The following is a 54827-nucleotide window of genomic DNA, read 5'->3' as shown; positions in this document are numbered from 1 at the left end:
CGTCCGCCGAGAAGAAGTGGTACGTCGGCGCCGGGCTGATGCTGGCCATCAATCACATCGACTACGGCGAGGATTACGAAGGCGAATACGTCAAGTGGGACGACTTCGACAACTCCTGGGGCCTGAACCTCAAGGCCGGCTATTACCCCATAAAATACCTGGCCGTCGAAGGCAACTTCGGCTACGCCCATAAGTTCAGCTCCAGCGTGGATTTCACCGATCCGGTCACGCACATATCGGCTTCCGCCGACGCCGACGTCAAGCTCATGACCTTCACGGTCAACGGCAAGGGTTATCCGCTTCCCGACGGGATGTTCCGGCCCTACGCCATCCTGGGCCTGGGCTACGGACGGGCCAAGGCCGATTACAGCGGCGATATCTCCGGGTGGGGAAGCCTGGACCTGGGGAGCGACACCTTCACCGGCGCCGTCTTCCGTGGCGGCGTCGGGCTCGACGTCTTCTTCAGCGAGAAGTTCGCGGTCGAGGCCGAGGTCATCTACAACCGCGGGACGGGCGACCTGGGCGACGTTCCCATCACCCAGATCGGGGCCAACGCCCTCCTCTTCTTCTGATCGCCGGCCCCGGAATCGAGCGACGCGGCCCGGGGGCGCAACGGCGCCCCCGGGCCGTTTGCCGCGCGTCGAAAACGGTTTTGACGGCGGCCGCGGCCGTTGGTAAACTGAACCCTCAAACCCGTTACGGGTTCGGGGAGCGATGGCCAACGTTATACTGCAGGGCGTGAAGAAGGTTTATCCCGGCGGCGTCGAGGCCGTGAAGGGGGTCAACCTCGAAGTTGCCGACCAGGAGTTCGTGGTGTTGGTCGGCCCCTCCGGCTGCGGGAAATCCACCTGCCTGCGCATGATCGCGGGCCTGGAAACCATCACCGAGGGCCGCATCTCCATCGGCGGCCGGGTGGTCAACGACCTCCCCCCCAAGGACCGCGACATCGCCATGGTCTTCCAGAACTACGCCCTCTACCCCCACATGACCGTGCGGGACAACCTCGCCTTCGGGCTCAAGCTGCGCAAGTTCCCCAAGGAGGAGATCGCGCAGCGGGTACGGGAGGCGGCCGACATCCTGGAGATCACCAACTACCTGGACCGCCGGCCCAAGGCCCTCTCCGGGGGGCAGCGCCAGCGGGTGGCCCTGGGCCGCGCGATCGTGCGCAAGCCCCAGGTCTTCCTCTTCGACGAGCCTCTCTCCAACCTCGACGCCAAGCTCCGGGTGCAGATGCGCACCGAGATCAGCAAGCTGCACCAGCGGATCAAGACGACCATGATCTACGTCACCCACGACCAGGTCGAGGCCATGACCATGGGCGACCGGATCGTGGTCCTCAAGGACGGCGTCATCCATCAGGTCGACGACCCCGTCACCGTCTATCTGCGCCCCGTCGACCGCTTCGTGGCCGGCTTCATCGGCAGCCCCCCCATGAACTTCTTCACCGGGCGCCTGCGAGGCTCCGGGCCGGAAACGCGCTTCGAGAAAGAGGGCCTGTCGGTCCCCTGCGCCGCCGAGCACCGGAAAGCCCTGGAGCAGTGGGAGGGGCTGGAAGTGATCTACGGTATCCGGCCGGAGGACGTTCTCCTGGCCCGCTCCGCCCCGGACGTTCCCCCCGGTGACCGGATCGCGGCGATGATCGAGGTGGTGGAGCCGATGGGTTCCGAGGTCTACGTGTATTTCAACGCCTCCGGCAACGCCTTCATCGGCCGGGTCGCGCCCCGGGAGAGGGTGGGGGTGGGGGAGAGGATCGAGGTGTATTTCGACACCGCCAAGGCTCATTACTTTGACCCCGATTCCGGGGAAACCATCGTTTGAGAAGGAGCGGACAGTGAACGAGGACAAATACGCGCCCAGGGCCCCCGTCTCCCCCGAACCCGCCCCCGAATCCGAACTCAAACCCATCGACCAGGCGGACACGTCCCGGGAAGTGGGGCTGCGGGACTACCCGGAGGAGACCCTCTGCCCCAGCTGCGGCCGCTTCGTGGGAGCCTACGAAAAGTGCCCCTACTGCGGGGCGGAGCTGAAGAAACGGATGTCGCTGATCCTCTGGAAACGGATCGCCGTCTTCGGGACCCTGCTCGGCCTGGCGGTCATGTGGTACGCCGCCTCCCGGATGGAGCCGGCCGAGGTCCAGATCGGGGAGATCGGGGAGACCTTCAACAACGCCATCGTCACCGTCGAGGGCGTCGTCGTCAGCCGCAAGCTGTACGCCGACCGGGGGATGATCATGCTCCGCATCGCCGACGGGTCGGGGACGATCGGGGCCATGAGCTACAAGGGCCTTCCCGAGTTCCAAAAACTGGGCAACCTCCCCCGGGTCGGGGACAAGGTCCGGACCGTGGGCCAGATCCAGATCGACGCCAAATACGGGAAATCCCTGGGGCTGAACCTGCCCCATCGCCTGGCGATCCTGGAGGCGGAAGAAGCCCAGAGCACCGCGGTTTCGCAGCTGCGGGAGAGCCTGGTCAACCGCCGGGTGGCGGTCGAGGGGGCGGTCAAGTACCCGCCCCGCTACGGGAAGGTCACCATCACCGACGGGGCCGCCGACATCGTGGTGGCCCTGGACGAGGACAACCTGGGGGAGGGGATCCCCGACCTCAAGGTCGGGGAGGGGGTGCGCGTCACCGGAGTCCTGGTCGTGGACAAGAACGACCTCATGATCGTTCCCGGCGACGCGGCCGACATCGTCGCCGTGGAGGGCGTCTCGGTCGAAATCCCCCGTCTGGCCATCAAGGGGGTCACCCTCGACCAGCTCAACGACGTGGTCGAGATCGAGGGGACGACCGCCGGGTTCAGGGCCTTCAAGAACGGGGGAGGGGCCCTCACGGTTTCGGACGGGACCGGGACCATCAGCGTCCCCCTCTTCGCCGGCATCTTCGACCAGATCAAGGACAACGGACTGCTCAAGTCCTCCGGGACCAAGGTCAGGATCAGGGGCAAGGTCGGGGAGTACCGGAACCAGCCGCAAATCCAGCCCCTCAGCGCCGAGGGGATAACCATACTGCGCTAGGAGGGAAACGATGCACTTACTCACCCTCCTTATCTACGCCCTGGCCGGAACCGTGTTGGGGTGCTTCCTCTTCGTGGTGCCGTCCATCCATTTCCTCAATTTTTCCGGGGTGATCATCGCCGCCTGGATGCACTACTCCGGGCTCTTTCCCCTGGGGGAACCGATGGCGCTCTTCGTCTTCTTCATGGGGATGGTGGTCTCGTTCGGGATCATGAACACCGTGCCCTCCATGTTCCTGGGAGCCCCCGACGAGTCGGCCGTCTTCGTGGTCCTCCCCGGGGCCAAGTACATGCTCCAGGGGAAGGGGTACGAGGCGGCCATGCTTACCGGCGTCGGGGGCCTGCTGGGGATCGGTTTCCTGGTGGTCTTCACTCCCTTTTTCTTCTTCGCCCTCCCCAAGATCCACAAGGTGATCGGCCCGCACATGCACTGGATCCTGGGCCTGATCATCGTCTACATGCTCATGAGCGAGTGGCCCAAGGGGACGGGCAAGGGCGACACCTGGTGGCAGAAGTTCAAGGGGGCCTGGGCCAACCTCTTCGCCGGCATCGCCACCTTCGCCCTCTCCTCCTTCCTTGGTTTCATCATCTTCAACAAGACCATGGTCCCGGTGCAGATGAGCTTCCAGGCGCTGCTCCCGGTCTTCGTGGGGATGTTCGCGGTCTCTTCGCTGATCTCGGCCATCCTCAGCCGGCAGGAGATCCCCCCCCAGCACATCAGCCGGGACATCGACATCGACTTCAAGATCCTGGGCAAGGGCTGCCTCCCCGGCTGGATCGGGGGGCTGATGGCCGCCTACCTGCCCGGCGTCACCGGCGGGATCGGGGGGTTGATCGCCGGGCACGCCACCGCCCAGCGGGACGACCGGATCTTCGTCATGAGCCAGGGGGTTTCCAAGGTCGTCTATTACACCGGCCAGTTTCTTCTCTACTTCGTCCCCGCCGCCTACTTCCTCGACGGGGGCGGCCTGCGGCGGGGGGGGATGGCCATCAACCTCAGCCCCTTCTACAAGCCGCAGATTCTCCAGGAGTACGTTTTCATGCTCGGCGTGATCCTGGTGGCGGGGTGCATCTCCTACCTGCTGCTCTCCTTCAACTCCAGGTGGGTGATCAAGCTCATCACCCGGGTCCCCTACCAGAAGATATCCTACGCGGCCCTGGTCGTGGTCGTCCTCATGGTCTTCTTCATGCCGGCGATGGTCATGGGCCGGATCGACGGCGAGACCCTCCTCAGCGGTTTCTCCACCATCGCCATCATGGCCGTCAGCACCTGCCTGGGCCTGATCCCCATCTTCTACCACTGCCGGCGCTCCAACTGCATGGCCGTGATTATCGTCCCCATCTGCCTGAACATGGCCGGCTACGGCACGGCCATCGCGGGTTTTCTGGGGTTGTCCTGATGACGCCGGTACCACGGAGATAGCGAACGTATGAAAGGTTTGACGCATTTCATGAGCGGGGCGGCGGTGGCTTCCTTCTTTCTCCCCGCCGTCAAGATGGCCCACCGGGACGCCGGCTCCTCCTTCATCCTGGTCCTGGGGGGGCTTTTCGGAATCATGCCCGACACCATGGACTTCAAGATGGGGCAGTTCTTCTCCAAGGCCGACTACGACATCGACCCCGATCCCATGGACCCCGACCCCGCCCGGATGGCGGAGATGCTGGGGAAGGCCATGGACGAGGCCGCCGAAACCGGCCGCTACGTCAAGGCCCAGATGTACCCGATGCGCCTGGGCGCCGACCTCTGGCGGCAGTACGTGATCAAGTTCGACGGGGAAAAGAACGAGGTGGTGATCGTCATCAACGAAGCGGTCACCACCTCCCAGGTGCCGATCCTCGGCTCCGAGCCCCCCGAGGAAAAACGGATCGGGCGCTACCGCCTCCGCCGGGGGAAGATCCGCGAGTCCCACGGCCGGCCCTCGGTGGTCGATATCATGAGCGGCCCCCAGTTCGGCTTCATCCGCCGCGGCGACAACGAGGTCGAAGTCGAGTTCCTGCCCTGGCACCGGACCTGGAGCCACAGCTACGTGCTCGGGCTCCTGCTCTCGATCCCGGTCTGGCTCGTCGCCTCGCTCATCGCCGGCTGGAACCTGGGCTGGCTCTACGGGCTGATCGCCTTCCTCGGCTTCTCCGTGCACCTGACCGAGGACCTGACCGGGCACATGGGGGGCAGCCTGATCTGGCCGCTGGTCAAGGAGCGCTGCAACGGGCTCTCCCTCTTCAAGGCTTCCAACCCCCACGCCAACTTCATCGTCGACTACGCCTCGGCGGTGATCATCCTCTGGAACCTCAACCGCTTCAACCCCGAGCAGTTTTTCACCCTCTCCGCCTTCCAGTACTTTCTCTACGCCCTGATCATCCCCCTGGCCGTTTATGCCGGCATCGTCAAGATCTTCGGGGAGAAGGGGAAGAAGAAGAAGCGGGGAGTGGAGGCGGCGGAGAAAGCTCTCCAGCGGGAAGAACTGGCCTACGAAGGCACGGATTCGATGCTGGGGGACTGACCCCGGGACCGCCGTACGAAAAAGGGGCCGGAAAAGGCTCGGCGCTCAGTCGCCGCCGCCGTCCCCTCCGCCATCTCCTCCTCCATCGCCGTCCCCTCCGCCGCCGTGGTGCCGTTTCTTCTTGCCCTCTCCCGTGTAGAGCTTGTACTGGGCCCCGGTCAGGACCAGTTTCAGGTTCCGGTCCCGCTGCTCCCGGGCGGCGGTGAGGCGGCGGCGCAGGTTGTCGTGGCTCAGCCCCGCTTTCCGGGCCTCCATGGTCTTGGTGGCGTAGTCGAGGTTGATCTCGTAGACCCGGGGGACCTGGCGCTCGGTCAGACCCAGGGCCGCCTTCATGGAGTCGGTCTCCTTCTGCGCCGTTTCCTCCGGGGTCGATTGGCTGCGGCTGGAGCGGCGTCCGTTCCCCGCGCTCTCCTCGTCCGCCCGCGCGGCGCCGCTCAGCAGGAAGGCGCAGGTCACAACCAACAGAGCCCTTTTCATGGTTCGATCCTCCCGTTCAGGGTTTATCGGTATACTCCCGCCGGGACTCCGACGGTATCGGGCAACGTCTTTTCCGGGGAAGGGAAGCCCCCCGTCAGGCTCGTTCCTTTCCGGCCAGGAGCACCTCGTCGGCCAGGACGATAGCGGTCAGGGCCTCGACGATGACCGGGGTGCGCAGGGCGAAACAGGCGTCGTGGCGCCCGGCGGTTTCCAGGGAAGTCATCTTCCCGGCTTCGAAGTCGAAAGTCTCCTGAGCCCGGGCGATGCTGGAGGTGGGTTTGACCGCGACCCTGATCACCAGGTCGTTTCCGTTGCTGATTCCCCCGTTGATGCCGCCGGCGTGGTTGGAGGCGGTGCGCCCCCGCGCGTCGAGGTAGGGGTCGTTGTGTTCGCTCCCCCGCATGGCCGCGGCGGCGAAGCCGTCGCCGAAGGCGACGCCCCTGACCCCGGGCATGGCGAAGAGGGCCTGGGCCAGGCGCGACTCCAGGCTCCCGAACCAGGGGCTTCCCAGGCCCGCGGGAACGGAGGCGACCCGACAGACCACTTCCCCCCCCACCGAGTCTCCGTCGGCCATCGCTTCCGCCACCGCTTTCCCGATCTCCGCCGAGCCCCCGGCGGCGGTCAGTTCGGCGGCCGCCTCGATCGGGCGGATCGCCAGGCGGGCGAAGTGCCCGGCCGCCACCAGCGCCGCCGTCAGCCTGCCGGAGAAGTACCCGCCCCCGCGGGGATCGTGGAAGCCCCGGTATTTGACCCGGGCGGTGTAATCGGCGTGTCCGGGGCGGGGGACCGCCTCGAACAAGTCGTAATCGCCCGGGCGCGCGTCCCGGTTTTCGATGACGACGGCCAGCGGCGCCCCGGTCGTGCGCCCGTCCCTGATGCCGCTGAGAAAGCGGGGGACGTCGGGCTCGCGGCGTCCGGTCGTTCCCGGGCGCCCGGGTCGCCGCCGCGCCAGTTCGGCTTCCAGCGCCGCCGGGTCCGGCTCCAATCCCGGAGGGCAGCCGTCGATCAGGGCCCCCACGCAGGAGCCGTGGGATTCCCCGAAAAGCGAAACCCGGAAGATGCGGCCCAGGGTGTTCATCTCAAACCTCCTCGATACGCGCACCCAGGCGCGCTAGGTCATCATAGAAGGTCGGGTAGGATTTTGCCACGCATTCCGCGTCTTCGATCTCGACCGGGCCCCCGGCGACGCAGCCGAGGACGGCCGCGGTCATCGCGATCCGGTGGTCGTTCCACGACGCCGCCCGGCCCGCCCTCACCGGGCCGCCTTCGACCAGGAGCTCGTCCTCCTCGGCCCGGACCGAGAACCCCAAGCTCCGGCCCAGGTCTTCCAGGGCCCGGGCCCGGTCGCTCTCCTTGTCCCGGAGTCGGCGGACCCCGGCGATTCGGCTGGTCCCGTCGGCGGCGGCCGCCACCGCGGTCAGGGGCGGGAAGAGGTCGGGGCAGTCGGAGGCGTCGAAGGCGAAGGCCCGGAGGGGCCGTCGCCCGCTCCCCACCGCCCCGCCCCCGATCCGGACGTCGGCCCCCGCCAGTTCCAGGACGTCCGCGATCCGGCGGTCGGCTTGGGTCGAACGGGGATCGAGGCCGGTCACCTCGACGTCGCCGGCGACGGCCCCCGCCGCCAGCAGGGCCGCGGCCGCGCTCCAGTCGCCCTCGACCGCGATCGAGCGGGGACGGTAGGCCTGGCCTCCCGGGATCGAAAACCTCCGGTAGCCGTCGCGTTCGAGAACGATGCCGGCGGCGCGCATGACCTCGATCGTCATTTCCAGGTAGGGGCGGCTGGCCGCGCCGGCGACGGTGATCGTGCCCCCCCGGGGAGTGCAGGGCAGGGCGAGGAGAAGCCCGGTGATCCCCTGGGAGCTGGCTCCCCCTTCCACGGTGACGTCCCCCCCCCGGAGGGGACCCTTGATCGTCAGGGGAAGGCGCCCCCGGTTCGATTCCACGACGACCCCCAGTGCCCGCAAGGGGTCGATCACCATCTTCATACTCCGGGCGTTGAGGCTCCCCCGGCCCCGGAGCGTGACCGGTCCCGGGAGCAGGGCCGCGATGAAGGCGAAGGCGCGCGCGCTCAAGCCGGCCTCCCCGCAGTCGATCTCGGCCGGGGCGGCTTTCAGCCCCCCCCGGATCTCGACGACCCCCGGAGCGGGTTCCGCGACGTCGGCCCCCAGGCCGCGGGCGGCCGCCAGGGCCGCGGCCACGTCGGCGCCGGGGCGGCTGATGCTCAAGCGGCTGGTCCCCGGCGCCAGGAGCGCGGCGGCGATCCATCGCTGCGCCGCGCTCTTCGAGGCCGGGGCCTCGACCGTTCCCTTAAGTTCCGAGGGCCAAACGCGTTTCTTCATGAATTTTCTCCGCGACTTCTTCGGGCGTCCTCGTTCCCGTGTCCAGGACCAGGTCGGCGCTGCGCAGGTAGTCGGCGCGGCGCTCGGTCATGAGGGCGGCGATGCGGCCGGGGCCGCCGCCTCCCTCCAGGAGGGGCCGCCCGCCGCCCGCGGTCCGCGCCTCGACGCTGCCGGCGTCGGCGAACAGCCAGACGGTCAGGGCCCGGTCTCCGAGCAGGGTCCGGTTTTCTTTCCGGAGCACGACGCCCCCCCCGCAGGCCAGGACCCGGGCCCCTCCCTCCAGTGCCGTCCGCAGCGCCGCCGTCTCCAGGTCCCGGAAGACGCGCTCGCCCTCCTCGGCGAAAATACGGGGGATGGAGCGCCCCCGCCCGCGCTCGATCTCCTCGTCCAGGTCGAGGAAGGGGCGCCCCAGCTTCCGGGCCAGGATCTTCCCCGCGGTGCTTTTGCCCGCCCCCATGAAACCGACCAGGCAGATCGGGCGCTCCGGTCCCGGACGCGCCGCCCGTTTCAGCGCCCGTTCCAGGAGGGAGGGGGGGCACGGTTTCGCGGTGAAGATCTCGTAGGCCGGAACCCCCTGGTGCACGAGCCACGCCTCCCCGTCCAGGACCCGGACTCCGGCGTTCCGGGCCTTCAGGGCCGCCGCCGAGGCCGGGTAGTTGGCGTCGAGGAGGACCTGGCCCGGCCTCCAGACCCGGGACAGGTCGACGGGCGCGGAAGCGGGAACGGCATACACGACGACGTCAGCGTCCGCCAACACCCGTTCCCGGTCTTTCCAGGGGGCCCAGTCGACTCCCAGAGCCCCGGCCAGCTCCCGCGCCCGGCCGTCGGTGCGGTTGACCGCGGTCACCGCCGCCCCGGCCCGGGAGAGGGCGTAGGCCGCTGCCCGGGCGGCTCCGCCGGCGCCGGCCACGGCCGCTTTCGCGTCCCGCAGGGAAACGCCCGCCGCCGCCAGCGCTCCCGCCACCCCCCCCGGGTCGGTGGTGGTGGCGCGCCAGCGCCCCCGGCGGCGGTAGACGGTATTGACGGATCCAACGGCGCGGGCGGCCCCGTCCAGCGTCGGCCCGGCCGCCGCCATCGCTTCCTTGAAAGGGGCGGTGACGTTGAAGCCGGTCAACCCCAAGGCTCCGGCCAGGGCCAGCGCTTCCCCGGCGCTGTCGGCGGCGAGGCGGACGGCGGCCCCGTCCAGGCCCGCGCCGGCCAGGGCCGCTTTCATCAGGACCGGGCTGAGACTGTGCAGCACCGGCTTTCCGGTTACGCCCACGGCGACGAAGCTTTCCGCCGTCTTCACCGGCTCCCCTCCAGGACGGCGCGGAGCCCGCGGAGTTCGCTTACCGTCAGCTGCCCCGGGGCGGTCGGTTCCCCGCCGTCCATGGCGGCGTAGGTGAACGGCGCTCCCAGGCTCACGGCCGCCACGCGGGTGACGACGCCCGCGGGACCCATCCCCAGCGCGATCAGGGGACGGATGCGGTCGTAGAGGCCCATGATCCTGGCCGCGTCTCCCGGGTCCGAGGCCAGGCAGGCGATCTTGGCGATCTTGCCCCCGGCGGCGATCAGGGAAGCCCCGATCTCGAGCAGGACCGGGACGGGAGGAGTCTCCCGGAAGTTGTGGTAGGAGAGAATGAGCTTGTCCCAGGCCCGGTTACGGTCGAGCAGCCGGCGCATCGGCGCGTCGAGTTCGCCGCGGTCGACGTCCACCCAGGTCGCTCCCGCCCGCAGGGCCTGTTCCAGCAGCCCGCGCCGTTCCCGCGCGCCCAGCTTGCCTTTCCGGCAGGTGGCGACCGTGGGCACCCCCAGGCCGAAAAGGGCCAGGCGCTCCTCCGGGGGCATCTCCAGCAGGTCGAGCCGGACCTCGGCCATGCCCGCTTCGAGGGCTGCGCCCCGGCATTCGGCGAACGAACTCCCCCGCAGGCAGACGCAGATCATCGGTCCAGCCCCCCGAGGACGGATTCGAGTTCGGCAAAGGAGGTGGCGCGGACCGTGGGGCGCCCGGGGGTCTCGAGCAGGACCAGCCGGACGCCGTCGCCGGCGCGTTTCTTGTCGGCCCGGATGGCCTCCGCCAGGCTCCGGGGGTCGACCCCGCTTCCGTCGGGGAGGCCCGCCTCGGCCAACAGGGAGCGGATCCGCTCCGTCTCCTCCTCCGGGAGCAGGCCCAGGGCTTGCGAAAACCGGGCGGCCAGGACCATGCCCGCCGCCACCGCCTCGCCGTGGGGGTAGCGGTACAGCTTTTCAATGGCATGGGCGAAGGTGTGGCCGAAGTTGAGGATGCGCCGCTCCCCCGCTTCGCGTTCGTCCCGGTTGACGACCCCGGCCTTGATCCGGATGGAGTGTTTGACCCAGTAGGCGGTTTCTCCGGGGTCGCGCCGCCGCAGCCGTTCCAGCCCCTGCCGGAACGGTTCGAGTTTCTCCCCGTCGGCGACGAGGATGTGCTTGACGATTTCGGCCAGTCCGCAGCGCCACTCCGTTTCCGGGAGGGTGGCCAGCCAGGCCGGATCGCAGGCTACCCAGGCGGGCTGGGTAAAGGTGCCGATCAGGTTCTTGTAGCCGTCGAGGTTGACCCCGTTCTTGCCGCCGACGCTGGCGTCGACCTGGGCCAGAAGGGTGGTGGGGCAGAACCCGAACCCGATGCCGCGCATATAGACGGCGGCGGCGAAACCGGTGATGTCGCAGACCACCCCTCCCCCGAACCCGACCAGGAAGGCGTCCCGGTCGGCGCCGGCCGCGACCAGTTCCCGGCAGAGGTTCTCCACGGTGGCCATGGTCTTGGCCGTCTCCCCCCGGCCCACGGTCAGCCGGGGCGTCTCCCCCCATACTCCCCCGTACAGCGCGTCGACTTCCGGATCGGTCACGACCCAGACCGCCCGGCCCCGGAGCCGTTCCCCGACCCACTCCATCGCCGGCCCCACCCGCACCGGGCTTTCCCCCCGCGAGCCTTGGACGACGGTTTCGTTTTCGGAAGAGAAGGCGTTCATGAGCGTTCCTGTTCGCGGATGGATTCCTGGTGGATGGTCTGGAAGATGTCGTCGATGAAACCTTCGTCCAGCTGTTCGCGCCGGGCCCGTTCGTGGGAACGGTCGACGATCTCGCTCCAACGCTCGCTCTGGAAGAGGGCGATGCTGTGCTCTTTCTTGAGGGCGCCGATCCGGCGCGCGACCGCCATGCGTTTGCCCAGGTTCCGGATCAGGGCGAGGTCGAGCTGGTCGATCTCGGACCGCAGTTCCTGGATCTTCAATTTCACGTCCCGGTCCTCGATGTCGCTGTGGAGAACGACCAGGGAGCCCAGGAGGCTTTTCAATTCGTCGAACGTGAGCTGCTGCTTGGCGTCGCTCAGGGCTTCCTCCGGTCGGCGGTGGGACTCCACCATCAGCCCCTGGTAGTCGAGGCGCATGGCGTGCTGCGCCAGTTCCGGGATCATATCCCGGCGCCCGGCGATATGGCTGGGATCGCAGATGAGGGGAATGCGGGGGATCCGCCGCCTCAGTTCGATGACCAGGTGCCAGTACGGTTCGTTGCGCAGGGGCGACTGCTCCAGTCCGCAGAACCCGCGGTGCAGGGCGGCCAGTTTCCGGATCCCGGCCTCGTGAAACCGCTCGATCGCGCCCATCCACAGGTCCAGGTCCGGGTTGACCGGGTTCTTGACCAGGACCGGTATATCCACTCCGCGCAGGGCGTCGGCGATCTCCTGGATGGCGAAGGGGTTGACCGAGGTCCGGGCGCCCACCCAGATGATGTCCACCCCGGCCCTCAGGGCTTCGTAGACGTGTTTGACGTTGGCGACCTCGGTCGCGGTCAGGAGGCCCGTCTCCTGCCTGACCCTGCGCAGCCAGTTCAGCCCCACCGAGCCCACTCCCTCGAAGGACCCCGGGCGGGTCCGGGGTTTCCAGATCCCGGCGCGGAAGACGTGGACTCCCAGGCCGGCGATGCCCCGGGCCGTTTCCAGCATCTGATCTTCGCTTTCCGCGCTGCAGGGGCCGGAGATGATGAGGGGCCCGGCCAGGCGGGGGATGTTCCATTCCTCGATGGGCGTGAACGACATCGGTTTCATGATCCGTTGTTCTCCGTGGTGGGCAGGGGCGCCGGATTGACGGTTCCGGGCGAGGCGGAGCCGAGAATCCGGCGGATGCTGTTGGCTTCCTTGATCATGCGCCCGATCGCCTTCCCCTGCTTGGCTTCGATACAGCGTTTGAACTGCATGATCTTTTCGATGTAAACGTCGAGCACGGCCAGGATGTTCTCGGAGTTGTGCAGAAAAATCGGGGTCCACATCGCCGCCGAACTCATGGCCAGGCGGGCGGTGCTGGAAAAACCGCCGCTGGCCAGGTTGAAGATGGTCTGCTCGTCGCGTTCCTTGTCCAGGACCGTCAGGGCGAGGGCGTAGGAGCTGATGTGGGAGATGTGCGAAACGTAGGCGGCGTGTTCGTCGTGAGTGCGGGACTCCATCCGGATCGTACGCATGAACAGGGCCCGGTAGAGGGCCTCCACCGCGGCTACGGCGTCGGGGTCGCTTCCGCGGGGGTCGCAGATGATGGCCACCCGGCCGTCGAAGAGGCCGGAGAGGGCCGCCCAGGGGCCCGAATTCTCGGTGCCGGCCATGGGGTGGCCGCTCACGAACCGGCTCCGGCGCGGGTGGTCGCGGACGGCGTTCATGATGCTGGACTTGGTGGAGCAGACGTCGGTGACGACCTGTTTCTCGATTTTGTCCAGGAGCGCCGGGAGCATCTCCACGGCGGCGTCGACGGGAACCGCGACCACGATCAGGTCCGCCTTCGCCGCCAGGGTCTCCAGATCGACCGCCCGGTCGACGATCCCGATTTTCTCGGCGACCCCGGCATGGAGGGGATCGATGTCGTAGCCGAGAACGGTTTCGGCGAACCCCCGCTTTTTCAGGTCGATGGACATCGACCCCCCGATCAAACCCAGTCCGATTACTCCCACCTTCATCAGCTCATTCCTCTGGTTCGGATTCGATGATTTTCTCCGACCGGGGATACATCCCCAGTATCTTCAAAGTCCGGGTCAGGGGACGGAGGGCGTCGAGCCCCTGCCCGAAAAGAGGCCGGTCGTCGTATTCGACGTCGATGTAGAAAAGATACTGCCACGGGAGCCCCACGATCGGCAGCGATTGGATCTTGGAAAGATTGAATCCGTAAAAAGCGATGATGGAAAGCGCCTGGGAGAGACTGCCCTGCCGGTGGGGAAGGGTGAAGCAGAGGGAGGCCTTGTTCGCGTCTTCCGGTTCCGGGGTCGAGCCGGAAGCGACGACCAGAAACCGGGTGTAGTTTTCATGGTGGGTTTCGATCCCGGTGCGGACGATCTCCATCCCGTAGCGCTGGGCGGCGTGGCGGCTGGCGATGGCCGCGACTCCCTGGAGCCGCCGGTCGTGGATGAAGCGCACGCTGGAAGCGGTGTCCGAAGTTTCGACCAGCCTCCAGTCGGGCCGCTCGTCCAGAAACGAGCGGCACTGGGCCAGGGCCATGGGGTGGGAGCGCACTTCCCGGACCGTTTCCAGGGATTCGCCCGGAAGGGCGATCAGGCAGTGGCGGATCTGGAGGTAGACCTCGCCCCGGATGGCCAGCCCCGACTCCCGCAGCCGGGTGTAGTTGGGCAGGAGGCTCCCGGCCACGGTGTTCTCGATGGCGACCACGCCGCGCTCGGCCCCGCCCTCCTGGACCGCCCGGAAGACGTCCCCGAACGTCTCGCAGGGAAGGATCTCCGCTTCTTCTCCGAATATCTTCCGGGCCGCCAGGTCGTGGTACGAGCCCTCGATGCCTTGAATAGCCGTTCGCATTCCCTTGTTCTCCTTCCTCGCTTTCCGGGGAGCTTCCCCGGGCCTCCGGCGGGCCAAAAAAAAACCCGCCTTTTCGGGCGGGTCTCAGTGCTTGATTGCACCGGATGGTTACATACCAACTCCCGCCCCGGCGCCGGGCCAGGTAAACAGGTAATAAAAGTAATAGCTGCGGGTGTCGATCTTCATATTCGTGCTCGCTTGTAAGCGACTATACGCCTTTTCGAGATCATGGCAAGGCCGAAAAACATTTATTTTCGCCGCGGCCGACCTCGCCCTTCCCGTTCCGACGCCGTATCCCGGCCGGAGGCGATGTGGTACCATCGAGCCGGAACGGGGGGCCCGGGGCCTCTCCCCGCCCGGCAGTCGGCGGCGGGGAGCCGGCGGGCGGAGCAAGCGTGGACGGCGAATTGGACAAGGAATTGAACGAACCTAACTCTCCGGAGTCTAAGATATTAGACGAGGAAGAGTCCGAACTTGTCCGCCGCGCGCAGGGCGGCGACGATACGGCGTTCGGGGAATTGGTGCGGCGTTACCAGCGCCGGATCTATTCTCTGGCCTATGGAATGATCGGGAACCACGCCGATGCCGACGACCTGGTGCAGGAAATATTCATCAAGGCCTACCAGGCAATCGGGCGGTTCAAATTCAGGTCCAGGTTCTACACCTGGATCTACCGGATCGGAGTGAACACGATCCTGACCAGGAGGAAGCAGTGGGCGCGCCACCGCCACGAGGAACTGAGGACGGAGCTGGCGGAGCCGGGGGAGAGCCCCTACCTGTCCGGAAGCCTGAAGGTGGACGCCCCCGACCGGGCCTACGCCCGCCAGGAGCTGGACCGGACCCTGCAGGCGGCCTTGAATTCGCTGACGGGAAAACACCGGGCGGTGGTGGTCATGCATGACATCGAGGGGATGAAGCTCAAGGAAGTCGCGCGCGTCCTGGGCATATCCCCGGGCACGGCCCGTTCCCGCCTCCATTACGCCCACCGGTATCTGCGCGAACAGTTGAAAGGAACATTGGAGTAAATCGAACGATGAGATGCCGCGCCTGCCGCAGGATGATCGAACCGTACCTGGACGGAGACCTCTCCCCGTCGTCGGCCGAGTCCGTCGGAACCCATCTTTCGGGCTGCCCGGAGTGCGCCCGGGAGGCGGGGGCCGCCGAACGGGTCCGCGGGCTCCTGGCCCGATCCCGGCCCCCGCTGCCGCCGGAGGGGTACTTCGTTTCGCTCTGGCCCCGTCTCCGGGAAAGACTGCCCCGGGGGACGGCCGTCGAGCGCCCCCGCTTCGCCCCGGTGCGGAGGCCGGTGGTCGCCCTGGCCGCGGCCTCGCTGCTGCTGGCGGTCATGGTCTATTACTTTTCCCCGGGAGCGGGGATCGGCTCCTTCCCCGGCGCTCCCGCCAGCGAGATCCCGGCGGCGTACGTCATCGCCCGCCCCGACGGCGACGGCAGCGCGGAGCTGGAACGTGATTACGTCCTCGCCCTCCCGGCTTCGGAACCGGCGGGGAATTTCGTTCTGGCCCGGGCGACCAGCGGCGCGGGCGCCGAATACTGGTGAGAACACCTGGAGAAAGAAGATGAAACGAACGATCCTCTTGACCGCCGCCGCGCTCGGCTGCGCCGGTCCGGCCGGGGCCGGACCGGTCCTGCAGTCGTTGGAACGGGAAATCTCCGAGATCGTCGACCGGGCGGCGCCCGCGGTCGTCAGCGTCAGGACGGAGCCCATCCCCTGTCACCCCTTCGCCCTGATCCCGGAGGAAGAGATGCCCTCCTGGGTCAAGGAGGTGCTGCAAAGCCGTCTGGCCGCGCCCAAGCGCAGCACCGGGACCGGGTTCTTCATCGACCCCGCGGGGGAGATCCTGACCACGGAAGACGTGATCAGGGGGGCCCGCGACGTCGAGGTCGTCACCGGGGAAGGGACGGTTCTGCCGGCGCGGGTCGTGGGGGGGGACCGGGACTTCAACATCGCCCTGCTGGCGGTCGACGGGCCGGGCCCGTACCCCTGTCTGGAACTGGGCGATTCCGACCGCCTCCGTCCCGGGTGCTGGGCCCTGACCGTAGGCAACCCCTTCGGGCTGACCGGCAGCCCCGCCTGGGGAATCGTCAGCGGCCTCAAGCGCAGCGGGCTGGGGACGGCCCTGTACGAGGAACTGATCCAGGTGACCGCCCCGGTCAACCCCGGGGACAGCGGCGGACCCCTTCTCGACAGCGGGGGAAAAGCGGTGGGGGTGGTGACGGCCACCCTGGCCGGATACCGGGAGATGGAGCTGGACTGGCCCTTCCTGCGCCGGTACCACGACTCCCTCCCGGGGGCGTCGCCGGAATCGTTCCTGCGGACGAGCCAGGCGCAGGGGATCGGTTTCGCCATCCCCATCAACCTGGCCCGGGAAGTGCTGGAGCGGATCCGCCAGGGACCGCGGGAGGGAAGGGGCTGGTTGGGAATCAGGCTGATCGACGGTCCCGCCGGGGTCGAAATCGCCGACGTGATCGAAGGCAGCCCGGCCGGCCGAGCCGGACTGCGCCCCGGCGACCGCCTCGTCTCTTTTCAGGGCCGTCCGGTCTCCACCTCCCTGGAGTTGAAGAAGGAACTCATCTGCTCCCGCGTCGGGGAGGAGGTGTCCGGGCAGGTCGTCCGCGGAGAAGCGCCCGTCGCCTTCAGGGTGCGGTTGGCCGCGCCCGCCCCGGACCGGGAGGCCCGTTGATTTTGATCCCTCCCCGGGCAGCCGCGGCGTGCCTGGCGCTTCTGGCGGCGTCGGCGGGGGCGGCGACCGACCCGCGCCTGGAGTCCGATCTGCGGCCCCCGCTCCCTTCCGCCGGGGAGGAGTTCTCCTATTCGGTCTGGGCCGTCCCCGGGGTTCCCGGCGCGGCCCTCGCCGCCCCGGACGCTCCACCGGAGAGCGTCAACGCCCGGTTTCTGGGAATGCGTTACTTCCGCCGACAGACGGAGGGCGAACTGCGCTCCGGCCTGGAATACCGTTTCCGCGCCCTCGCGCCCGGCCCCGGGCGGATCGGGGCTCTCGCCGTCGACTACGAGGTTCCGGGATCGAACGAACGCCTTTCCCTCTCGGTCGGCGGCCGCCGGTTCCAGGTCCGCTCCGACGGCCCGGCCTGGCCGACCCTGGCCGCGGGCACGCTCCTGGGAGGCCTGGCGGTGCTGGCGGCGGTCGTCTACGCCCGGGCCCGGGTGCGCAGGTTCCGGGCGGAGGCGCGGCATTTCGCCGACGAACTGACTCACGAAGCCGCCGCCGCCGCGCTGGAGAAGCTCGCCGCCGCCGGCAGCCTCCGGCGCCGGGGCGACGCGGACGGATGGTACCGGGAACTGGAGGGCGTCCTGGAGGAGTTTCTCCGGCGGAGGTTTTCCGCCCGGATCGTTTCCGGCGAACCCGGCCGGCCCCGGTTCGCCGCCTCGGGCATGACCCCGGAGCAGGAAGCCGAAGCGGGTTCGATCCTGGCCGTCCTGAGCGCGGCCCGTTTCGGAGGTTTTCTTCCCGACGGCATGACCGGGGATGAAGTCGAAAAGCGGCTGAAGCGCTTCGTCGCGGAAAATTCGACTTTTTCCCCCTCCGGTTGAACGATTCCCGGCGTTGTCAGTCAAAAATTGAGGATGTAAATTCTAGCCGCGACCACGCGGAGATGGAGGTGTCCCATGAATCCGGAAATTCAGGAAATCAACGAGCAGGTGCGGGAAGCCAGCAGTTTCATCGCTCCCCTCAGGTCGGAGATGGGAAAGGTCATCGTCGGGCAGCAGTATCTGATAGACCGCCTTCTCATCGGGCTCCTCGCCAACGGCCATATCCTCATCGAAGGCGTCCCCGGCCTGGCCAAAAGTCTCTCGGTACAGGTATTGGCCCGGGCCATCGACACCTCGTTCCAGAGAATCCAGTTCACCCCCGATCTCCTGCCCGCCGACCTGATCGGGACCAGGATCTACAGCCCCAAATCCGGGGAGTTCTCCACCCGCAAGGGCCCTATCTTCTCCAACCTGATCCTGGCCGACGAAATCAACCGGGCTCCGGCCAAGGTCCAGTCCGCGCTCCTGGAGGCCATGCAGGAGCGGCAGGTGACCATCGGGGTCGAGACCTTCCCCCTGGCGGAGCCTTTCATGGTCCTGGCCACGCAGAACCCGATCGAACAGGAAGGCACCTATCCCCTCCCCGAAGCCCAGGTCGACCGGTTCATGTTCAAGCTGGTGATCTCCTATCCCGACAAGAAGGAGGAACGGGAGATCATGGAGAGGATGGCCGTCACCGATTACGAACTCTCCGTCGCGGCGGTGGTGGAGCCGGAGACGGTTCTGGCGGCCCGCAGGGTTCTCGACCGGATTTATGTCGACGACAAGGTCAAGTCCTACATTCTCGACATCGTTTTCGCAACCCGAGCGCCCTCCGACTACGGTCTGGATATCGGGGACTATATCCGCTACGGGGCTTCTCCCCGGGCCACCATCGCTCTCACCGTGGCGGCGCGGGCGCACGCCTTTATCCAGGGGAGGGGATACGTCACCCCCCAGGACGTCAAGACCGTGGGCATGGACGTGCTCCGCCACCGCGTGATCGTCACCTACGAAGCCGAAGCCGAGGAGCTGGCATCGGAGGACGTGATCAGGAAGGTGTTCGACCATATCGAGGTTCCCTGACGCGCCCGCCGCCGTCCGCCCGGGACCGGGAGGAACGCGCGGGATAACCGCGGGGAAGGGCCATGATCCCGAAAGAGATATTCAAGAAGATCCGCAGGATACAGATCACCACCGGAAGGCTGGTCAGCGACGTCTTCGCCGGCGAGTACCACTCGGTCTTCAAGGGCCGGGGGATGGAGTTCGACGAGGTTCGGGAGTATCAGCCGGGAGATCAGGAACGGGACATCGATTGGAACGTCACCGCCCGGATGGGCCGGCCCTTCGTGAAAAAGTTCGTGGAGGAGCGGGAACTGACGGTGATGCTCCTGGTCGACGCCAGCGGTTCCAGCCGGTTCGGGACCCGGAGCCGGTTCAAAAGCGAGCTGGCCGCGGAGGTCTGCGCCGTCCTGGCTTTCTCCGCCATCAAGAACAAGGACCGCGTCGGTCTGATCGTTTTCACCGACCGGGTGGAGAAGTTCGTGCCCCCCGCCAAAGGGAGCCGGCACGTCCTGCGGGTCATCCGCGAGGTCCTCTATTTCCGGCCCCGGGGGACGGGCACCGATATCGCCCTGGCCCTGGATTATCTCAACCGGGTCACCCGCCGCCAGACCGTCTCGTTCTTGATTTCGGATTTCAAGGCTTCGGGCTACCGGCAGGCGCTTCGGGTCGCCGCCCGCCGCCACGACCTGGTGGCGATGATGATCAGGGACCCCCGGGAGGAAGAACTCCCCGCGGTGGGTCTGCTCTCGCTCCGTGACGCCGAAACCGGCGAGGAGGTCACGGTCGACACGCTCGACCGCGCTTCCCGCGACGAGTACCGGCGCCTGGCCCGGGAAGAGGAGGAGGCGGTTTTGGCCGATTTCCGGGAAAGCTCCGTCGATTACGTCAGGCTCTCCACCGACCGGCCCTACGAGTCCGTGCTCCTGGCTTTCTTCCGCCGGAGGGAGCGGAGGTCGAGACGGTGAACCGCCTGATTTTCTGCCTGGTCGCCTTTTTGACCGCGGGCGCCGCCCGGGCGTCCGAAGTGCCCGTCGAGATCAGCGCCCGCGTCGAGCCCGGGTCGATTCATATCGGCGATCCCGTCACCTACTACCTGGAAGTGACGGCTCCTCCGGGGGCCCGGACGGTCTTCGAGCCGCCGCGGTTGTCCGGGCTGGAGATCAGGGATACGGGCGAGCGCCCGCTGGAGAACGGCCGGGAGTACTGGTTGAGCCTTACCACCTTTACCGTGGGCGAGCGGGAGGTCCCGGGGATGAAGGTACGGGTGATCTTGCCCGGCGGAGAAGAGAAGGAGATCGAATCGCCTCCCGTGCCCCTGAAGGTGGAGAGTCTTCTGCCGGAAGGACAGGAAAACCCGCAGCCGCGGGATATCAAGGACCAGGCGGTCCTGCCCGCGGACCCCCGACCCTGGATCGCGGCGGCGGCGGCGGCGATCGCGCTGGCCGCGGCGGTCTGGTTCGTCCGCCGCCGCCGGCGCCGCCCCGCCGGCCCCGGGCCCGCGGCCCCTCCCGTTCCGCCCCACCTGGCGGCGCTGGCCGCCCTGGAGGCGATCCGGGCCGAAGACCTTCCCGCCCAAGGGCGGGTGGGGGAGTATTACGTCCGGGTATCGGACGTGGTCAGACGCTACCTCGAAGACCGCTTCAACCTGCGCGCGCCGGAGCGCACCACCGAGGAGTTTCTGGTCGAGATGGCGTCGGCGGATTCCCTTTCCGGGCGTCACCGGGAACTGCTGGCCGAATTTCTGACCCGGTGCGACCTGGTCAAGTTCGCCCGCTACGGCCCCACCCGGGCCGAGATGGAGCAGGTCTGGGACGCGGCGGTCGGCGTGGTCAAGGAAACCGCTCCGGAGGAGGCCGCGGCGTGAACGGTTTCGAATTCGTCAACCCCGTCTGGCTCTGGCTGCTGGCCCTGCTCCCCCTTTACTGGCTTTTTCTCCTCTGGGGGCGCCGGGGTCGGGCGGTCAGATTTTCGGACGCCGCGGCCCCCGCCCGTCTCCCGCGCACGCTGCGCCTGAGGCTCCGCCGTCTCCCCGCCGTCTTCATGACCGTCGCCCTGGCGCTGCTGGTCGCGGCCATGGCCCGTCCCCGCCGGGGCCTGACCGAAACCAAGATCAGAACCGAGGGGGTCGACATCGTCATCGCCCTCGACGATTCCGGGAGCATGGAAGCCGCGGACTTCAGCGCCGGAGGCAAGCCCGTCTCCCGCCTGGACATCTCCAAACGCGTCATCGAGAATTTCATCGCCGGCCGGGACGAAGACCAGATCGGGTTGGTGGTCTTCGGCACCTATGCCTTCACCCAGTGCCCGCTGACCGTCGATTACGGAGTGCTGGAAAGGCTTCTGGACCGGGTGCGACTGGGGATGCTCGACGGCAACCGCACCGCCATCGGTTCCGCCCTGGCCGTCTCTCTCAACCGCCTGCGGGAATCGAAAGCCAAGAGCAGGATCGTCATACTCCTGACCGACGGGAACAACAACACCGGGAAAATAGCCCCGGAGACCGCCGCGGAAATGGCCCGCACCCTCGGGGTGAAAATTTACACCATAGGGGTCGGAAGCACGACCCCGGTCCAGTACCGCAAGGGGTTCAACATCTACACCATCGAACCCCTCAACGACGCCCCCCTCAAACAGATCGCCGAGACCACCGGCGGCAAGTATTTCCGCGCCACCGACAGCCGGGCCCTGGAGGAAATTTTCAAGTCGATCGACCAGTTGGAGCGAACCCCGTCCGAGGCGGTCGTCTACACCCAGTACCGGGAACTCTTCCCTCTCCTGTCGATCCTGGCTCTCGGCCTGATCCTGCTGGGGACGCTCCTGGAATGGACGAGCTTCAGGAGGCTGCCGTGAGATTCGCGTCGGAATCGGCTCTCTGGCTGCTGGTGCTCGTCCCCGTGTTGGCGGGTTTTCTGCGCTGGGGCTTCATCCGGCTCCGCCGCCGCCGCCGGGCTTTCGCCGACCCCGTCCTCTGGGAACGGTTGAACCGGCCCGCCGGCTCCGGGCGCAGGCTGGGCGCGGCCGTCTGCCTGACGGCCTCGGTCGGGTTGCTGGCCCTGGTTCCGGCCCGGCCCCAATGGGGGTATCACTGGGAGGACCTGCGCAAACGGGGCATCGATCTGGTGGTGGCGGTGGATACGTCCCGGAGCATGCTGGCGGACGATATCAAACCCGACCGCCTGGAGCGGACCCGGCGGGAGTTGGAGGACCTGCTGGCCTTCGCCCGCGGCGACCGGATCGGCCTGGTCGTCTTCTCGGGGCAGGCCTTCACGCTCTGCCCGCTGACCCACGATTACGGAGCCGTGCGCATGTTCGTCAACGATATCCGGGTCGGGTCGGTCCCCCGGGGCGGAACCGACATCGCCGCGGCGGTCGACCGCTCCCTCGAACTCCTGGGGGAGGAACAGGGGGAAAGCGACAAGGCCGTGTTGCTGATCTCGGACGGAGAAAGCCTGGAAGGCGACTGGGAAGCGGCGGCCGCGCGCGCCCGGGAACGGGGCGTGAAGATCTTCACCATCGGGATCGGCACTCCCGAGGGGGCTCCGATCCGGCTCAAGACCCCCGTCGGCGAGGAATACCTCAAGGATCGCCAGGGGAACATCGTGGTCAGCCGCCTTGACGAGACCGTGCTCGAGCGGTTGGCCCTGGAGACGGGCGGCGCCTACCACCGGGCCACGCCCACCGGCCTGGAGATCGAGCGGATCTATCGGGACGGGATCGCGGGAATGAACCGGGGCGAAACCGCCTCGCGCCGCAAACGGGTCTACGAACACCGTTACCAGATACCCCTGGCCCTGGCGCTGGGGTTGCTGGCGGCGTCCCTGGCGCTGGGAGAAGCGGGGGGAGCGCCGTTTTTCTCCGGCCGCGGCCGGGAAGAGGAGGGGGAATGAAAGGCGCGATTATCTCGACCGCTGTGCTGCTGCTGGCGCTCCTGCCCCTGAAGCGGCTGCGTGCCGGCCCTTCGGGGGAAGTGGCCGAAGGGAACCGGCTCTACCGGGAAGGGAACTACCAAGAAGCCCTGAGCCGGTACGGGGCGGCAGCTCAGGCGTTGCCGGACGCCCCCCAGATCTTCTACAACCAGGCGAATACCCACTACCGGATGCGGGACTTCAAGACCGCGGATTCGCTCTATAAAAAAATCGCCGGGAAAGACGAGGGCTCTCTCGGGGCCTGGGCCTGGTACAACCTGGGCAACTCCCTCATGGGGCAGGAGAAGTACCGGGAAGCGCTCGAAGCGTATCGGCATTCGATGCGACTGGCCCCCGGCGACGAAGACGCTAAATATAATTATGAAATCGCGCTCCGGCGCCAGCAGCAGCAACAGCAGGAGCAGCAGCAACAGCAGCAGGAGCAGGAGCAGCAGCAGCAACAGCAACAGCAGCAGCAACAGCAGCAGGAGCAGCAGCAGCAACAGCAGCAGCAGGAGCAGGAGCAGCAGCAACAGCAGCAGGAGCAGAAGCAGCAGCAGGAGCAGGAGCAGGAGCGGCAGGAGCAGCCGCAGCAACAACAGCCGGAGCAGCAACAGCAGCAGGAGCAGACGCAGCAACAGCAGCAACAGCAGCAGGAGCAGCAACAGCAGCCGGCAGCGGCGAACGAGGGCTTGAACCGGGACGACGTGGAGAAGCTGCTGGACGCTCTTTCGGCCGAAGAAGACGAACAACGCCAGGAGCAACGGGCGCGACAAGCCGCCCCCGCGCCCGAGGTGCTCAAGGACTGGTAGGGCGCCGCCGGGATTTGGTATAGTACCGGCGTTTACGACGAGAGTTATCCGGGCGGCGTCACGGTCTCGCCGGCCGCGGTCGCGGCGGCCGGAGTTCCCGCCGAAACGAAAGCGCGCGATGAAACGAAGAAGCTACATACTGGCAACGGCGTTGTCGCTGCTGGCGGCCCGGTGGGCTTCGGCGGTGACGTTCGAAGCTTCGGTCGACCGCAACGTCATTTCCCTGGCCGATCGCCTGACCTATTCCCTGATCGTTTCCGGCGCCGAAAACGCTTCTCCGGAACCGCCCGAAATCAAAGGGATGGAGGTGGTGGGGAGGTCCAGTTCCACCCAGTTTTCCGTGACCAACGGCAGGGCCGATATCAGGCTGCGCACCGATTACATCCTCGTTCCCCTCAAGGCCGGCCAGGTTACGATCCCATCCGCTCTTCTCCGCTACCAGGGGCACACCTACACCACCCGGCCGATCACCGTCAAAGTGGTCGATGCCGGTTCCGCTCTCCCCCCTCCCGCCGCCGTGGAGCCGCCGGGACGGACCGAGCGCGCCGCCGCCTCCTCCGAGAAGAAGGAACCGAGCCGGCTCTTCGTCCGTTCGCTCGCCGACCCGGAAGAAGTGTTCATCAATCAGCAGGTCACCCTCGATTTTCAGATATTTTCCGCGCTGGAGATCGGCGACCTCGATTACACCCCGGCTCCGGCCGTGGGGTTCGTGGAGATGGACATGGGCAATCCGGAGACGGGGACCGCCGTCCGGGACGGTCTCAGGTACCGGGTGACGGAGATACGCAAGGCGGTTTTCCCCATCAGCGCCGGCGAGCTCACCGTCAGCCCGGCCGAACTGCGGGGAAACATCTATCTCCCCCGCGGCCGTCGCCCGGGCCAGGATCCCTTTTTCGAGGGTTTTTTCCCGGACCCATTCAATTACGAGCGCCGGCCTTTCGTCCTTCGTTCCGATCCGGTTTCGATCCGGGTCCTCCCCCTGCCGGGCGGGGCCCCGGCTTCGTTCACCGGGGGGGTGGGGAACTTCGACCTCGAGGTCGAGGTCGCGCCCCGTCGGGTCAAGGTCGGGGAGCCGTTCACCATAACCGTCTCCGTGCGCGGTATCGGGAACCTGGGGTCGGTGGGCATGCCCGCGATCGACCTGGGGGAGGGGTTCAGGACCTACGAACCCGAGATCGAGACCAAACCCGAGGTGGTCGGGGGCAGGATCGGGGGAACCAAGATCTTCCGGACGGCCGTGGTCCCTCTCGAGGACGGCGATCTGCAGCTTCCCGACGTGGTCTTGTCGTTCTTCGACCCGGTCCGGAAAAGCTACGAAGAGGCCCGCGCCGCCTGCGGCGCCGTCTCGGCCGCGCCCGCCCCGGAAGGAGAGCGGGCCCGGCTGGTCTCCGCCCCCGCCGGGCCTTCGAACCGGGAGATCGAACTGCTGGGGAAGGACATCCTCTACATCAAAACCGAACCCGGGGAGTGGACCCGCCCCGGCGAATCCGGGCGTTTCGGCCCCGTTTTCTGGCTGCTGCAGTCGCTGCCCGCGGTGGTCGTGATTCTGGCGTGGCGCGTCGGCGCCCGCCGGGAACGTCTGCGCTCGGACAAGGTGTACGCCCGCAAGGTCGGCGCATCGCGGTCGGCGCGCCGCCGCTTCGACCGCGCCCGGCGCCTTCTGGAGGCGGGGGAGAGCCGGGAATTCTACGCCGAAGCGCACCGGGCTTTCGCCCGTTACCTGGGGGACCGGCTGGGCATCCCGTCCGCCGCCGTCGACGCGGCCGGAGTGCGCGCCCGCCTCGAAGGCCTCAAGCTTCCCCCGGGTACGCTCGATCACCTGAGGGAATGTTTCGAGACCTGCGACCGCGTCCGTTATGCGCCGGGGGGAGGCGACCGCGCGGAGATGGAACGGTTTCTGGCCATGGCCCAGGAACTGGTGGCGAGAATGGAAAAGATCAAGCTATGAAACGCCGGATACCGATATTGCTGGCGGCCGCGGGCATCGCCGCCATCGCCTCGACCGCCGCGGCCGCGGCGCCGCCCGACCGGGATTCGGGGTTCCGCCGCGGCAACGACGCCTACCGTCTCGGGGAATACGACCGGGCGATCGCCCTGTACCGGGAAGTCCTGGACGAAGGCTGGGCCGGGGCCGCTCTCTACTACAACCTGGGGAACGCTTATTTCAAGACGGGGAACCTGGGCCGGGCGGTTCTCAATTATCGGAAAGCCTGGGATCTCAGCCCGGGCGACCCCGAGATCGGGAAAAACCTGGAATACGCCCGCGAGGACCTGCGCGAGGATACCTCGGGCCTCAAGGCCGGTTTCTGGTCCCGCGTCCGCCGCTCCGTGGCCCTGCTGTTTCCCCCCGCGCACTGGATCCTGGCCGCCTGCGCGTTCTACTGGATCGCGGCGGTCCTGATCCTGGCCGCGATTTTTCTTCCCGGTTTCCGCCGCGCGGCCGCGCCGGCGCTGAAAGCCCTGAGCGTCCTTTTCCTCCTCTGCGTTCTGGGGGCCTGGCTGGCGTGGGGTTACTACCATGTCCCCCGCGCCGTCGTCCTGTCTTCCCGGGTGGAGGTTCTTTACAGCCCGGCCGTGGAAGCCACCCCCGCCTTCGTCCTCCACGAAGGGGCCGAAGTCCGTGTCATCCGCGGAGAAGGAGCGTGGCGGCAGATCGCGCTCCCCGACGGGAAATCGGGGTGGGTCCCGTCCGATTCCCTGGGGTTGATCTGATCCGTTTCAGCGGATTTCGGGGTTGAGCACCCCGATCGAGGGAAGCTGGCGGTAGAGGCCGTTGTAATCGAGTCCGTAGCCGGCCACGAACTCGTTGGGGATATCGAAGCCGAACCAGTCCACGTGCCCCGGCCGTCGGGGAAGATCGGGACGGTCTTTCCGGAGGAGGACGCAGGTCCGCACCCGGGCGGCCCCGGCTTCTTCGCAGCGGGCGATGAGAGCGGCCAGGGTGCGGCCCCGGTCGTAGATATCGTCCACGATCAGAACGTCGCGGCCCTCCAGTTCCCGGCGCCCCGGCCCCAGCCGCATCCGGCAGGTTCCCCCGATGATCTTGGTGCCGGTGTAGGAAGATATCGAAACCGGTTCTATCCTGACGGGGCAGAAGAGGTGCCGGACCAGGTCGGCCGCGAAGAGAAGCGCCCCGGTGAGGACCGGGAGAACGGTGAGTTCGGCGCCGGCATAGAAAGCGTCGATCTCCCGGCCCAGTTCGGCGACGCGGTCGCGGATTTCGCCGGAGCCGATCAGTTCCCTGGAAAGAATGGGGGCCGTGGCCATGAATTTCTCCCGCCCGGTCGTTCCGGCTCCCGGGCAAAAAGCCCTCGCGGACCCGAAGGCGCGAGGGCAGTAGCGGGGGGAGGATTTGAACCTCCGACCTTCGGGTTATGAGCCCGACGAGCTACCTGACTGCTCCACCCCGCATCGTTTTTACAAAAATAGAGGTTCCGGTCCCGGTTGTCAAGAAGGAAAAGCCCGCTTTTCTTGGGTTTGTCCGGCGGCGATGGTACAATCTCTCGTGGAGAAACAATGGGCACTGCCTGGAAAACGCTGGCGCACCTGGTCCTGATCGCGGCGGTAGGTTTTCTTGTCTACCTGCCGGCCCTCGACGCTTCCTTCCACCTGGACGATTCTCCTTCGATCCGGGACAACCAGGCGATCAGGAACCTGAAGGTCGTCCCTCTCTGGAACTTCTGGCCCACCCGTTTCCTCAATTACCTGAGCCTGGCCGCCAACTACCGGGCCGGGGGCCTCTCCCCCCGGGGATACCATGCCGTCAACGTCGCGGTGCACCTGCTCAACGCCCTGCTCCTGTACGGGGTGCTGCGCCTGCTTTTCCCGGGCCGGACGGTCCCGCCGCTGGCGGGAGCGCTCCTCTTCGTTCTGCATCCCCTGCAGACTCAGGCCGTGACCTACGTCGTCCAGCGGGCCACGTCCCTGGCTTCCGGGTTCTGCCTCCTCAGCGTCTTCCTCTACCTCCGGTCGCGTTTCCGGCCCGGGCGCTCGAGGGGGTTCCGGGGAGCGGCGTACGCTTTTTCCCTGGCCTCGTGCCTGGCCGCCCTGCTCACCAAGGAGTTCGCGATCGTCCTGCCCTTTCTGCTCCTGCTGGTGGAGCTCAAAACCAGGCCGCCCGGCGCCCGCCCGGCCTGGGGACGCCTGGCCCCGTATTTCTGCTTGCTGCTGGGATGGATCGTTCTGATTCTCGTCTACCGGGACAAACTCTGCTACAACGACTCCGGCCAGTTGCAGCCGGGGATCTGGCAGTACCGCTACTTCAGCACCCAGTGCCGGGTTTTGATCACGTACGTCCGCCTGGTGCTGCTGCCGGTGGGGCAGCGCCTGGAATACGATTACCCCTGGTACTCCACGGTCCTGGCGACGGCCCCGGCCGTTTCCGCGGCCGGCCTGGCCGCGCTTCTCCTGCTCGCTCTCCGCGCCGGACGGGCTTCTCCCCTGGTGTCGCTGGGTCTGCTCTGGTTCCTGGTCGGGCTCGTCCCCGAATCCAGCGTGGTCCCGATCCGCGACGTCGCGGTCGAACACCGCCTCTACCTGCCCCTGGCGGGGGCGGCCGTGGCGGCGGCGGCTTACTTCGCCTCGGCTCCCCGCTCCCGCCTCAGGACCCTCTGCCCGATCGCGATTCTCCTCTGCCTGGGGATCCTGAGCTACAGCCGCAACCGCATCTACCACGATCCGGTCACGCTCTGGGAGGACAACCTGGCCAAGGCCCCGGGGAAAGCTCGGGTCCACGGGAACCTGGGGAAGGCCTACCTCGACGCGGGGAGGTACCGCTCGGCCGCGGCCCGGTTCGAGCGGATGATCGAGCTGGACCCGACCTTCGCCGGCGCCTACAACAACCTGGCCGTCATCAACATCGACCATCTCCACGATTACGAGGCGGCGCGGCGCTATATACGGAAATCGCTGGAGGTGGTCCCCGATTACCCGGCGGCCTATCTGAACCTGGGGGTGATCGATCTCAACAGCATGAAGCTCCTGCCCGCCATCCGCAATTTCGAGCGCGTGCTCGAACTCGACCCCGAGAACCTTCTGGCTTACTACAACCTGGGGGCCTGCTATTTCAACCTGGCCTCCCGCGACCGATCCGAGGCCGCCAGCCTCTCCGGGGCGCGGAAAGAAGCGGAAGCGGCCCGCAAGCTGGAAGAGGAGCAGGAGGCTTTGGAACGGTCCCGGGAGTACCTGGAACGCGGCCGGGCGCTGTGGCCGGCGGAACCGAAATTCGCCCATCTTCTGGGCCTGATCGCCCGCGCCCGGGGAGACGAAGCTCTCGCCGCCCGCTGTTTCCGGGAGGCCGAAGAACTCCAGGCGGCCCGGGGGGAGTGAGCGGTGAGAAGGCTCCCGCCCGTCGCCCTCCGGTTTCCTTTCCGCCTCTGCCCGGCGGTCTTGTTCCTCGGGCTCCTCTCCTGCGCTCCCTGCCGGGAAGTGGTCCTGGAATCGGCCCCCCCGGGGGCCGAACTGTTTCTTCCGGCCGGGTGGGTGGGGGAGGGCGGGAGCGCCAAGGAGGAATGGGCCCGCCTGGGGACGGCCCCGCGGACCGTCCCTTCGTGCGGACTCCGGGAAGGGGTTCTCGCCCGCTACGGGGAGACCGAGCTGCTGCTGCCCGCCCTCGTTCCCGGAACCCGCCTGGTGCGGTTCGATTTTGTCTCGGGCGAAGCCGTTTGTCTTCCCGTGGCGCCCCTGGACACGGCGCCGGAGCCTCGTTTAAAATAATGCGGAATTCGGATAAGGAAGCACGGGAATGAGCCTGACCACCACCCCCATCGCCGACCTCGACCGGGACCGGGTTCCGGTCCACGTCCTGGCCGACGTCCGTTCCGCCCGACCCGCTCCCCAGGCCCTGGTCAGCCAGGAGGGGATTCTCAAGGATGACGGCGGCGAGGTCCACTTCACCGTCTGGAAGGACTGCGCCGCCCGGCCGGTGAAGGCGGGGAAGAAGTACCTTTTCTACAGGGCCGGACTGGGACTGCGCAACGGGGTGCTGGAACTCAGGCTCGCGGAAGGCTCGTCGATCTACCCGGTGAAGAACGCCGCCGCCGCCGAAAAGTTACTCAAGCGCCTGGCCGACCGCGAACGGGGGCGACTGCTCCGGCTGGGGAAGAAGGCTTCGGGCAAGGGGCTCCTGGGGCGATCCGGCATTATCCGGGGCTTGATCACCGTGGCGGTGGCGCTCTGGAGCCTTCTGATCGTCCTGCATTTCGCCGGAGTGCTGACCCAGAAACGGGCCAACGAAATCCTGGGGCGCCTGGGCCTGGTGGAGCTGGAGCAGCCGGGGTTGACCCGGGTGGCGGGGGTGGTGGAGGAGGTGCTCGACGCCCGCACGGTCAGGGTGCTTTCCGGAGGCGATATCTGGGTGGTCCATTATAAGGGGATACTGGTGCCGGACCTCGAACCCGACGCCGAGGGGAGGTTCAAACCGTCGGCGCTGCAGGCCCGGAACTTCAACCGGTTCATGACCGGGGGGCAGGCGGCGAGCTTCGAGTTCGCCGGGGAGGCTCCGGCGGGGAAGGAGGTCTGGGGGTATCTTTTCGTCAAGGAGAAGATGGCAAACGAGGAACTGCTCGCCCGGGGCCTGGCCTGGCTGGCCGGGACCACCGACGAGCTCGAATACGCCGACCGCCTCCGGGCGGCGGAAGAGACCGCGCGGATAAAGAAGGCGGGGATCTGGCGGGGAAAGGAGAACAGCCGATGAAGGTGGTTTCGGTAGCGGTCAGCCCCCGGACCGGAACCGGGAAAACCCCGGTGCCGGCGATCAGGTTGATAGCCGGCCGGGGTATCGAGGGCGACGCCCACGCCGGGGATTGGCACCGCCAGGTGAGCCTGCTGGCCGCGGAACGGATCGAGGAGGTGAGGGAAGCGGGGGTTCCGGTTTCCTACGGCGACTACGCCGAGAACGTGGCGACCGTGGGAATCGACTGGAAAACGGTGCCGGTGGGGACCAGGGTCCGGTTGGGGGCGGAAGTCGAAATCGAGATCACGCAGATCGGCAAGAAATGCCACAGCGGTTGCGAGATCGCCCGGTTGACGGGCGATTGCATCATGCCCCGAGAGGGCGTTTTCGCCCGGGTGCTGGCGGGGGGGACGGTGGCGCCGGGCGACACGGTCGAACTCGCCCCCGCCGTCGTCGGGAAATAACGGCCCCCGGGCCGAATCCGGGAAAAGGGAGGTGCGTATGTCCGTGTCGAAACTGGCGGCGGCGGTTCTGCTGTTGGGAGCCTGCGCGTCCGTCCCCGCTGCCGAACTGGAGGGCGTGACCATGCCCGACCGGATCGTCGTGGACGGCAAGGACCTGGTTCTCAACGGGATGGGCCTGCGCGAGGCGACCTTTTTCAAGGTGGACGTCTACGTGGCCGGCCTCTACCTCCAGGAGCGTTCGTCCGACCCCGGCCGTATCCTCGATTCCGGGGGGATCAAGCGTATAGTCATGCACTTCGTCTATTCCCGGGTGGACCGGGAGAAGCTGGTCGAGGCCTGGGGAGAGGGGCTTCAGGAAAACCTCGGCTCCGATCTGGAGCGTCTCCGCCCCGCCCTGGCTCAGCTCGACGGCTGGATGGAAACGGTCGAGGCCGGGGACACGATGGTGTTCACCGCCCTGCCCGGCCGGGGACTCGAAGTCGAAATCAAGGGCCGGATCAAGGGGATCATCGCCGACCCCGACTTCGCCCGGCTTTTCTGGGCGGTCTGGCTGGGCCCGGAACCACCCAATCCGGGACTGAAACGGGGCCTCCTGGGTCTGGACTGAACCGGGTCAGTCGGCGGCCCCGGTAGTCGAGGCGATGCGCTCCAGGCGGGCGGCGCGGATCGAGACCGTCTCCCGGCCGCTTTTGGTCTGGCGGCTGACGGAGCAGGTTCCGTCGGTGTTGACGGACTGCACGACTCCGGCTCTGACGGCGTCCCCGCTCTTCCACTGTACCAGGTCGCCGACGGCGATCTCAGTCATCTCTTATTCCTCCGTTTGGTTCGTGAAACCGGCCTGATTGACCGGCGTCAAGGCATCCACGGCCACGGACTCGGTTCGGGTGCCGCGGCCGGTGGCGACGTTGACCAGGCAGGTTTCCTGATCGACGAATTCGCTGATGGCTCCGACCTTGATCAGGTCCCCGTCCTTCCAGGAGACGGTCTCCCCCAGGGTGAACGCGCCGACCTGGCGGATGGCGGGTTGGGGCGCCTGGGCCTTGGCGGTGCTGTCGGTGCGCTGCCGCATCCGGGAAGTGTCGAAAACGGGCAGGGAGTACGCGATGGCCCCTCCCCGGTCGCTGCGGCCCCCGAACCGGACCCGGACCATGCCTCCTTCCAGCAGGGCGACGTCGCAGGAGACGCGGGGGTCCCGGTAGATCACCGCCGCTTGGACCCCGTCGGGGTCCAGGAATACTTCGGGGACCAGGGATTCCTCGGCGATCTCCTTCAGGAGGTCCGGATCGACCGGTTCGCTGCTGTCCCCGGAGGGATCGTTGAGGACCACGGTGTTGCCCGGATTCTTGTCGGCCGAGACCAGTTCCCGCCTGACCACCTTGATCGGTCCTCCGCCGGGGTTGAAGACGGCGGCCACGATTCCTTCTATCCTCCGGTTCCGGATGACGTAGCAGGAATACAAGCCGGGGTCGGCGGCGAGAGGTTTCGCCTCCAGGTACTCCCGCGCGGCGCTTCCGCGCAGCGTCGAATTTTCTCTCGCGCAGGAAAGGGCCGCGAGGGGAAGGACGACGAGTCCCAGCAGCCAGATTCGGGCGTTACGTTCCATTTCCGTCTCCCTGGGGTTCGAGTTTTTCGATTCCGCGGCGCACGGCCTCGGCCGAAGCCCGGAACGCCGCCGTTTCTTCCGGGGAGAGGGCGACTTCGACGATCCGCTCCACTCCGCCCGACCCCAGGACCGCCGGCACCCCCATGAACACGCCGCGGCATCCGTATTCTCCCTCGAGCAGCACCGAACAGGGCATCACCCTGCGGGAATTCCTGGCCACGCTCTCGGCCATCCGGGCGGCGGCCAGGCCCGGGGCGATGGCCGCGCTCCCGTTTTTCAGAAGGTTGACTATTTCGGCTCCTCCCGCGCGGGTTCGGTCGACCACGGCCCGGATTTGCTCCTCGGAGAGAAACGTCTCCAGGGGTAGGCCTCCCACCGTCGCGTACCGGGTCAGGGGGAGCATGGTGTCCCCGTGCCCTCCCAAGGTGACGGCGGCCACGTCGAGGGGGGAAACCCCGCAGGCCTCGGCGATGAAACCGCGGAGCCGGGCGGAGTCCAGTACCCCCGCTTGGCCCATCACCCGCTTTTTGGGGAAACCGCTCACCTTCCAGGCCAGGCAGGTCATCACGTCCAGGGGATTGGTGACCAGGATCAGCACCGATTCGGGGGAAGCCCCCGCCGCTCGTTCGGTCACGGCGCGGATAGTGCGGCTGTTGACGGAAAAGAGATCTTCCCGGCTCATGCCCGGCCGCCGGGGAGTTCCGGCCGTGATCACCACCACCCGGGACCCGGCCGTGGCTTCGTAGTCGTCGGTCCCGGTGACCGGAACATGGAACCCCCCGATCGGCCCCGACTGGCTCAGGTCCAGCGCGCGCCCCGCCGGCAGGTCCGGGCTGACGTCGACCAGAACGATCTCCCCCACCTCCCGGCGGGCCAGTTCGGTCGCGCAGGCCACCCCCACGGAGCCGGCTCCGACGACGCTGATCTTCGGCCTGCTCATTGCCGGCGATACTCCTCGCGGCGCGCGAGCAGGTCCGGGTCGGCCAGGGTTTCCAGGAGATAATCGGTCATCCGGGCGGCCGTAGCCCCGCCCGGTCGCCCGGTGATCTCCAGCTTCTTTTCGTATTGGCCGCAGATGTCGAGGGCGGCCTCCAGGTCGCGGGCCTGCTCGACGTAGCCGATATGGGAGAGAAGCATGGCCGAAGCCCGGATCATGCTGAAGGGGTCGGCGTACTCGCCCCGGCCTTCCCGGACCATCCGCGGGGCGCTCCCATGGATGGCTTCGAACATGGCGTAGTTCCAGCCGATGTTGGCGCTGCCGGCCGTTCCCACTCCGCCCTGCATCTGGGCGGCTTCGTCGGTAACGATGTCTCCGTAGAGGTTGGGGAGGACGAAGGAGCGGAACTGGGTCCGGCGCTGGGGATCGATCAGCTTGGCGGTGATGATGTCGACGTACCAATCGTCGGCCGCGATTTCCGGGTAGTCCCGGGCCACCCGGTAAAACGTGTCCAGAAACAGGCCGTCCGTGGTCTTGATCACGTTGGCCTTGGTTACGGCCGTCACCCGGGGGATGCCGTTGGCGCGGGCGTGCTCGAAGGCCAGCCGGGCGATCCGTTCCGAACCTTGCCGGGTGATGGCCTTGAAATCCAGGGTCAGATCCCCCCCTATGTTCAGCCCCCGGCTTCCGAGGATATAGGCCCCCTCGGTGTTTTCGCGGAAGAAGATCCAATCGATATCCTCCGCCGGCACCCGGACCGGCCGGACGTTGGCGAAAAGATCCAGCTCCCTGCGGAGCGCGACGTTGGCGCTTTCGATGTTGGGCCAGGGATCTCCTTTCCGAGGGGTGGTCGTGGGGCCTTTGAGGAGGATCGGGCACTCCTTGATTTCGGCCAGGACCCCGTCGGGGATCGCTTTTCCTTCCCGGGCCCGGTTTTCGATGGTCATTCCCTCCACCACCCGGAACTCGATCCTGCCCTCCGCCAGGGCCGGGGCCAGGAGACGTTCCAGGACCCGCTGGGCTTCCCGGCAGATGATGGGCCCGATTCCGTCGCCGCCGACCACGGCTATTTTCAGCGGAGAGAGCGAGGCATAATCCGTCCAGGCTCCGCCTTGCCGGAGCCGTTCGACCCGGGCCAGCTGCTCCTCGATCAGGACACGGAAATGTTCGAGCGCGGCGGCGGTTTCTTCGGGGCCGTTCATGTCAAACGTCCTCGTCCTCGAGCTTGGCCGCGTCTTCGAACTGGATGTCCGCTCCCAGGATGCCGACGATCTCCTCGCGGTCGTCCCGGATGGGGGTGGAGACGGTGATGCAGAGCTTCCCGTCGAACCGGGAGATGTAGAAATCGGTCAGGTGGGTTTTCCCGTCCCGGATGGGGTTGATGAACCAGCTCCGGTCCGCGAAGTCCTGGTGGTCGATGAATTCCCGGTCGTAAGCCGCCCGGGAGTAAGGGTGGGTCACGTTGGGGGTGATCTTCTTCCCCCGGATGTCGGTGATGTAGAGGTACTTGATGAAAGGCTCCGCTTCCAGGCACTGCTCCAGGACGGGCACCTGCCGGGAGGGGTCCATGGAGCGGATGGCGCCGTCCGCGGCCAGGCCTTCGACGATCCGGCTGGCGATGCTCCTCACCCGCTCCTTGATGTGGTCGAATTCGGATTTGAAGAGGTGCGGAAGGTGTTTGCGGATCTGATGGTGCATCTCGTCGGGGGAGATGGAGGTGGTCCTCCCCTCCTGGTACTGGGTGTCGATCCAATCCCTGATGTTGACCACTCCCGGATGGGCCTTGTTCAGCTTCCCGGTGTCGAGATCGGTCTGGGTCTGTATCCAGTAGAGGATCCCCGAAATCCCGGATTTGTCGGTGACCGATACCGTGGGCGGCCGGTTGAGGATGGCCTTGGTGTCGAAGATGTTGTAGATCTCCTCGTTCTTGATGGCGCCGTCCGCGTGGATTCCCGCCCGGGTGACGTTGAAGTCGCGGCCGACGAAGGGAGTGTTGGGGGGGATGCGGAACCGGATGACTTCCTGGTAGTAATGAGCGATTTCGGTGATGACGGAGAGGTCCATCCCGTTGGTGGATCCGGTCAGGCCGGCGTAGTGGATGCAGGCGCCCTCGATCGGGGGGTTGCCGGTCCGCTCCCCGAAGCCGAGCAGGGTGGCGTTGAGCCCGGCGCAGCCGTAGAGCCATGCGGCCAGCCCGGCGGCGGTGACCAGATGAAAATCGTTATGGCCGTGCCATTCCAGCCAGTCCTTGGGGACTCCGGCTTCCTTGGTCATGGCCCGCACCAGCTTGGGAACGCTGCGGGGCAGGGCGGCTTCCGCCCAGGGCACTCCGTAGCCCATGGTGTCGCAGAGCCTGATCTTGATCTTGGCCTTGGCTTCCTTGGCCAGTTCCATCAGCCTCTGGGCGAAGGGAACGATGAATCCGTAGATGTCGGCCCGGGTCACGTCTTCGAGGTGGCAGCGGGGAATGACCCCTTCCGCCAGGGCGGTCTTGACCAGCCCCAGGTACTTGTCGAGGGCTTTTTCCCGGGTGAGGCCGAGTTTGAGGAAGATGTGGTAGTCCGAGGCCGAGGTCAGGATCCCGGTCTCCTTGAGTCCCATTTCCTTGACCAGTTTGAAGTCGCTGGCCACGGCGCGGATCCACCCGGTGACCTCGGGGTAGCGGTAGCCCCTTTCCAGGACCTGCCGGACCGCTTCCTTGTCCTTGTCGGTGTAGAGGAAGAACTCGCATTGGCGGATAACCCCCTTGGGGCCCCCCAGCCGATGGAGGAAATCGTAGATGGTGAGAATCTCCTCCGCGGTGTAGGGAGGGCGGGCCTGCTGCCCGTCGCGGAAGGTGGTGCAGGTGATATAGATATCCTTGGGCGGGTCGGTCGGGATCGTCACCCCGTCGAAGGCCAACCGGGGCACTTCGGAGTAAGGGAAGAGGTCGCGCCGGAGGTTCGGTTCGTCGACGTGAACCACGTCGAGTTTTCTCCCCGTGGGTTCCCTCCAAACGTCGCTGTCGGGTCGAATAAGGCTGAAATTTTTCATCGCATGCTCCTTGCCTGTCCAGGCCGATCGAGTAACTATACGAAAAAGCGCCGCGGCAGGCAACCTTTCGCCGCTTGGGGAAAGAGTCCTCGCGGCCGTCGGCTGTTCAGGAGTCGGGGACCTCCCGCAGCCGCCGGCGCAGCTCCCGGGCCAGGGCGGAAGGAGGGCGCAGATCGAGGGCGCGCCGGTATTCTTCCCGGGCGCCGCGGAAATCCCCGCCGGCTTCCAGCACCATCCCCAGATGATAGCGGGTCTCGGCCCGGGCGTCGGGCGCGTCGGCGGGGGGCAGGTCCAGGGCTTCTTCCAGGACGGCCCGGGCCCGTTCCCGGTCGCCGGCGCGGTAGAGGGCCCAGCCCAGGGTATCCAGATAGGCGAAACGGGGTTCGGGGTCGGTTTTCAGCGCCCGTTCCGTCAACTCGACGGCTTCCCCGGGATCTCCCCCCATCCTCAGGACGACCCAGGAGAGGTTGTTGAGGGCGGCGGCGTCGCCCGGGTCGGCGGCCAGGGCTCGACGGTAGGCTTCTTCGGCGTTGGGGAGGTGGTTGAGCTTGACCCAGACGTTGCCCATGTTGACCAGGGGAAGAACGTAGTCCGGGCGCAGCCTGACCGCCTCGCGGTATTCGTCCAGGGCCCCGCGCAGGTCTCCGCCCCGTTCCAGGGCCACTCCCCGGTCGTTGTGCCGGGCCGCCTCGGTTTCGGGATCGAGGGTCTCTCGGCGGGGGGCGAGAAGTTCGGCGGCCTGATCGACGTCCACCCCCAGAACGTTGACGCGGTAGGAAGAGCAGCCCGACGCCAGCAGGAGCAGGGAGCAGCCCAGGATCATGAGGCCGGCGGCGGTCTTCACGGCCAGGAAGTTTTTCTGCGGACGACCAGCATCCAGTTCCCGCTCCCGTCCCAGTCCCGGCCGAACGCGTCCCACTCCAGGCGAAGATCGCGGCTGCGCCCGGAATGGACGGTCAGGGTCCGGCTTTCCCGGTCGTAGCCGCGGACGACCATGAAATGGTAGTTCCCGCTCCCGCCGGGGACCAGGACTTGGACGATGACGGGGGCGCCGGCGTCCAGGGCCTGGAAGATGTCGTCACGACTTCCGGAAAAGGCCTCGGCGTCGAACCCGTGGCGCCGGGCGGCCTGAAGAAGATCGAGGTTGAGAGAACCGTCCAGTTCCGGACGGTATACTTCCCGGGCGAGGCTCTCCTGGTCGAACTCCACGCCGTAATAGTTGAAGACCATGGCCAGGCACGCGGGCCCGCAGTATTCGCGCTCCTGGACGACGAAAGGAACCTCCAGGAACGTTCCCCCGCTCTCCGCCGCGAGCGCGGCCGCGCGGCAGGCCAGGAAGAGAAAAAGGAGCCGGTTCAAGATCAGTTGTTGACGAAGAAGTACACCCCGGTGACGGCCGCCAGGACGACGATGATGACCAAACCGGCGGAGAGGGCCTTCTTGTAGCCGTCGTCGCCGGCGCCGACGCGGTTCCGTTCCAGGGCCGCCGCCGCGGTGGCGACCTCCCGGTCGGAGAGACCCGCCACCCTGGTCTCGGCATCGTGCCGGCTGAAGCCGATCGCCTCCAGGCTCGACACCAGGAGTTCGCGCTCGGGCGCCGCCGAGGCGCCCCGGGAGGATACCAGCGCACCGGGAGAGGAGGGGACGAGGCAGACGCCCGCGCAGACAAAGGCGATTACCAGAAAAGGACGGTTCAAAAAAACAGCTCTCATCAGGGTTGTACTCCTCGCGCTCTGCCGGCGCCGCCGGCTCCACGATTGCCGCAGCAAGACTACCCCCATCCCCGGAGATAATCAACCCGCATTATTGCTCCGTCCCCCGCCCGCCGCGGGGCCCGCGCTCACCCGCCCGCTCCGGGCGCCCTCTCCGCCGCCCAGGTTTCCCAGCGCCGGATCGCTTCCCGCCGTTTCTCCTCGGGCGCCCCGGGATCGAAGCCGAAGTCGCTCCCCGAGATTTCCCGGAGGAACTCCACCGCTTCCTCGCTGACCGCGTTTTCCTTGTCCTCGACCGGAGAGGAGAGGTTGGCGACCAGGAAGGGGATGCCGTCGTCTTCCCCCATCCAGGCCAGGGCGCGGGCCGCGTGGTTGACCACCCAGGGGCTGGGGTCGTTCAAACGGCGCTTAAGGTCGGGGATGGCCTGACGGGCTTCCAGTCTTCCGAGCGAAGAGGCCGAGAAGGAGCGCACGTACGAGTTGGGGTCGTCGAGGGCACGGATGAGCGGGTCGATGGCCTTGGCCGAGCCGAGTTTGCCCAGGGCGCCGGCCGCCGCCGCCCGCACGTAGTTGTTCTCGTCGTCGAGCAGGGGCAGGACCATGTCGACCATGGCGGGATCGGCGGTTTCGCCGATCCGCGTGACGGCGATGTGCCGGACGTATCCGTTGTCGTCTCCCAGCGCCCTGATGATCGCCTGACGGGCCCGGGGATCGTCGTAAAAATTAACCAGGGCGCCCACCGACTGGTAGCGGACGTAGCTGCTTTCGTCGGATGCGGCGTCGATCAGGCCGGGGATGGCGAGGGGATCGCGGATTTTTTCCAGGGCGGCGGCCGCGAACCGGCGGATGGTCTCGTTGCCGTCGCGGAGCATCCCGATCAGGTGGGGGGTGGCGACCGTGTCCTCCGGGGTGGCCGACTCGGAGAGAGCCTTGACCGCGGCCAGCCTGACCAGATATTCCTTACTGGCCAGGTCCCGGGAGTATTCCAGGTTGTTTTTTTCCTTTTTCTCCCCCCCGCTTCCCCCGCACCCGGAAAGAAGGCACAACCCCGCCGCCAGGGCCAGTTCGAGGACGATGCGCGTCTGTCTCATCAGCCCACTCCAGGTTGACGTGCTGATTCTTTTATAATTTTAACATAACGGCCGCCGTATGATTACGGAAAAAACGCGGTTGGGCGCCGGTTGTCGGAGACGGAAAAGGCCCGGCGGGAGGGTCTCCCGCCGGGCCCGTCCGCGGACGTCCGGAAACTCAGTCCCCGGGGCTGATGGCGCTGACCGGGCAGACCTCGGCGCAGGCGCCGCAGTCGATGCATTTTTCCGAATCGATCATGTAGATGGGATCTCCCTCGGAAATCGCGTCCACCGGGCATTCCGCCTGGCAGGTCCCGCAGGCCACGCAGTCGTCGCTGATCTGATAAGCCATGGTTGCCTCCGTGTTCGAGAGTTAGGCTCCGTTGCAACTCAAGATAGCCGTCCCCGTTCCCGAGTCAATAAAATTTTAACGGGTTGTCGCCGCCGTCGTCCGCCGGGGCCCCCCCAGGGAAATGGCCCCCCCCGGGCAGCGCCCGACGCAGCGCATGCAGCGGACGCAGGCTCCGGAATCGATCCCCCCCCGGTGAGGCTGGAGCCCCATCGGGCAGACCTCGGCGCAGGCGCCGCACCCGGTGCAGTTTTCCCGCGACAGGCGCAGGCCCACCAGGGCCGTCCGATTGAAGAATCCGTAGAAAAGCCCCAGGGGGCAGGCCGCCTGGCAGAAAGGCCGGTACCAGAAGACCGAAGCCAGGCCGAAGGCCGCCAGGATGGCGAGCTTGAGGCCGAATACGATTCCGGCCAGGTCGCGGATGCGGGGGTCGAAAAGGAAGAAGGGCACTCCTCCCTCCAGAGCGCCCGCCGGGCAGAGCCAGGCGCAGTACCCCGGTTTTTCCAGGATGAGGGGAACGAGAACGATCAGGACCGCGGTCACGGGCCAGCGCAGGTGCCGCAGTCGCCGGGGGAAGGGGAAGACGGGCGAGGGGATCCGGTGGAGCAGTTCCTGGAACAGCCCGAAGGGGCAGAGCCATCCGCAGACCATCCGCCCCAGTCCTCCCCCGACGGCGAGGAGAAAACCGCCCAGGTAGAGGGAGAAATGGTAGGAGCCGACGGCGATGAAATTCTGCAGAGCGCCCAGGGGGCAGGAGACCGCGGCGTAGGGGCAGGCGTAGCAGTTGAGACCGGGGCAACAGGCGGTTTTCAGCGGTCCCCGGTAAAGGCCGGTCAGGGAAGGCTGTCCCAGGAGAAACGCGCAGTTCCAACCCAGGGCCGCCAGAAATTGAACCGCTCTCCTCGCCGGGGCCATGGTTCAGCCCAGCCCGATGCATTCCAGGCAGAGGAAGCTCCCCTTGGCCCTGACCTCCGCTCCTTCGCCGAGGAAGAGCCCGGCCAGCAGCAGCAGCAACCCCGCCAGCACCAGGACGGCGCCCTTCGCACCCGGGAAGCGAAACCTCGGCTTCATCGCTTTCAGGGGGCGCCCAGCAGCCCTTCGATCTGTTTCTCGAATTCTTCGGGGGGGTGGAGGCCGACCATCCGTTTGCGGATGACCCCCTCCCGGTCGATGACGAAGGAGGTGGGGATGGCGCTCACCCCGCCGTAGGCTTCGGCTACAGCCGGCGTCCCCATGAGAATGGGGAAATCGATCCCCAGGGAGCGGGCGAACTGCCCGACCGTCTCCCGGTTTTCTCCCTGGACGTTGACGGCGAGAATGACCAGCCCGCGTTTCCGGTATTTTTCGTCCAGGCCGACGAAACCGGGCATCTCCGCTCGGCAGGGGGGGCACCAGGTCGCCCAGAAATCGACGATCACCACCTTGCCCCGGTAATCGGAGAGGCTCACGTCCTTCCCGGAGAGGTCGCGCAGGGTGAATCCGGGCGCCTGCGTCCCCTCGGCCCCGCCGCCGCCCCGGCCCGCGGGCACGCGCCCGCAGGCCCCGGCCGCCAGTATCACCGCGGCTGCGGCCGCCGCGCTCCGCCAATAAACGAACCTGCCCATATCGCCTCCTCGGGTTGTTTCCGGCCAGCATATCCCGGAACCCCGGGAGCGTCAAGCGGGCTTGCCCCGCGGCTGGGATTCCCTCATACTGGCGGGGAGATGAACGCCGTCTGCTGCATGTTCTGGCTCCTGGCGTCCGCGCCGCCCGCGCCGGCGCCGCCGACCCCGCCGCCGGAGACGGTCCGGGTCATAGTGGAGGGAGTGGCGCCTTCCGCGGAAGCCACGAGGCTGGCGGCTTTCTCCTCGATCCGGGAACGGCTGGAAGGGGTCGATTTCGCCGTTCTCCTGGGGAGATACCCCGCCTTTTCCTACGCTCCCTCCGCCCGGACCGTGGATTACCGGGAGACCCGGCTGGTCGAGGTCAGAAGGCTCGAGAGCGGGTTCTTCAAGGGGCTGCTCGAAGTCGAGGCGCCCGCGGACCTGGTCGAGCCCCAGGAAGGCCTCCGCGAATACTACGGGCGGGGAGAGGCCGTCCTGGCCCAGGAGGGAAGCGCGCTGGCCGCCCGGCGCACGGCCCAGGAAGCCGCCATCAACGACGCCATCCTTTCCGCCGTCCGGGCCCGTTACCCCGAGACCTCGGTCTCCGACCGGCTGACCGGGCGCCTCTACTACCTGGGCAGCGTTCGGGAAGGGATCCGGGAGGGAAAATACGAAATCCTGGTCCGGATCCGGATCGTCTTCGACCGGGACTAGGCTCCCGGTCGGTCTTCCGGATAGTAGGCCGTCATCGGAAGTTCGATGCGGGGTTGGCTGGGGTCGTTGGTCTGGAACGACAAGGTCCCCCGCCGTCTTCCCGGGATCGGTTCCCCCTCGGGCCGGACGGTGAGGTGGAACTCCCGGCCCGGGACCGTCTCCTGCAGGTCCAGGGAGAATCCTTCGAGGGAGATCTGGGGGCGGGTCACCCGCAGGTCGGGCTCTCCCTGTTTGGTGATGACGATCACCTTCTCTTCGTGACGGACCAGGTTGTCGCGGTTGAAAAAGAACATCCGGGGCGAATAACTGATCAGGCCGACCACGTTGACCCGGATCCTGGCGTTGATCTGGGGGCATTGGGGATGGTCGAGTTTGGCCAGCAGCGTCCCCGAGTGTTGGCCGATGGGAGCGTCGGGGAGCACCCTGACCTCGACCTCCACCGGCCGGTTGTCGGCGCCGACCTCCATCTCCCCGGAGGGCACCGTGGCGGCGATGAACTGGGGGGTGGCGCTGACCGAGGTGATCCGGAATGGCCCGGCGGCGGGGACCAGGGAGACGGTCTGGGCGGCGCCCTCTCCGTGGACGACTTCCTGGAAGACGACCGATCTGGGTTCGAAGGCGGCCACCGTCTGGACGTAACAGGAGATTTCGAGCTGGGCGTTGGGGAGTCCCGGATCGTTGGAGTAGACGTAGACGGTCTTGCGCTGATTGCCGGAGCGCCGGGTGGTGTTGAATTCGACCTTGATCGTCCCCTCGGCGCCGGGAGGAACGGTTTTCTGGGTGACGAGGGCGGCGGTGCAGCCGCAGCTGGTCTTGACCCGGTCGATCACCAGGTCGGTGTCGCCGACGTTGGTGAAGGAGAAGGAGTGTGCGGCCTTGTCCCCCTCCCAGACGGTGCCGGCGTTGAAGGCGGTTTCCGCGAAATCGATCCGGGGGGCCGGAGACGGGGTGGGGGCGGCGCCGGCCGCGAGCAGGCAAACAATCAGGGCGGTTTTCATTTTGGAGCCTTTCCTCTGGACAGTGTTTAAAACCGTATTATCTCGAAACCGGGTCCGCTTCGGCCAGGGCTTTTTCTCCCCGGCGGCCAAGGACGTCTTCGATCATCTCCCCGATCCGGTCGCGCGCCCGGTACCAATCTTCCGGGTCCCGGCTCCAGGCCCGGGGGTCTATCCCATAGGCTCCGGCGACCCCCAGGCCCTTGCGGACGACGGACCTGACGGTCGGTTCGACGTCCAGTCCCGCCCGCCGGGCGATCCGGAAGTACTCGTAATCCTGAATTCCCCGCCGGAGGGCCTTGAGCCGGAAGGAGGGCACCGGTCCCTTGATCGCCCTAAGACCGACGGTATCGAGCTGCCGCCCCGGGTAGAAGAGGTACATGTTCCCGTTGTCGGTGTCGAAACTGAGCGGGTCCAGGTAAGGGTTTTCGCTCCAGAAATTTGCCGCCCAGTCGAAAAATCCGTCGCAGCCGTAGATCCAGGCCATCCAAGCCCAGGTCCGGAAGGCCAACCCCGTGGCGTCGATGCACATCAGGCCCACCGACGGTTCCCCGGCATGGTAGAAGAAACAGCGTTCGCCTTCCCCTTGGCGCTTTCGGGTTTCTTCCGGCATGTAGGCCGAAGCCCGGGGGGCCCACCAATCGACGATCCCGTACAGCGCCGGGTGGGGGGGGCAGGTGTAGAAATAGTTGACTCTTCCCTCCGAGGCCCGGCGCAGGGTCCGGCCCCAGGCCTCGACCGTGGGGTGGGTGGGCCCCATCTCGTCCCAGACGTAGGCGAAGGCGTCCTCCAGGTTCCATCCTTGTTCGTCCCAATGCCTGACCAGGTCCCTCGTGTAGGCCTCCAGGACTTCTTCGCCCGGGTTCCACCGTTCGGGATACGGCAGTTCCCAGCAGGCCGGCGGAGTCCCGTCGGCGAAGAGACTGCCGTCGAGGACCGTTCCCAGGTAACGGTCGTAGAGAGACCAGTCGACTCCCTCGGTGGAAGAGGATGCTCCCGCCGGCATCAGGCCCCAATGCCCGTTGCTGAAGCCGTGTTCATGAGCCATGATTTCGTACTGCTTGAGAACTTCCCAGGTCTCTTCCCCCAGTCTCCAGGGCAGGCCCTCGCCTCGGCTCCACCTGGCTCCGTAGAGATCGAAGAAAACCGGCAGGGACGGGCGGTCGGGAAGCGAGAAACCGCGCACCTTCAGGACAAGGTTCAGGCGCCGCAGTTCTTTCCCTTGCGCGGCCAGGACGATTTTCCCCCGGTAGGTTCCGGCCGGCGTGCCCGGGGGGATGGCGCAGTCGACCCAGATCGGGAGGTTGCGGTCCGGGACCAGCTCCAGGGGAAGGGCCAGATCCTCCTTCCCCGGGGAATAAGGGTCCCGGAAGGGGATCAGCGGGTCGGGATATTCCCCCGCCCCGGTGGAGCCGGCCCGGTCGGTGGGGACGGATACCGTGATATAGCGTTCGGCAAAAAAGGAAACGGCCCCGGAGGGGATCGAGGTTCCCGGAGCGTCCCCCTCCAGGCCCGAGGCCTCCAGGGCCGCCCCGCTCACGGGCCGGGGGCTGCGCAGGACCAACTGAAACGCGACCTGTTCGTTGGCGGCCCCGGTCAGGGAAACGGTTCCGGTTCCCGCGTCCCAATGGTAGTTGGCGTCTTCCGCGGGATCGTCCGGGCCGACCTTGCGGCTTTCTCCCGTGGCCCAGAGTGCGATCGCGGGCGGGATCTCTCGCCCCCCGGTGCAGCCCGCGAGGAGAAACACCCCGGCGCAGAGGAGGACCCGCGCGTTCACGGGGCCGTTCCCCCGGGTTCCCCCCGCGTTTCCCAGCCGGTGACCTCGATCGCGAGGTTGCCGATCATCTCGGCCAGGACGCAGCTTCGGTCGAGCGGGCCCCTGGCCAGGGCGATATGGCCGGGGTCGACGCCGATCTGTCCCAGGACGGGATCGAGGGAATACCAGTCTCCCGCCCAGACCTCGGCCCACTGGTGGTAATAAAAACGGCCGTCGGAGAGGCAGACCAGCCCGGTCACCATCCGGGCCGGAATCCCGGCAGCGCGGGCCAGGGCGATGAAAAGGGTGGCGTGGGCCTTGCAGTCCCCCTCGCCCGCTTTGAGGACGGAAACCGCGTCCGGCAGCGCGACCATGAAGTTCTTCTTCAGGGAGCGGTGCACCCAGAGGCAGATATCTCCCGCCGCCGCCAGGGCGTCTCCGCTTTCGCCGGCCGCCGCTTCCGCCGCCGCCGCGATCGAGGGGTCTTGCGCCTGAAACTCGGGAGTGGCGGCCAGAAACCGGGAAAAGCCGGCCGGCAACGGATTCCGGGGTTTCGGGGCCGCCTCGCGCCGGGTCACGATCCGGCAGGTTCCGCCGGGTTCCGCGAACGCCTCCTGCCTCGGGGACGAGGGGAGGGCGTAGCCCGGAGGCAGCCCGGATATCCTCAGGCTCAGCGAGGCGAGGCCGCCGGGGTCGGGGGGAGGGGACGACGGCTCGATCGAACTGAGGCTGACGATATCGCCGGGGTCGTTCGCCCTCCGCGCCTCGGTTTCGCTCTCCTCCTTCAGGACCAGGTTCCCCACCCGATTTTCGATCAGGAAGTAGGAGCCGTCGATCCGGGTCTGCGAGGAAACGTTTATCTCCGGGTAAGCGGTGGAGAGCACGAAGTCGGGCCCCGCGCCCGGGCCGCGCCCGGCGGCCGTTTCTATCGCCTCCACCCGCCGCCGGTACCGCAGCGGCTTGAGCAGGGTGAGGTCGAAATCCCATCCGGTTTCTTCGGTCCCCGCCGGCGCCCGGTCCCGGACCAGGAAATAATCGCCGTAGCAGTCCCTGAACGTTACCCGCGCCGAAGGCGCGTCCCGGGGGGCGCCGTCCCCTTCGATCCGGAATCCGTCGCCGGTCCAGGCCCCGGAGAGGCGGGTCCGGGAGAGGACGCTGTCGATTTCGCGGCGGAACCGGGTCATGGTCCCGGCGGCGTCGAACTCCTGAACGGTTCTCATTTCCAGGGTTTGTTCTCCTCCGGGAAACGATATCCGGTAGTGCAGGAGCGCGCTCAGCCGGAGCCCGTCGGCGTTCCTCTCCAGATCGGTGTAGCCGTGCCCCGATTTTTTCTCCATGACGTAGATCCCGAACCAATGCCGCCCCAGCCACTGCGCGGGGATGTTTTCCTCTCCCCGGCTCCGGAGAACGGGGGAGAACAGAAAAACCAGCGCGGTTATGGCGGCATAGCGGGTCACGGCATCCCCTTGGTGGGCGTGAGCCGTTATAGTAGACTAATTCCGCCCCGGATGAAAGAGGAGGTCTCGGAGTGTTCGTCGTCCTCAAGGTGGTGAAACTGCTGATCATGCCGCCGGCCCTGGTCGCGTGGCTGCTGGCCGGCGCCCTGGGCGCCCTGCTCCGGCACCGGCGGCGCCCGGCGCTGCTGATGCTGGCGGCAGCCCTGGGGTTGTACTGGGGGCTCTCCGCCGATCCGATCGCCTATCTGCTGGTCCGGAGCCTCGAAGCCGAAATCCCCCCCGCCGGCGAACTCCGGGCGGGCAGCGTGGACGCGATCGTGGTCCTGGCCGCGAGCGCGGCGCGCGCCGGAGGTTCCCGGCCCCGCCCCGAGCTTTCCGGAACCGCCTGGAAACGGTTCTGGCGCGGGCTCGAACTCTACCGCGAACTGGAAGGGAGCGCGCCGCTTCTCTACAGCGGCGGCAGCGGGGATATCTTCCGCTCGGAGCCGGTCGAGGGTTCCCTGGCCCGGAGCTACGCGGTGGCGATGGGCATTCCCGCCGCCGCGGTCATCCTGGAAGAGCGCTCCCGCAACACCGACGAAAACGCGCGGGAAACCGAAGGCCTGCTCCGCCGGATGGTTCCCTCGGGTCGGCCGCGGGTGGCGCTGGTCACCTCCTCCATCCACATGCCCCGCGCCCTCCTGGCCCTGGAGGAGCGCGGGATCGACGCCGTGCCCGTCCCCGCCGATTATCCCTTCGGAGAATACCGGTTCACGCCGCTGGGGCTCGTGCCCCGGGCGGAGACCTTTTTCCTCTCCTCCCGCTGCCTCCACGAATGGCTGGGGATCGCCTGGCACCGGTTCCGGGCCGCGCTCGGGGTCGTCGGCTCCGGGGGTTAGAAGTCGAAGAGGTTGGGCCGGGGGGTGGGAGTGGGAGTGGGGCTGGGGAGGGTGGTGGGGGAAGGAGTGGGCCGGTAATTGATCAGTTCGGATACGATCTGGGCCTCTCCCTCGTTCAGGTTCCCGCCGATGACGATGTCGTTGGGATGGAACCTGGTCCCGAGGGTAAAGACGTCCCGGATCCTTCCGTTCCAGACCATGACCGCGGTGCGCCCGATGTTGCCCAGGACCGCTTCGTCCATGAGGTTGTTCCCGTCGTTGGTCAGTCTCACCCGGATGAAGGCCCTTTCCTCGGAGACATGGGGAACGGCGCGGAAGAAAGCGTCCTGGGTGAGGAAAGGCCGCTCTTCGGTTATGATCCAGTCGGTGTCGTTCCTCCAGGCTCCCGCGCCCTCGGCCCGGCTCCAGCTGAAAATCCGCCCGGGCCGGGCGAAGTAGAAAGCCAGGTCGAAGGGAGTGCCCCGGGGGACGGGGGTCGGTGCCGGGCGCCGCGCCCGGGCGGGAGGCGGGGTGGGGGCGGCGACGGCGGGGGGGAGCGGGGTGGGGGCGCCCGCCGCCGCGTCGGCGGCGGAAGCCCCCAGGAACGCGATTATGATCGGAATCAGTTTCATGGTTTCGACCTTCCCGGATTGACGTTCACGGTATAATAAACCGAGCCGCGGGTAAACCGCGGATTATCGCGGAGGAGAACGAGGTTGCCCATATACGAATACGCCTGCCCGCGCTGCCGACGTATCTTCAGTTTCCTGGCGCGCTCGACGTCCCGTCGCCCCCCGGTGAAATGCCCCCGCTGCGGCGGGAAACTCCGCAAGCTCGTCTCCACCTTCGGGATCGGCCGGTCCGAGGAAAGCCGACTGGCCGGGATGGCCGATCCTTCGTTCTTTTCCGGCCTCGACGAGCGCGACCCCGGCAGCCTGGCCCGGTTGATGCGGAAGATGGCCGGAGAGAGCGGGGAACCCCTGGACGAGGAGATGGAGGAAGCGTGCCGGCGCCTGGAAGCGGGAGAGGACCCGGGATCGGTGGATGATCCGCCGGGTTCGGACGGGTGGTCCCGGGACCCGAGCCTCTACGAATAGGACCGTCCGCGGCGCCGGGGCGGTTCAGTCCGACCGTCCCGACGAAATCCGCCGCAACCTGCGCCGGGCCAGTTCGACCAGGCTGCCCGCCCCCGACCGTTCCCGGAGGCGCCGGAGCCAGGCTCCGGCCGTTTCGTAGACGGCCAGCAGCCGTTTCTCGTCCACCCCCGCCCAGACCTCCCGTTTCCGTTTCAGGTACTCGGCTTGGGGAAGTCGATACTCCTCGGCCGGCCAGCGCTCGCGGTAGGCTTCCTCCAACGTCGTGCCCCGCACCCCCAGGGAAACCACTTCCTCCCAATAAGCCGACAACTCGGCGAAATGCTCCTGGGGGTTGAACGCCCGGGCCCCTCCGTCGTAAATCACGCACCGTTCCAGGGGCGCGGTTTCGGAGAGAAACTGGCTCTGCTCGAACTCGGGAGCGAGCAGCGCCGGGAACCGCATCAGGTCCGTGCCTTGCACCTTCAGCCGGGCTTCGGTCTTGGAATCGGCGAGGTGGAACTTCCCCTCGAGGTAAAAGAGGTAGGTCGTATGGTAGCCGCGGAAGGAGGCCCGCATCAGCGCGTCGAATTCGCTCAGGGCTTTTTCGATCTTATGGCAACCGACGGTGAAGAAGACCAGGTTGCGCACCGGCCGCCCCAGATTCTTGGCCATGCGGCCGATGATCTGCAGGCCGTTCTTCATGGTTACGCCCGTGGCCACGATTTCTCCGATGAAGAGCGTGGCGTTGCGGGGCAGTTCGATCTTGCGGTAGGCGTCGTCGCGGATGAACCATCGGCCGTACTGGTCCCGGTCCCGCTGGGAGGTGATGAAGGAGGAGAGGTGCTCGTTGAACCCCCAGGCGTTGTAAAGGGCTTCCCGGATACCGAAGTTCAGTCCCGAACGGAGAAAATGGACGACGCCGCTTTCTTCGGGGCAGAACCGCCGCCGCTCCTCCGGGTCCGGGAATTGCCCGAGAATGCCCTCCACCGCCTCCTGGAGGCGCCGGGTGAATTCGACCCCGACGGTCTCGGGAGTGTTGAGCAGCGCCCGGGAAGAGGGGGTGGAGGCGCAGTAGATCTCCAGTTCGGGGGAGTGGGTGGAATCAAGCCGATACAGCGAGAGATCCGGGGATTCGACAATCCGGCTGAGAGCATTCATTGCCATGATCATAGCAGTTCCCGTAGGATAGAGCCCACGGCAAACATCCGAAAAATATCCGCCGTCAGGCGAATCCGAAGGAGGAACCGGATGAGCGTCATCGCCCGCAGCGAATTGAAAAAACTGATCCGGGAGGGGGTCATCCGCATCGAGCCGCTGGCCGCGTCGCAGATCGGCCCGGCCTCGGTCGATCTGCATATCTCCAACCGGTTCTGGGTATACGACAAGGTTCGGGACATATTCCACGTCGACGACGCCGCCGACTACCGCAAAGTCAGCCGGGAGGTCATGGTCAAGGACTATTTCGTGCTCATGCCCGGAGAATCGGTGATGGGGATAACCGTCGAGAAAATCACGCTTCCCGAAAACATCTGCGGGCGGCTGGAAGGCCGCAGCCGTTTCGCCCGACTGGGCCTGCTCGTCCACATCACCGCCAGCTTCATGCAGCCGGGCATCTCCAACCACCAGATTCTGGAGATGTACAATGCCAGCCCGATCCCGCTGGCGATCCACCCCGGCACGCGCATCTGCCAGTTCGTATTCGAGTATACGATCGGGAAGGGGAAATACCGGGGGAGGTACGTGCGGCAGTGAGCGCTTCCCCCCGCCGCCGCCCCGGCGCGGCTCCGGCCTCGCCCCGGGCGGTCCTGGAACTCTTCGCCGGCGACACCTCCCGTTCCTTCTCTCCGGCGGAGATGGCCGCGCGCCTGAAGATATCCGGGCGCCATCGGGGGAGCCTGAAACGCTCCTGCGAGGATCTGGAGCGGGAGGGGCGGCTGGTCCGCCGCGGCCCGCGGTTCCGGCTTCCGCCTCCGCGCTCGGGCGTGATCGAAATCAACCCCCGGGGGTTCGGGTTCGTCCGTCCCGACGACGGGGGCGAGGATCTGTATATCCCGCCGAACGGTCTGGGGAACGCGCTGCCCGGCGACCGGGTCGAGGTCGATCTTCTTCCCGACCTCCGCGGCCGGTCTTCCCGCGCCCGGGTGGTCGGGGTCCGGGAACGGAATCCCCTGCCCGTGGTCGGAGTCACCCGGCGCGAGGGGAGCGAGACCCGTTTCGTGCCCGATGGGGGCGCATTTCCTCGGCCCGTGGTGCTCTCCGAACCCAGGGAGAGCGGCTGGAAGGTCACGGCCCGGATCGTGGCGGATTCGGAATCCGCGTCGCTCCTGCGGGGGGAGGTGGTCGAGGTGCTGGGGCGCGCCGAAGACCCGGCCGTGGACACGATCGCGGTCCTGCGCCGCCTGGGCGTGCCGGACGGTCCCGCGGCCGAGGCCGAGGCCGAGGCCGCGGCCTGTCCTTCCCGGCTGGATCCGTCCGTCCGCGCCGGGCGTCTCGATCTTACCGGGTTGCCCCTCTTCACCGTCGACCCCGAGGAGGCCCGGGATTTCGACGACGCCGTCTCCCTCGAGGAGGCGCCGGGGGGGAACGTCCGCCTGGGGGTTCACGTCAGCGACGTCTCCCACTACGTTCGCCCGGGGTCCGAACTGGACCGGGAGGCCCGGGAGCGCGGGACCAGCGTGTACCTTCCCGCCCGGGTGGTCCCCATGCTGCCCCCCCGGCTCTCGGCCGATCTCTGCAGCCTGCTTCCCGGAAAGGACCGTCTCGCTCTTTCCGTTTTCCTCACCTACACCCCCGAGGGCGAACTGATCGAGAGCGGTTTCGATTCCACGGTCGTCCGTTCCCGCCGCCGTTTCACGTACGCGGAAGTCGACCGCCTCCTGAGCGGCCTCGATGCGCCTTTCCGCCGCCGCGAGGGCCCGGCGGCCGAGGTCCTCGACCGGATGGCGGGCTTGGCCCGGAAACTGCGGGAAAAGCGTTTTTGCCGGGGGGCTCTCTCCCTGGAACTCCCCGGGGAGAAGATCCGGTTCGATTCCCGGGGAGCGATCGCCGCCATCGAACTCGAAGGAGAGGATTTTTCCCACGCCCTGATCGAGGAGTTCATGCTGGCGGCCAACGAAGCCGCGGCCGTCTGGATGAGCGCGCGCGGTTTCGCCCCGGTTTACCGGGTTCACGCCGAGCCCGACCCCCGGGCCCTGCGCGCGTTTGCCGCCTCCGTCCGGCCGCTGGGTTTCTCCATCGGGAACCCCGGCGACCGCGAGGCCCTCCGGGCATTTCTGGCCCGGGTTCGGGAAACCCCGCTTTCCCGGGTCCTTCAAACCGCTTTCCTGCGCTCGCTCCGCCCGGCCGAATACGCCGCCGGGAACATCGGGCATTACGGCCTGGCCTCGGCCTGCTATGCGTATGTCACCTCCCCGATCCGCCGCTATCCGGACCTCCACAACCACCGCTTGATCAAGGCGGCGCTGGGAGTCGCCCCGGCCCCCCCTCCCGAGGATGTCGGGGCTCTGGCCGAGCGCTGCACCCGGACCGAACGCCGCGGGGCCGCCGCCGAAAGGGACATGATCGAACTGCGCAAGCTCCAGTACTTTCGGCGACGCCTGGACGGAGCCGAGGAAGGAAGCTTGCGGGGAGTGGTGGCGGAGGTCGGGAAATACGGAATCACGGTTTATCTCGACGACTACCTGATCGCGGGCTTCCTCCCCGCGCGCAATCTGGGAGGAGGGGACTATCGCCTCGACCGTTCGGGAACGGCTTTGCGCGACCGCCGCGGCGGCCGGGCTTTCCGGCCGGGGGACGAAGTGCCGGTCAGGATCGCGGAGGTCGACCTGCCCAACCGGGAAGTTCTTTTCGCCCTCGACGATTGGGGCTGATCGCGGCGGCCGGCCGCCCGCCGCAAAGGAGGATCGATATGCCGAAGCTGGGAACGGGAAGAGAATTCGCCTACGGCTGGACCGTTCTCGACGAACGCGGGCGGCTGCGGATACCCCCGGATGCCTGCCGCGAATACGGAATTCTTCCGGGGGACCCCCTGGTGGTCCTGGGGGGGAACGAAGGAGAAGGATTCGGGGTCGCCCGCCTGGAAACCCTGAAGCGTTCCCCCATGCGGGTCATTCTCGACCGCTACCCGGAACTGGCGGCGCCGGAAGTCGGCGCCGAAACCATGGTCGAAGGCCGAAGCCGGTATTATCTCCGCCTTCCCGCGGGAGAGGAGGGGACCGTGTCCCTCTCCTCCGCGAGGATGGAGGTCCTGGGGATCGGGCCCGGGACCCGGTTTCTGGCCCTGAGGGGAAACGAAGTGATGATCAGTTTCGTGGGGGGGGGAGAACTGTTCGAAACGGCCCGGGACCGGGAGGACCTCCCGTCGTGGGAGGGATGAGACGCGGCGCCGCCATCGCGTTCGTAGGGCTCCTCGCCCTCGGGGGGTTCGGCCTCCGAAGCTGGGGAATCGGGTACGGCCTCCCCTGTCTGCGCTGCCGCCCGGACGAGGGCCGGCTGATCGAAACCGGCCTGGGCCTCGGCCGGAGCGCGCCCGATCCCGGTTACTATATCTGGCCCCACTTCCCCTTTTGGGCGGCCCGAGGATTCTCCGAACTTCTGGGCTCGGTCCGGGGGGAAGTGCCCGGATCCGGGTATTACCGGGACCCGGCAGCCTACCACCTCTGTTTCCGCTTTCTCTTCGCCCTTCTGGGCGCGGCCACCGTCGCGCTGACGGGAGCGCTCGGTTTCAGGTTCTTCGACCGGTTCACCGGGTGCGCGGCCGCCGCTTTCGCGGCCGTGGCCTTCCTTCCCGTCCGGGAATCGCATTTCGTCCTTCTCGACGTTCCCGCGACACTGGCCGCGGTCGGAGCGTTCCTGGTCCTGGCCGGCGTCTGGAAGCGGGGGAGGGGGCGGGATTACCTTGTCGCCGGCCTCTCGATCGGCCTGGCCGTCTCCATCAAGTATTACGCGGTATTTCTGCTGGGTCCCTTGCTGGCGGCTCACGCTTCCCGCGGCCGCCCCCGCCGCCCCCTGTTCCTGGCCGGGAGCCTGGCCGCCGCCGGGCTGACGTTCTTCCTGCTCAACCCTTTCCTGGTCCTCCACGTTCCCTCCGCCTGGACCGGAATCCGGGACGGCATCCTGAAATCGCAGTACCTGCACGGATTCGAGCTGGTTCCGGAAACGGCCTCGGGGCGGGGAGCCTGGCACCATCTCGTCTTCTCGCTGCGTTACGGCCTGGGGTTGCCCTTGGAACTCCTGAGCCTGGGAGGGGTCGTCATGGCCGCCTTGTCGCTGCGCCGTTCGGTCCCGGCGCGGTTGCTCCTGGCTTTCGCGGTTCCGTTCTCCCTGGCGCTGGCTTTCCAGAAATCGTGTTTCATGAGATACACCATGCTCCTCGTCCCCTTCCTCTGCCTCCTGGGGGCGTGGGCCTTGCGTCGGCTGACGGCGCGGCTGGGGGTGGGCGCCGCCTGGGCGGGGGCCCTGGCCGCGGTTCTGGCCCTGGAGCCTCTCTGGAGGGATATCGAGTTCGACCGGTTCGTCTCCTCGCGCCCCGACAGTCGGCTGCTGGCCGGCGACTGGATGGAGAAAAACATACCCCGGACGCGCGGGCTTTTCTTCGGGAACCCCTTGATCTTCGGCCGTCCCCAGGGGTATGCGGCCTACCCCCGGCGTTTGAGCCCGGGGCCGAGCCTGGCGGCCCCGGAGTTCAACCGGATTCTGCGCGCAACGTCCGGCGCGCTGGTCCTGGACGAGCATCCGCTGGAATACTCTCGCCTCGATCCCGCGCTCCGGCGGCAGTTGACCGAGGGAACGGTTCCGGTTCGCCGGTTCCGGGGCAGCGGCGCGCCCGCGGCGGTCTTCGACCCCTACGACGCTTTTTACGTGCCCGTGGCCGGGTTCGCCTCCGCCGTCCGCCCCGGCCCCGACATCGTTTTCTACCTGCCCGCCCCCTCCCCGTTTTCTTCCGGACCGAGCTCGGGCGGTGCCTCCGGGACGGGGGCGAACACCCGGGGAGCCAAAAACGCCGCCAGGGCGGCATGGCCCTCGCGGGAGAGGTGAAGTTCCCCTTCCTGCCCGGGGAGGAAGCAATCGATCCGGTACGCTCCGGTCCCCGTCTCCTCGAAGGCGGGGAGCGCGTCCAGATAACCGACGTTCAGGCTCCGGCAGAACTTCCGCAGACGCTCCTGCGGGGCCATGACCTCTTCGCGGCTTCCCCCCGCGTTGAGGGCGGCCAGCTGTTCCCGGGCGGGAAGGCCGACCACCGTCACCGGCGCCGCCGCGTTCATGCCCCGTAAGCGCGGGCCCACCGCTTCTCCATAGGCATCCCACCATTCCTTCAGGAAGGGGACCAGGCAGGTGTTGTTGAGCCCGGCCAGGGGGCGGAGCCCCGGGTTGTCGGAAAAGGCGCCGCGCAGGAACCGGAGCTTGAGGGAACGGCAGTGCGCGGCCAGAAGCCCTCCCAGTCCCGCCACCTCCTCCGAGATCCGAAACCGGTCCTCCCCCCCCCAGACCCACTCGAAGCGGAGGAGGTCGTTGAGGCAGAAAAAAATGAAGGCGCGCCTCCAGGAGATCCCGGCCAGGTATTTTTCCCAATACCCGATTTCCTGATGGGTGCTCCACCCCGGGCAGGCGCCGGTCAGCACCTGCAGGCCGGCCGGCGCCTCTTTTTCCAGGCGGGCCGCGAACGAATCCTCGCGGGGGAGGTATTCCCCGTAGACGACCGAATCTCCGAGAAGAAGAATGTGGTCGGCGCCGGTTTCGGGTTCCCGATCCCCCAGCATTCCGTAGGAATCGGTTTGGTGGGGAAGGGTGCGCGAATCGTGGCGCCGGCCCCGGAAGGATGGTTTGAGCCGGTAGGAGATGTCGGGATCGAAGCAGAAGATATTGCCGGCGTCCCGGTCCAGGACCCGCTCGATCATCGCCCGCCGTTCGGCCTCCGTCGGCTGCCCGGGGGGACGGAGGAGGAGCCGGGCCAGCGCCGCCGCTCCCCCGGCGGCACCCGCCACCACCAAACCCAGGAAAAGCCAATGCAGTGTCCGCTTCATCCGGCTCCCCGATCTTGACATCGTCTCCGGTTGTCGTAGAATACCGATGAGACAAGGATAACAATTGGAAGCCGGCCCTGACA

At 67.2% G+C, this 54827-nt stretch carries 58 protein-coding genes, 1 tRNA gene and 1 pseudogene (2 of these 60 running past the window's edge); 30 read left to right on the top strand and 30 right to left on the bottom strand.

Annotation, left to right across the window (positions count from 1 at the left end; genetic code table 11):
- The 5 genes from PLZ73_03315 to PLZ73_03295 form a co-directional block, all read left to right on the top strand.
- Positions 1 to 572 carry the 3' portion of a porin family protein gene (locus PLZ73_03315; GenBank protein HOO76894.1) on the top strand. The gene continues 97 nt to the left of window position 1, outside the view, so 572 of the gene's 669 nt are visible here — the last part of the coding sequence; its start codon lies off the left edge, out of view; its stop codon occupies positions 570 to 572.
- Between the two features lie 142 nt (positions 573 to 714).
- A complete protein-coding gene (gene ugpC, locus PLZ73_03310; GenBank protein ID HOO76893.1) occupies positions 715 to 1818 on the top strand; it encodes a sn-glycerol-3-phosphate ABC transporter ATP-binding protein UgpC in 1104 nt (367 codons plus the stop codon).
- Positions 1819 to 1831: 13 nt separating this feature from the next.
- On the top strand, positions 1832 to 3013 hold the full coding sequence (locus PLZ73_03305; GenBank protein HOO76892.1) for a hypothetical protein: 1182 nt from the start codon (positions 1832 to 1834) through the stop codon (positions 3011 to 3013).
- 10 nt (positions 3014 to 3023) lie between these two features.
- On the top strand, positions 3024 to 4412 hold the full coding sequence (locus PLZ73_03300; GenBank protein HOO76891.1) for a tripartite tricarboxylate transporter permease: 1389 nt from the start codon (positions 3024 to 3026) through the stop codon (positions 4410 to 4412).
- A 30-nt stretch (positions 4413 to 4442) separates the two neighbouring features.
- Positions 4443 to 5513, top strand: coding sequence for a metal-dependent hydrolase (locus tag PLZ73_03295; protein ID HOO76890.1), 1071 nt, complete (start codon positions 4443 to 4445; stop codon positions 5511 to 5513).
- 45 nt (positions 5514 to 5558) lie between these two features.
- Here the strand turns inward: PLZ73_03295 and PLZ73_03290 are convergent, their stop codons facing one another.
- From PLZ73_03290 to PLZ73_03250, 9 genes are all read right to left on the bottom strand, one after another.
- The gene (locus PLZ73_03290) at positions 5559 to 5990 is read right to left on the bottom strand and encodes a hypothetical protein (protein ID HOO76889.1); all 432 of its coding nucleotides are present in this window, start codon (positions 5988 to 5990) and stop codon (positions 5559 to 5561) included.
- Between the two features lie 94 nt (positions 5991 to 6084).
- Positions 6085 to 7068, bottom strand: coding sequence for a chorismate synthase (locus PLZ73_03285; protein ID HOO76888.1), 984 nt, complete (start codon positions 7066 to 7068; stop codon positions 6085 to 6087).
- 1 nt (position 7069) lies between these two features.
- Entirely contained in the window at positions 7070 to 8326 is a 1257-nt protein-coding gene (gene aroA / locus PLZ73_03280; GenBank protein ID HOO76887.1) for a 3-phosphoshikimate 1-carboxyvinyltransferase, read from the bottom strand.
- Positions 8295 to 9614: a shikimate kinase gene (locus tag PLZ73_03275; GenBank protein ID HOO76886.1), complete on the bottom strand. Its 1320-nt coding sequence runs from the start codon at positions 9612 to 9614 to the stop codon at positions 8295 to 8297. Before PLZ73_03275 ends, aroA begins: the two co-directional genes overlap by 32 nt.
- Positions 9611 to 10249: a type I 3-dehydroquinate dehydratase gene (locus tag PLZ73_03270; protein ID HOO76885.1), complete on the bottom strand. Its 639-nt coding sequence runs from the start codon at positions 10247 to 10249 to the stop codon at positions 9611 to 9613. The genes PLZ73_03275 and PLZ73_03270 overlap by 4 nt, the downstream gene beginning before the upstream one ends.
- Complete coding sequence (aroB, locus tag PLZ73_03265; protein ID HOO76884.1) at positions 10246 to 11295, bottom strand: 3-dehydroquinate synthase; 1050 nt, start codon at positions 11293 to 11295, stop codon at positions 10246 to 10248. Before aroB ends, PLZ73_03270 begins: the two co-directional genes overlap by 4 nt.
- Positions 11292 to 12368, bottom strand: a complete 1077-nt coding sequence (locus PLZ73_03260; GenBank protein HOO76883.1) for a bifunctional 3-deoxy-7-phosphoheptulonate synthase/chorismate mutase type II — start codon at positions 12366 to 12368, stop codon at positions 11292 to 11294. Before PLZ73_03260 ends, aroB begins: the two co-directional genes overlap by 4 nt.
- Positions 12365 to 13264 (bottom strand): prephenate dehydrogenase, encoded by a 900-nt coding sequence (locus PLZ73_03255; GenBank protein ID HOO76882.1) that lies wholly within the window; start codon positions 13262 to 13264, stop codon positions 12365 to 12367. Before PLZ73_03255 ends, PLZ73_03260 begins: the two co-directional genes overlap by 4 nt.
- Before the next feature lie 4 nt (positions 13265 to 13268).
- Positions 13269 to 14111, bottom strand: coding sequence for a prephenate dehydratase domain-containing protein (locus PLZ73_03250; GenBank protein ID HOO76881.1), 843 nt, complete (start codon positions 14109 to 14111; stop codon positions 13269 to 13271).
- Between the two features lie 395 nt (positions 14112 to 14506).
- On the opposite strand from PLZ73_03250, the gene PLZ73_03245 reads away from it, so the two are divergent.
- The 12 genes from PLZ73_03245 to PLZ73_03190 all read left to right on the top strand — a co-directional run bounded on the left by PLZ73_03245 (position 14507) and on the right by PLZ73_03190 (position 26155).
- Positions 14507 to 15136: a sigma-70 family RNA polymerase sigma factor gene (locus tag PLZ73_03245; GenBank protein HOO76880.1), complete on the top strand. Its 630-nt coding sequence runs from the start codon at positions 14507 to 14509 to the stop codon at positions 15134 to 15136.
- Between the two features lie 8 nt (positions 15137 to 15144).
- Positions 15145 to 15669, top strand: a complete 525-nt coding sequence (locus PLZ73_03240; protein HOO76879.1) for a zf-HC2 domain-containing protein — start codon at positions 15145 to 15147, stop codon at positions 15667 to 15669.
- Positions 15670 to 15688: 19 nt separating this feature from the next.
- On the top strand, positions 15689 to 16813 hold the full coding sequence (locus PLZ73_03235) for a trypsin-like peptidase domain-containing protein (GenBank protein ID HOO76878.1): 1125 nt from the start codon (positions 15689 to 15691) through the stop codon (positions 16811 to 16813).
- Positions 16810 to 17682 (top strand): hypothetical protein, encoded by an 873-nt coding sequence (locus PLZ73_03230; GenBank protein HOO76877.1) that lies wholly within the window; start codon positions 16810 to 16812, stop codon positions 17680 to 17682. The genes PLZ73_03235 and PLZ73_03230 overlap by 4 nt, the downstream gene beginning before the upstream one ends.
- Positions 17683 to 17757: 75 nt before the next feature.
- Positions 17758 to 18747: an AAA family ATPase gene (locus tag PLZ73_03225; GenBank protein ID HOO76876.1), complete on the top strand. Its 990-nt coding sequence runs from the start codon at positions 17758 to 17760 to the stop codon at positions 18745 to 18747.
- Between the two features lie 62 nt (positions 18748 to 18809).
- Positions 18810 to 19691, top strand: a complete 882-nt coding sequence (locus tag PLZ73_03220) for a DUF58 domain-containing protein (protein HOO76875.1) — start codon at positions 18810 to 18812, stop codon at positions 19689 to 19691.
- The gene (locus PLZ73_03215) at positions 19688 to 20590 is read left to right on the top strand and encodes a hypothetical protein (protein ID HOO76874.1); all 903 of its coding nucleotides are present in this window, start codon (positions 19688 to 19690) and stop codon (positions 20588 to 20590) included. Before PLZ73_03220 ends, PLZ73_03215 begins: the two co-directional genes overlap by 4 nt.
- Entirely contained in the window at positions 20587 to 21576 is a 990-nt protein-coding gene (locus PLZ73_03210) for a VWA domain-containing protein (protein ID HOO76873.1), read from the top strand. The genes PLZ73_03215 and PLZ73_03210 overlap by 4 nt, the downstream gene beginning before the upstream one ends.
- On the top strand, positions 21573 to 22613 hold the full coding sequence (locus PLZ73_03205; GenBank protein ID HOO76872.1) for a VWA domain-containing protein: 1041 nt from the start codon (positions 21573 to 21575) through the stop codon (positions 22611 to 22613). The genes PLZ73_03210 and PLZ73_03205 overlap by 4 nt, the downstream gene beginning before the upstream one ends.
- Positions 22610 to 23443, top strand: coding sequence for a tetratricopeptide repeat protein (locus PLZ73_03200; protein ID HOO76871.1), 834 nt, complete (start codon positions 22610 to 22612; stop codon positions 23441 to 23443). Before PLZ73_03205 ends, PLZ73_03200 begins: the two co-directional genes overlap by 4 nt.
- A gap of 118 nt (positions 23444 to 23561) precedes the next feature.
- Positions 23562 to 25391: a BatD family protein gene (locus PLZ73_03195; protein HOO76870.1), complete on the top strand. Its 1830-nt coding sequence runs from the start codon at positions 23562 to 23564 to the stop codon at positions 25389 to 25391.
- Positions 25388 to 26155, top strand: coding sequence for a tetratricopeptide repeat protein (locus tag PLZ73_03190; protein HOO76869.1), 768 nt, complete (start codon positions 25388 to 25390; stop codon positions 26153 to 26155). The genes PLZ73_03195 and PLZ73_03190 overlap by 4 nt, the downstream gene beginning before the upstream one ends.
- A gap of 6 nt (positions 26156 to 26161) precedes the next feature.
- On the opposite strand, the gene PLZ73_03185 is transcribed toward PLZ73_03190, so the two are convergent.
- Positions 26162 to 26710, bottom strand: coding sequence for a phosphoribosyltransferase family protein (locus PLZ73_03185; GenBank protein HOO76868.1), 549 nt, complete (start codon positions 26708 to 26710; stop codon positions 26162 to 26164).
- Between the two features lie 70 nt (positions 26711 to 26780).
- Positions 26781 to 26854 (bottom strand) — tRNA-Met (locus tag PLZ73_03180).
- Positions 26855 to 26959: 105 nt separating this feature from the next.
- On the opposite strand from PLZ73_03180, the gene PLZ73_03175 reads away from it, so the two are divergent.
- Genes PLZ73_03175 through PLZ73_03155 form a run of 5 tightly spaced genes read left to right on the top strand, consistent with a single transcriptional unit; the run spans position 26960 to position 31187 of the window.
- Positions 26960 to 28771 (top strand): tetratricopeptide repeat protein, encoded by a 1812-nt coding sequence (locus PLZ73_03175; GenBank protein HOO76867.1) that lies wholly within the window; start codon positions 26960 to 26962, stop codon positions 28769 to 28771.
- Positions 28772 to 28774: 3 nt separating this feature from the next.
- Positions 28775 to 29158 (top strand): hypothetical protein, encoded by a 384-nt coding sequence (locus PLZ73_03170; protein ID HOO76866.1) that lies wholly within the window; start codon positions 28775 to 28777, stop codon positions 29156 to 29158.
- A gap of 28 nt (positions 29159 to 29186) precedes the next feature.
- Positions 29187 to 30137 carry a thermonuclease family protein gene (locus PLZ73_03165; protein HOO76865.1) on the top strand — a complete coding sequence of 317 codons (951 nt, stop codon included), beginning with the start codon at positions 29187 to 29189 and terminating at the stop codon, positions 30135 to 30137.
- Positions 30134 to 30580, top strand: coding sequence for an MOSC domain-containing protein (locus PLZ73_03160; protein ID HOO76864.1), 447 nt, complete (start codon positions 30134 to 30136; stop codon positions 30578 to 30580). The genes PLZ73_03165 and PLZ73_03160 overlap by 4 nt, the downstream gene beginning before the upstream one ends.
- Before the next feature lie 37 nt (positions 30581 to 30617).
- On the top strand, positions 30618 to 31187 hold the full coding sequence (locus PLZ73_03155) for a chalcone isomerase family protein (protein HOO76863.1): 570 nt from the start codon (positions 30618 to 30620) through the stop codon (positions 31185 to 31187).
- A gap of 6 nt (positions 31188 to 31193) precedes the next feature.
- Here PLZ73_03155 and PLZ73_03150 read toward each other — a convergent pair whose 3' ends face one another.
- The 13 genes from PLZ73_03150 to PLZ73_03090 form a co-directional block, all read right to left on the bottom strand.
- On the bottom strand, positions 31194 to 31385 hold the full coding sequence (locus PLZ73_03150) for a hypothetical protein (protein ID HOO76862.1): 192 nt from the start codon (positions 31383 to 31385) through the stop codon (positions 31194 to 31196).
- 3 nt (positions 31386 to 31388) lie between these two features.
- A complete protein-coding gene (locus tag PLZ73_03145) occupies positions 31389 to 32183 on the bottom strand; it encodes a hypothetical protein (protein ID HOO76861.1) in 795 nt (264 codons plus the stop codon).
- The gene (gene mdh / locus PLZ73_03140; GenBank protein HOO76860.1) at positions 32173 to 33123 is read right to left on the bottom strand and encodes a malate dehydrogenase; all 951 of its coding nucleotides are present in this window, start codon (positions 33121 to 33123) and stop codon (positions 32173 to 32175) included. The genes PLZ73_03145 and mdh overlap by 11 nt, the downstream gene beginning before the upstream one ends.
- Positions 33120 to 34322, bottom strand: a complete 1203-nt coding sequence (locus tag PLZ73_03135; GenBank protein HOO76859.1) for an isocitrate/isopropylmalate family dehydrogenase — start codon at positions 34320 to 34322, stop codon at positions 33120 to 33122. The genes mdh and PLZ73_03135 overlap by 4 nt, the downstream gene beginning before the upstream one ends.
- 1 nt (position 34323) lies before the next feature.
- Positions 34324 to 36153 (bottom strand): histone-lysine N-methyltransferase, encoded by a 1830-nt coding sequence (locus tag PLZ73_03130; GenBank protein HOO76858.1) that lies wholly within the window; start codon positions 36151 to 36153, stop codon positions 34324 to 34326.
- Between the two features lie 106 nt (positions 36154 to 36259).
- Positions 36260 to 37072, bottom strand: a complete 813-nt coding sequence (locus PLZ73_03125; protein HOO76857.1) for a tetratricopeptide repeat protein — start codon at positions 37070 to 37072, stop codon at positions 36260 to 36262.
- Positions 36994 to 37512 (bottom strand): C39 family peptidase, encoded by a 519-nt coding sequence (locus PLZ73_03120; protein ID HOO76856.1) that lies wholly within the window; start codon positions 37510 to 37512, stop codon positions 36994 to 36996. The genes PLZ73_03125 and PLZ73_03120 overlap by 79 nt, the downstream gene beginning before the upstream one ends.
- 2 nt (positions 37513 to 37514) lie before the next feature.
- On the bottom strand, positions 37515 to 37865 hold the full coding sequence (locus tag PLZ73_03115) for a hypothetical protein (GenBank protein ID HOO76855.1): 351 nt from the start codon (positions 37863 to 37865) through the stop codon (positions 37515 to 37517).
- Between the two features lie 128 nt (positions 37866 to 37993).
- Positions 37994 to 38956 (bottom strand): HEAT repeat domain-containing protein, encoded by a 963-nt coding sequence (locus tag PLZ73_03110; protein HOO76854.1) that lies wholly within the window; start codon positions 38954 to 38956, stop codon positions 37994 to 37996.
- A 157-nt stretch (positions 38957 to 39113) separates the two neighbouring features.
- Positions 39114 to 39287 carry a 4Fe-4S binding protein gene (locus PLZ73_03105; GenBank protein HOO76853.1) on the bottom strand — a complete coding sequence of 58 codons (174 nt, stop codon included), beginning with the start codon at positions 39285 to 39287 and terminating at the stop codon, positions 39114 to 39116.
- A 75-nt stretch (positions 39288 to 39362) separates the two neighbouring features.
- Positions 39363 to 40199: a 4Fe-4S binding protein gene (locus PLZ73_03100; protein HOO76852.1), complete on the bottom strand. Its 837-nt coding sequence runs from the start codon at positions 40197 to 40199 to the stop codon at positions 39363 to 39365.
- Positions 40200 to 40202: 3 nt separating this feature from the next.
- Entirely contained in the window at positions 40203 to 40355 is a 153-nt protein-coding gene (locus tag PLZ73_03095; GenBank protein HOO76851.1) for a thioredoxin, read from the bottom strand.
- A gap of 5 nt (positions 40356 to 40360) precedes the next feature.
- Positions 40361 to 40888 (bottom strand): TlpA disulfide reductase family protein, encoded by a 528-nt coding sequence (locus PLZ73_03090; protein ID HOO76850.1) that lies wholly within the window; start codon positions 40886 to 40888, stop codon positions 40361 to 40363.
- Between the two features lie 99 nt (positions 40889 to 40987).
- Here PLZ73_03090 and PLZ73_03085 point away from each other — a divergent pair, with 99 nt between their 5' ends.
- Entirely contained in the window at positions 40988 to 41581 is a 594-nt protein-coding gene (locus tag PLZ73_03085; GenBank protein HOO76849.1) for a hypothetical protein, read from the top strand.
- Here the strand turns inward: PLZ73_03085 and PLZ73_03080 are convergent.
- The 3 genes from PLZ73_03080 to PLZ73_03070 are packed head-to-tail and all read right to left on the bottom strand — an operon-like array spanning position 41578 to position 45789.
- Complete coding sequence (locus PLZ73_03080) at positions 41578 to 42579, bottom strand: DUF1573 domain-containing protein (protein ID HOO76848.1); 1002 nt, start codon at positions 42577 to 42579, stop codon at positions 41578 to 41580. The genes PLZ73_03085 and PLZ73_03080 overlap by 4 nt on opposite strands.
- Before the next feature lie 37 nt (positions 42580 to 42616).
- Positions 42617 to 44353 carry a DUF4091 domain-containing protein gene (locus PLZ73_03075; protein ID HOO76847.1) on the bottom strand — a complete coding sequence of 579 codons (1737 nt, stop codon included), beginning with the start codon at positions 44351 to 44353 and terminating at the stop codon, positions 42617 to 42619.
- Entirely contained in the window at positions 44350 to 45789 is a 1440-nt protein-coding gene (locus tag PLZ73_03070) for a transglutaminase domain-containing protein (GenBank protein ID HOO76846.1), read from the bottom strand. The genes PLZ73_03075 and PLZ73_03070 overlap by 4 nt, the downstream gene beginning before the upstream one ends.
- 71 nt (positions 45790 to 45860) lie before the next feature.
- On the opposite strand from PLZ73_03070, the gene PLZ73_03065 reads away from it, so the two are divergent.
- Complete coding sequence (locus PLZ73_03065) at positions 45861 to 46667, top strand: YdcF family protein (protein ID HOO76845.1); 807 nt, start codon at positions 45861 to 45863, stop codon at positions 46665 to 46667.
- Here PLZ73_03065 and PLZ73_03060 read toward each other — a convergent pair.
- Positions 46664 to 47278, bottom strand: coding sequence for a hypothetical protein (locus PLZ73_03060; protein ID HOO76844.1), 615 nt, complete (start codon positions 47276 to 47278; stop codon positions 46664 to 46666). The genes PLZ73_03065 and PLZ73_03060 overlap by 4 nt on opposite strands.
- A gap of 84 nt (positions 47279 to 47362) precedes the next feature.
- Here PLZ73_03060 and PLZ73_03055 point away from each other — a divergent pair, with 84 nt between their 5' ends.
- Positions 47363 to 47743 carry a zinc ribbon domain-containing protein gene (locus PLZ73_03055; protein HOO76843.1) on the top strand — a complete coding sequence of 127 codons (381 nt, stop codon included), beginning with the start codon at positions 47363 to 47365 and terminating at the stop codon, positions 47741 to 47743.
- 24 nt (positions 47744 to 47767) lie between these two features.
- Here PLZ73_03055 and PLZ73_03050 read toward each other — a convergent pair whose 3' ends face one another.
- A complete protein-coding gene (locus tag PLZ73_03050) occupies positions 47768 to 48886 on the bottom strand; it encodes a hypothetical protein (protein HOO76842.1) in 1119 nt (372 codons plus the stop codon).
- Between the two features lie 84 nt (positions 48887 to 48970).
- On the opposite strand from PLZ73_03050, the gene dcd reads away from it, so the two are divergent.
- From dcd to PLZ73_03030, 4 genes and pseudogenes are all read left to right on the top strand, one after another.
- Positions 48971 to 49474, top strand: coding sequence for a dCTP deaminase (gene dcd, locus PLZ73_03045; GenBank protein ID HOO76841.1), 504 nt, complete (start codon positions 48971 to 48973; stop codon positions 49472 to 49474).
- Entirely contained in the window at positions 49471 to 51591 is a 2121-nt protein-coding gene (locus PLZ73_03040) for a VacB/RNase II family 3'-5' exoribonuclease (GenBank protein HOO76840.1), read from the top strand. Before dcd ends, PLZ73_03040 begins: the two co-directional genes overlap by 4 nt.
- 38 nt (positions 51592 to 51629) lie before the next feature.
- Positions 51630 to 52097 (top strand): hypothetical protein, encoded by a 468-nt coding sequence (locus tag PLZ73_03035; GenBank protein ID HOO76839.1) that lies wholly within the window; start codon positions 51630 to 51632, stop codon positions 52095 to 52097.
- Positions 52094 to 52741, top strand: a pseudogene (locus tag PLZ73_03030) (glycosyltransferase family 39 protein). The gene PLZ73_03035 and the pseudogene PLZ73_03030 overlap by 4 nt, the downstream one beginning before the upstream one ends.
- 893 nt (positions 52742 to 53634) lie before the next feature.
- Here PLZ73_03030 and PLZ73_03025 read toward each other — a convergent pair.
- Positions 53635 to 54744: an SGNH/GDSL hydrolase family protein gene (locus PLZ73_03025; protein ID HOO76838.1), complete on the bottom strand. Its 1110-nt coding sequence runs from the start codon at positions 54742 to 54744 to the stop codon at positions 53635 to 53637.
- Between the two features lie 64 nt (positions 54745 to 54808).
- Here PLZ73_03025 and PLZ73_03020 point away from each other — a divergent pair, with 64 nt between their 5' ends.
- A protein-coding gene (locus tag PLZ73_03020; protein HOO76837.1) for a zf-HC2 domain-containing protein crosses the window boundary here: on the top strand, positions 54809 to 54827 show its beginning. Its footprint extends 800 nt past the window's final position; 19 of the gene's 819 nt are visible here — the first part of the coding sequence; its start codon is at positions 54809 to 54811; its stop codon lies off the right edge, out of view.

The organism is bacterium (assembly GCA_035380285.1).
Classification (GTDB): domain Bacteria; phylum Auribacterota; class Erginobacteria; order Erginobacterales; family DAOSXE01; genus DAOSXE01.
This window is presented reverse-complemented; position numbering and strand designations above follow the sequence as displayed.

What these genes read in the sequence shown, in the direction of transcription:
- PLZ73_03110 (HOO76854.1), bottom strand. Translation starts at nt 38,956, where the DNA reads ATGAGACAGACGCGCATCGTCCTCGAACTGGCCCTGGCGGCGGGGTTG.
- PLZ73_03300 (HOO76891.1), top strand. Translation starts at nt 3,024, where the DNA reads ATGCACTTACTCACCCTCCTTATCTACGCCCTGGCCGGAACCGTGTTG.
- dcd (HOO76841.1), top strand. Translation starts at nt 48,971, where the DNA reads ATGAGCGTCATCGCCCGCAGCGAATTGAAAAAACTGATCCGGGAGGGG.
- PLZ73_03240 (HOO76879.1), top strand. Translation starts at nt 15,145, where the DNA reads ATGAGATGCCGCGCCTGCCGCAGGATGATCGAACCGTACCTGGACGGA.
- PLZ73_03295 (HOO76890.1), top strand. Translation starts at nt 4,443, where the DNA reads ATGAAAGGTTTGACGCATTTCATGAGCGGGGCGGCGGTGGCTTCCTTC.
- PLZ73_03150 (HOO76862.1), bottom strand. Translation starts at nt 31,385, where the DNA reads ATGACTGAGATCGCCGTCGGCGACCTGGTACAGTGGAAGAGCGGGGAC.
- PLZ73_03175 (HOO76867.1), top strand. Translation starts at nt 26,960, where the DNA reads ATGGGCACTGCCTGGAAAACGCTGGCGCACCTGGTCCTGATCGCGGCG.
- PLZ73_03050 (HOO76842.1), bottom strand. Translation starts at nt 48,886, where the DNA reads ATGGCAATGAATGCTCTCAGCCGGATTGTCGAATCCCCGGATCTCTCG.
- PLZ73_03090 (HOO76850.1), bottom strand. Translation starts at nt 40,888, where the DNA reads ATGGGCAGGTTCGTTTATTGGCGGAGCGCGGCGGCCGCAGCCGCGGTG.
- PLZ73_03080 (HOO76848.1), bottom strand. Translation starts at nt 42,579, where the DNA reads ATGAAAACCGCCCTGATTGTTTGCCTGCTCGCGGCCGGCGCCGCCCCC.
- PLZ73_03260 (HOO76883.1), bottom strand. Translation starts at nt 12,368, where the DNA reads ATGAAACCGATGTCGTTCACGCCCATCGAGGAATGGAACATCCCCCGC.
- PLZ73_03155 (HOO76863.1), top strand. Translation starts at nt 30,618, where the DNA reads ATGTCCGTGTCGAAACTGGCGGCGGCGGTTCTGCTGTTGGGAGCCTGC.
- PLZ73_03190 (HOO76869.1), top strand. Translation starts at nt 25,388, where the DNA reads ATGAAACGCCGGATACCGATATTGCTGGCGGCCGCGGGCATCGCCGCC.
- PLZ73_03250 (HOO76881.1), bottom strand. Translation starts at nt 14,111, where the DNA reads ATGCGAACGGCTATTCAAGGCATCGAGGGCTCGTACCACGACCTGGCG.
- PLZ73_03115 (HOO76855.1), bottom strand. Translation starts at nt 37,865, where the DNA reads ATGAGAGCTGTTTTTTTGAACCGTCCTTTTCTGGTAATCGCCTTTGTC.
- PLZ73_03035 (HOO76839.1), top strand. Translation starts at nt 51,630, where the DNA reads ATGCCGAAGCTGGGAACGGGAAGAGAATTCGCCTACGGCTGGACCGTT.
- PLZ73_03290 (HOO76889.1), bottom strand. Translation starts at nt 5,990, where the DNA reads ATGAAAAGGGCTCTGTTGGTTGTGACCTGCGCCTTCCTGCTGAGCGGC.
- PLZ73_03285 (HOO76888.1), bottom strand. Translation starts at nt 7,068, where the DNA reads ATGAACACCCTGGGCCGCATCTTCCGGGTTTCGCTTTTCGGGGAATCC.
- PLZ73_03195 (HOO76870.1), top strand. Translation starts at nt 23,562, where the DNA reads ATGAAACGAAGAAGCTACATACTGGCAACGGCGTTGTCGCTGCTGGCG.
- PLZ73_03105 (HOO76853.1), bottom strand. Translation starts at nt 39,287, where the DNA reads ATGGCTTATCAGATCAGCGACGACTGCGTGGCCTGCGGGACCTGCCAG.
- PLZ73_03025 (HOO76838.1), bottom strand. Translation starts at nt 54,744, where the DNA reads ATGAAGCGGACACTGCATTGGCTTTTCCTGGGTTTGGTGGTGGCGGGT.
- PLZ73_03100 (HOO76852.1), bottom strand. Translation starts at nt 40,199, where the DNA reads ATGGCCCCGGCGAGGAGAGCGGTTCAATTTCTGGCGGCCCTGGGTTGG.
- PLZ73_03235 (HOO76878.1), top strand. Translation starts at nt 15,689, where the DNA reads ATGAAACGAACGATCCTCTTGACCGCCGCCGCGCTCGGCTGCGCCGGT.
- PLZ73_03060 (HOO76844.1), bottom strand. Translation starts at nt 47,278, where the DNA reads ATGAAACTGATTCCGATCATAATCGCGTTCCTGGGGGCTTCCGCCGCC.
- aroB (HOO76884.1), bottom strand. Translation starts at nt 11,295, where the DNA reads ATGAACGCCTTCTCTTCCGAAAACGAAACCGTCGTCCAAGGCTCGCGG.
- PLZ73_03135 (HOO76859.1), bottom strand. Translation starts at nt 34,322, where the DNA reads ATGAACGGCCCCGAAGAAACCGCCGCCGCGCTCGAACATTTCCGTGTC.
- PLZ73_03225 (HOO76876.1), top strand. Translation starts at nt 17,758, where the DNA reads ATGAATCCGGAAATTCAGGAAATCAACGAGCAGGTGCGGGAAGCCAGC.
- PLZ73_03145 (HOO76861.1), bottom strand. Translation starts at nt 32,183, where the DNA reads ATGGAACGTAACGCCCGAATCTGGCTGCTGGGACTCGTCGTCCTTCCC.
- aroA (HOO76887.1), bottom strand. Translation starts at nt 8,326, where the DNA reads ATGAAGAAACGCGTTTGGCCCTCGGAACTTAAGGGAACGGTCGAGGCC.
- mdh (HOO76860.1), bottom strand. Translation starts at nt 33,123, where the DNA reads ATGAGCAGGCCGAAGATCAGCGTCGTCGGAGCCGGCTCCGTGGGGGTG.
- PLZ73_03085 (HOO76849.1), top strand. Translation starts at nt 40,988, where the DNA reads ATGAACGCCGTCTGCTGCATGTTCTGGCTCCTGGCGTCCGCGCCGCCC.
- PLZ73_03165 (HOO76865.1), top strand. Translation starts at nt 29,187, where the DNA reads ATGAGCCTGACCACCACCCCCATCGCCGACCTCGACCGGGACCGGGTT.
- PLZ73_03270 (HOO76885.1), bottom strand. Translation starts at nt 10,249, where the DNA reads ATGATCTGCGTCTGCCTGCGGGGGAGTTCGTTCGCCGAATGCCGGGGC.
- PLZ73_03185 (HOO76868.1), bottom strand. Translation starts at nt 26,710, where the DNA reads ATGGCCACGGCCCCCATTCTTTCCAGGGAACTGATCGGCTCCGGCGAA.
- PLZ73_03200 (HOO76871.1), top strand. Translation starts at nt 22,610, where the DNA reads ATGAAAGGCGCGATTATCTCGACCGCTGTGCTGCTGCTGGCGCTCCTG.
- PLZ73_03160 (HOO76864.1), top strand. Translation starts at nt 30,134, where the DNA reads ATGAAGGTGGTTTCGGTAGCGGTCAGCCCCCGGACCGGAACCGGGAAA.
- PLZ73_03095 (HOO76851.1), bottom strand. Translation starts at nt 40,355, where the DNA reads ATGAAGCCGAGGTTTCGCTTCCCGGGTGCGAAGGGCGCCGTCCTGGTG.
- PLZ73_03220 (HOO76875.1), top strand. Translation starts at nt 18,810, where the DNA reads ATGATCCCGAAAGAGATATTCAAGAAGATCCGCAGGATACAGATCACC.
- PLZ73_03130 (HOO76858.1), bottom strand. Translation starts at nt 36,153, where the DNA reads ATGAAAAATTTCAGCCTTATTCGACCCGACAGCGACGTTTGGAGGGAA.
- ugpC (HOO76893.1), top strand. Translation starts at nt 715, where the DNA reads ATGGCCAACGTTATACTGCAGGGCGTGAAGAAGGTTTATCCCGGCGGC.
- PLZ73_03255 (HOO76882.1), bottom strand. Translation starts at nt 13,264, where the DNA reads ATGAAGGTGGGAGTAATCGGACTGGGTTTGATCGGGGGGTCGATGTCC.